58 protein-coding genes and 5 tRNA genes (1 of these 63 only partly in view) are annotated in these 55848 nt (G+C 56.6%); 36 read left to right on the top strand and 27 right to left on the bottom strand.

Features of this window, described 5'->3' with window-relative positions; genetic code table 11:
- A protein-coding gene (gene norR, locus ACOTX1_RS05850) for a nitric oxide reductase transcriptional regulator NorR (protein WP_023314715.1) crosses the window boundary here: on the top strand, positions 1-424 show its 3' end. Its footprint begins 1091 nt before the window's first position; 424 of the gene's 1515 nt are visible here — the last part of the coding sequence; the start codon falls outside the window, past its left edge; the stop codon is at positions 422-424.
- Here the strand turns inward: norR and gutQ are convergent.
- The 7 genes from gutQ to srlA form a co-directional block, all read right to left on the bottom strand.
- A complete protein-coding gene (gene gutQ / locus ACOTX1_RS05845) occupies positions 421-1386 on the bottom strand; it encodes an arabinose-5-phosphate isomerase GutQ (RefSeq protein ID WP_015571677.1) in 966 nt (321 codons plus the stop codon). The genes norR and gutQ overlap by 4 nt on opposite strands.
- Entirely contained in the window at positions 1379-2152 is a 774-nt protein-coding gene (gene srlR, locus ACOTX1_RS05840; RefSeq protein ID WP_022651731.1) for a glucitol operon DNA-binding transcriptional repressor SrlR, read from the bottom strand. The genes gutQ and srlR overlap by 8 nt, the downstream gene beginning before the upstream one ends.
- Before the next feature lie 63 nt (positions 2153-2215).
- Positions 2216-2575 (bottom strand): transcriptional regulator GutM, encoded by a 360-nt coding sequence (gene gutM, locus ACOTX1_RS05835; RefSeq protein ID WP_023314714.1) that lies wholly within the window; start codon positions 2573-2575, stop codon positions 2216-2218.
- 67 nt (positions 2576-2642) lie between these two features.
- Complete coding sequence (gene srlD / locus ACOTX1_RS05830; RefSeq protein ID WP_003862162.1) at positions 2643-3422, bottom strand: sorbitol-6-phosphate dehydrogenase; 780 nt, start codon at positions 3420-3422, stop codon at positions 2643-2645.
- Positions 3423-3436: 14 nt separating this feature from the next.
- Complete coding sequence (gene srlB / locus ACOTX1_RS05825) at positions 3437-3799, bottom strand: PTS glucitol/sorbitol transporter subunit IIA (RefSeq protein WP_022651730.1); 363 nt, start codon at positions 3797-3799, stop codon at positions 3437-3439.
- Positions 3800-3811: 12 nt separating this feature from the next.
- A complete protein-coding gene (srlE, locus tag ACOTX1_RS05820) occupies positions 3812-4771 on the bottom strand; it encodes a PTS glucitol/sorbitol transporter subunit IIB (RefSeq protein ID WP_022651729.1) in 960 nt (319 codons plus the stop codon).
- A complete protein-coding gene (srlA, locus tag ACOTX1_RS05815) occupies positions 4768-5331 on the bottom strand; it encodes a PTS glucitol/sorbitol transporter subunit IIC (RefSeq protein ID WP_003862164.1) in 564 nt (187 codons plus the stop codon). Before srlA ends, srlE begins: the two co-directional genes overlap by 4 nt.
- Positions 5332-5582: 251 nt before the next feature.
- Here srlA and mltB point away from each other — a divergent pair, with 251 nt between their 5' ends.
- The 19 genes from mltB to ACOTX1_RS05720 all read left to right on the top strand — a co-directional run bounded on the left by mltB (position 5583) and on the right by ACOTX1_RS05720 (position 20181).
- Complete coding sequence (mltB, locus tag ACOTX1_RS05810; protein WP_057979986.1) at positions 5583-6683, top strand: lytic murein transglycosylase B; 1101 nt, start codon at positions 5583-5585, stop codon at positions 6681-6683.
- A 266-nt stretch (positions 6684-6949) separates the two neighbouring features.
- Positions 6950-7603, top strand: coding sequence for a metal ABC transporter ATP-binding protein (locus ACOTX1_RS05805; protein WP_022651726.1), 654 nt, complete (start codon positions 6950-6952; stop codon positions 7601-7603).
- Positions 7600-8460, top strand: coding sequence for a metal ABC transporter permease (locus ACOTX1_RS05800; RefSeq protein ID WP_015571669.1), 861 nt, complete (start codon positions 7600-7602; stop codon positions 8458-8460). Before ACOTX1_RS05805 ends, ACOTX1_RS05800 begins: the two co-directional genes overlap by 4 nt.
- 14 nt (positions 8461-8474) lie before the next feature.
- Positions 8475-9353, top strand: a complete 879-nt coding sequence (locus ACOTX1_RS05795; RefSeq protein WP_023314712.1) for a metal ABC transporter substrate-binding protein — start codon at positions 8475-8477, stop codon at positions 9351-9353.
- Positions 9354-9483: 130 nt separating this feature from the next.
- Positions 9484-9981 carry a nicotinamide-nucleotide amidase gene (gene pncC, locus ACOTX1_RS05790; protein WP_003862172.1) on the top strand — a complete coding sequence of 166 codons (498 nt, stop codon included), beginning with the start codon at positions 9484-9486 and terminating at the stop codon, positions 9979-9981.
- Positions 9982-10070: 89 nt separating this feature from the next.
- Positions 10071-11129 (top strand): recombinase RecA, encoded by a 1059-nt coding sequence (gene recA, locus ACOTX1_RS05785; RefSeq protein ID WP_015571667.1) that lies wholly within the window; start codon positions 10071-10073, stop codon positions 11127-11129.
- A 68-nt stretch (positions 11130-11197) separates the two neighbouring features.
- Positions 11198-11698 (top strand): recombination regulator RecX, encoded by a 501-nt coding sequence (gene recX / locus ACOTX1_RS05780; RefSeq protein WP_017382782.1) that lies wholly within the window; start codon positions 11198-11200, stop codon positions 11696-11698.
- 131 nt (positions 11699-11829) lie between these two features.
- Positions 11830-14457 carry an alanine--tRNA ligase gene (gene alaS / locus ACOTX1_RS05775; protein ID WP_022651724.1) on the top strand — a complete coding sequence of 876 codons (2628 nt, stop codon included), beginning with the start codon at positions 11830-11832 and terminating at the stop codon, positions 14455-14457.
- Positions 14458-14698: 241 nt separating this feature from the next.
- Positions 14699-14884, top strand: a complete 186-nt coding sequence (gene csrA / locus ACOTX1_RS05770) for a carbon storage regulator CsrA (protein WP_000906486.1) — start codon at positions 14699-14701, stop codon at positions 14882-14884.
- Between the two features lie 342 nt (positions 14885-15226).
- Positions 15227-15319: transfer RNA gene (locus ACOTX1_RS05765), tRNA-Ser, on the top strand.
- A 4-nt stretch (positions 15320-15323) separates the two neighbouring features.
- Positions 15324-15400: transfer RNA gene (locus ACOTX1_RS05760), tRNA-Arg, on the top strand.
- A gap of 64 nt (positions 15401-15464) precedes the next feature.
- Positions 15465-15541 (top strand) — tRNA-Arg (locus ACOTX1_RS05755).
- Between the two features lie 64 nt (positions 15542-15605).
- Positions 15606-15682, top strand: a tRNA-Arg gene (locus ACOTX1_RS05750).
- Positions 15683-15747: 65 nt separating this feature from the next.
- Positions 15748-15824: transfer RNA gene (locus ACOTX1_RS05745), tRNA-Arg, on the top strand.
- Between the two features lie 251 nt (positions 15825-16075).
- The gene (gene yqaB / locus ACOTX1_RS05740) at positions 16076-16642 is read left to right on the top strand and encodes a fructose-1-phosphate/6-phosphogluconate phosphatase (protein WP_023314711.1); all 567 of its coding nucleotides are present in this window, start codon (positions 16076-16078) and stop codon (positions 16640-16642) included.
- Positions 16639-17067, top strand: a complete 429-nt coding sequence (locus ACOTX1_RS05735; RefSeq protein ID WP_017692791.1) for a YqaA family protein — start codon at positions 16639-16641, stop codon at positions 17065-17067. Before yqaB ends, ACOTX1_RS05735 begins: the two co-directional genes overlap by 4 nt.
- A gap of 83 nt (positions 17068-17150) precedes the next feature.
- Complete coding sequence (gene gshA, locus ACOTX1_RS05730) at positions 17151-18695, top strand: glutamate--cysteine ligase (RefSeq protein ID WP_023314710.1); 1545 nt, start codon at positions 17151-17153, stop codon at positions 18693-18695.
- Positions 18696-18847: 152 nt separating this feature from the next.
- Positions 18848-19363 carry an S-ribosylhomocysteine lyase gene (gene luxS / locus ACOTX1_RS05725; protein WP_003862180.1) on the top strand — a complete coding sequence of 172 codons (516 nt, stop codon included), beginning with the start codon at positions 18848-18850 and terminating at the stop codon, positions 19361-19363.
- 53 nt (positions 19364-19416) lie between these two features.
- Positions 19417-20181, top strand: coding sequence for an AraC family transcriptional regulator (locus ACOTX1_RS05720; RefSeq protein ID WP_003862181.1), 765 nt, complete (start codon positions 19417-19419; stop codon positions 20179-20181).
- On the opposite strand, the gene leuA is transcribed toward ACOTX1_RS05720, so the two are convergent.
- The 13 genes from leuA to ACOTX1_RS05655 form a co-directional block, all read right to left on the bottom strand.
- A complete protein-coding gene (gene leuA / locus ACOTX1_RS05715) occupies positions 20168-21823 on the bottom strand; it encodes a 2-isopropylmalate synthase (protein ID WP_023314709.1) in 1656 nt (551 codons plus the stop codon). The two genes, ACOTX1_RS05720 and leuA, sit on opposite strands and share 14 nt — an antisense overlap.
- Before the next feature lie 166 nt (positions 21824-21989).
- The gene (emrB, locus tag ACOTX1_RS05710; protein WP_006811709.1) at positions 21990-23537 is read right to left on the bottom strand and encodes a multidrug efflux MFS transporter permease subunit EmrB; all 1548 of its coding nucleotides are present in this window, start codon (positions 23535-23537) and stop codon (positions 21990-21992) included.
- 16 nt (positions 23538-23553) lie between these two features.
- The gene (gene emrA / locus ACOTX1_RS05705) at positions 23554-24726 is read right to left on the bottom strand and encodes a multidrug efflux MFS transporter periplasmic adaptor subunit EmrA (protein WP_022651722.1); all 1173 of its coding nucleotides are present in this window, start codon (positions 24724-24726) and stop codon (positions 23554-23556) included.
- 130 nt (positions 24727-24856) lie between these two features.
- The gene (gene emrR / locus ACOTX1_RS05700; RefSeq protein ID WP_017694792.1) at positions 24857-25387 is read right to left on the bottom strand and encodes a multidrug efflux transporter EmrAB transcriptional repressor EmrR; all 531 of its coding nucleotides are present in this window, start codon (positions 25385-25387) and stop codon (positions 24857-24859) included.
- 314 nt (positions 25388-25701) lie between these two features.
- Positions 25702-26886, bottom strand: a complete 1185-nt coding sequence (locus ACOTX1_RS05695) for an MFS transporter (protein WP_022651721.1) — start codon at positions 26884-26886, stop codon at positions 25702-25704.
- A 190-nt stretch (positions 26887-27076) separates the two neighbouring features.
- Positions 27077-28072: a glycine betaine/L-proline ABC transporter substrate-binding protein ProX gene (gene proX / locus ACOTX1_RS05690; protein WP_017382774.1), complete on the bottom strand. Its 996-nt coding sequence runs from the start codon at positions 28070-28072 to the stop codon at positions 27077-27079.
- Positions 28073-28081: 9 nt separating this feature from the next.
- Positions 28082-29146, bottom strand: a complete 1065-nt coding sequence (gene proW, locus ACOTX1_RS05685) for a glycine betaine/L-proline ABC transporter permease ProW (RefSeq protein WP_015571659.1) — start codon at positions 29144-29146, stop codon at positions 28082-28084.
- Positions 29139-30341, bottom strand: a complete 1203-nt coding sequence (gene proV / locus ACOTX1_RS05680) for a glycine betaine/L-proline ABC transporter ATP-binding protein ProV (protein ID WP_022651720.1) — start codon at positions 30339-30341, stop codon at positions 29139-29141. Before proV ends, proW begins: the two co-directional genes overlap by 8 nt.
- 333 nt (positions 30342-30674) lie before the next feature.
- Positions 30675-31634: a class 1b ribonucleoside-diphosphate reductase subunit beta gene (gene nrdF / locus ACOTX1_RS05675; protein ID WP_023314707.1), complete on the bottom strand. Its 960-nt coding sequence runs from the start codon at positions 31632-31634 to the stop codon at positions 30675-30677.
- Positions 31635-31643: 9 nt separating this feature from the next.
- Entirely contained in the window at positions 31644-33788 is a 2145-nt protein-coding gene (nrdE, locus tag ACOTX1_RS05670; protein ID WP_023314706.1) for a class 1b ribonucleoside-diphosphate reductase subunit alpha, read from the bottom strand.
- The gene (gene nrdI, locus ACOTX1_RS05665) at positions 33761-34171 is read right to left on the bottom strand and encodes a class Ib ribonucleoside-diphosphate reductase assembly flavoprotein NrdI (protein ID WP_003862188.1); all 411 of its coding nucleotides are present in this window, start codon (positions 34169-34171) and stop codon (positions 33761-33763) included. Before nrdI ends, nrdE begins: the two co-directional genes overlap by 28 nt.
- Positions 34168-34407 (bottom strand): glutaredoxin-like protein NrdH, encoded by a 240-nt coding sequence (nrdH, locus tag ACOTX1_RS05660; protein WP_017382770.1) that lies wholly within the window; start codon positions 34405-34407, stop codon positions 34168-34170. The genes nrdI and nrdH overlap by 4 nt, the downstream gene beginning before the upstream one ends.
- Positions 34408-34650: 243 nt before the next feature.
- Positions 34651-34977 carry a DUF883 domain-containing protein gene (locus ACOTX1_RS05655; protein WP_017382769.1) on the bottom strand — a complete coding sequence of 109 codons (327 nt, stop codon included), beginning with the start codon at positions 34975-34977 and terminating at the stop codon, positions 34651-34653.
- 158 nt (positions 34978-35135) lie between these two features.
- On the opposite strand from ACOTX1_RS05655, the gene ACOTX1_RS05650 reads away from it, so the two are divergent.
- A complete protein-coding gene (locus ACOTX1_RS05650) occupies positions 35136-35480 on the top strand; it encodes a DUF2002 family protein (RefSeq protein ID WP_006811693.1) in 345 nt (114 codons plus the stop codon).
- Positions 35481-35512: 32 nt separating this feature from the next.
- Here the strand turns inward: ACOTX1_RS05650 and alaE are convergent, their stop codons facing one another.
- The gene (alaE, locus tag ACOTX1_RS05645) at positions 35513-35962 is read right to left on the bottom strand and encodes an L-alanine exporter AlaE (RefSeq protein ID WP_022651718.1); all 450 of its coding nucleotides are present in this window, start codon (positions 35960-35962) and stop codon (positions 35513-35515) included.
- A 496-nt stretch (positions 35963-36458) separates the two neighbouring features.
- Between alaE and stpA the strand changes: the two genes are divergently transcribed.
- Positions 36459-36863, top strand: a complete 405-nt coding sequence (stpA, locus tag ACOTX1_RS05640) for a DNA-binding protein StpA (RefSeq protein WP_022651717.1) — start codon at positions 36459-36461, stop codon at positions 36861-36863.
- Positions 36864-36900: 37 nt separating this feature from the next.
- On the opposite strand, the gene ACOTX1_RS05635 is transcribed toward stpA, so the two are convergent.
- Complete coding sequence (locus ACOTX1_RS05635; protein ID WP_003862199.1) at positions 36901-37080, bottom strand: hypothetical protein; 180 nt, start codon at positions 37078-37080, stop codon at positions 36901-36903.
- 82 nt (positions 37081-37162) lie between these two features.
- The gene (locus ACOTX1_RS05630; RefSeq protein WP_023314705.1) at positions 37163-37681 is read right to left on the bottom strand and encodes a rhodanese family protein; all 519 of its coding nucleotides are present in this window, start codon (positions 37679-37681) and stop codon (positions 37163-37165) included.
- Positions 37682-37860: 179 nt separating this feature from the next.
- Between ACOTX1_RS05630 and ACOTX1_RS05625 the strand changes: the two genes are divergently transcribed.
- Positions 37861-38019, top strand: coding sequence for a YqaE/Pmp3 family membrane protein (locus ACOTX1_RS05625; RefSeq protein WP_023314704.1), 159 nt, complete (start codon positions 37861-37863; stop codon positions 38017-38019).
- Here ACOTX1_RS05625 and ACOTX1_RS05620 read toward each other — a convergent pair.
- On the bottom strand, positions 38016-38945 hold the full coding sequence (locus ACOTX1_RS05620; protein WP_015571650.1) for a LysR substrate-binding domain-containing protein: 930 nt from the start codon (positions 38943-38945) through the stop codon (positions 38016-38018). The two genes, ACOTX1_RS05625 and ACOTX1_RS05620, sit on opposite strands and share 4 nt — an antisense overlap.
- A 320-nt stretch (positions 38946-39265) precedes the next feature.
- Between ACOTX1_RS05620 and ACOTX1_RS05615 the strand changes: the two genes are divergently transcribed.
- From ACOTX1_RS05615 to ACOTX1_RS05590, 6 genes are all read left to right on the top strand, one after another.
- Entirely contained in the window at positions 39266-39871 is a 606-nt protein-coding gene (locus ACOTX1_RS05615; protein WP_023314703.1) for an ankyrin repeat domain-containing protein, read from the top strand.
- 108 nt (positions 39872-39979) lie between these two features.
- On the top strand, positions 39980-41521 hold the full coding sequence (fdrA, locus tag ACOTX1_RS05610; protein WP_023314702.1) for an acyl-CoA synthetase FdrA: 1542 nt from the start codon (positions 39980-39982) through the stop codon (positions 41519-41521).
- Positions 41521-42936, top strand: coding sequence for a DUF1116 domain-containing protein (locus tag ACOTX1_RS05605; protein WP_059288280.1), 1416 nt, complete (start codon positions 41521-41523; stop codon positions 42934-42936). The genes fdrA and ACOTX1_RS05605 overlap by 1 nt, the downstream gene beginning before the upstream one ends.
- Before the next feature lie 11 nt (positions 42937-42947).
- A complete protein-coding gene (locus tag ACOTX1_RS05600) occupies positions 42948-44528 on the top strand; it encodes a hypothetical protein (RefSeq protein ID WP_023314700.1) in 1581 nt (526 codons plus the stop codon).
- Positions 44525-45481: a carbamate kinase family protein gene (locus ACOTX1_RS05595; protein WP_022651711.1), complete on the top strand. Its 957-nt coding sequence runs from the start codon at positions 44525-44527 to the stop codon at positions 45479-45481. The genes ACOTX1_RS05600 and ACOTX1_RS05595 overlap by 4 nt, the downstream gene beginning before the upstream one ends.
- Position 45482: 1 nt before the next feature.
- The gene (locus tag ACOTX1_RS05590) at positions 45483-46862 is read left to right on the top strand and encodes an amidohydrolase family protein (protein ID WP_023314699.1); all 1380 of its coding nucleotides are present in this window, start codon (positions 45483-45485) and stop codon (positions 46860-46862) included.
- A gap of 18 nt (positions 46863-46880) precedes the next feature.
- On the opposite strand, the gene ACOTX1_RS05585 is transcribed toward ACOTX1_RS05590, so the two are convergent.
- A complete protein-coding gene (locus ACOTX1_RS05585; RefSeq protein WP_003862214.1) occupies positions 46881-47801 on the bottom strand; it encodes a LysR substrate-binding domain-containing protein in 921 nt (306 codons plus the stop codon).
- Positions 47802-48016: 215 nt separating this feature from the next.
- Here ACOTX1_RS05585 and ACOTX1_RS05580 point away from each other — a divergent pair, with 215 nt between their 5' ends.
- The 5 genes from ACOTX1_RS05580 (at position 48017) to ACOTX1_RS05560 (ending at position 52796) form a co-directional block, all read left to right on the top strand.
- Complete coding sequence (locus ACOTX1_RS05580; RefSeq protein ID WP_023314698.1) at positions 48017-49348, top strand: MFS transporter; 1332 nt, start codon at positions 48017-48019, stop codon at positions 49346-49348.
- A gap of 36 nt (positions 49349-49384) precedes the next feature.
- Positions 49385-50134 (top strand): SDR family NAD(P)-dependent oxidoreductase, encoded by a 750-nt coding sequence (locus tag ACOTX1_RS05575; protein WP_003862216.1) that lies wholly within the window; start codon positions 49385-49387, stop codon positions 50132-50134.
- Positions 50135-50146: 12 nt separating this feature from the next.
- Positions 50147-50992 (top strand): transketolase, encoded by an 846-nt coding sequence (locus tag ACOTX1_RS05570; protein ID WP_022651707.1) that lies wholly within the window; start codon positions 50147-50149, stop codon positions 50990-50992.
- Positions 50992-51990 carry a transketolase family protein gene (locus ACOTX1_RS05565; RefSeq protein ID WP_022651706.1) on the top strand — a complete coding sequence of 333 codons (999 nt, stop codon included), beginning with the start codon at positions 50992-50994 and terminating at the stop codon, positions 51988-51990. Before ACOTX1_RS05570 ends, ACOTX1_RS05565 begins: the two co-directional genes overlap by 1 nt.
- 74 nt (positions 51991-52064) lie before the next feature.
- On the top strand, positions 52065-52796 hold the full coding sequence (locus ACOTX1_RS05560) for a class I SAM-dependent methyltransferase (protein ID WP_023314697.1): 732 nt from the start codon (positions 52065-52067) through the stop codon (positions 52794-52796).
- Here the strand turns inward: ACOTX1_RS05560 and ACOTX1_RS05555 are convergent.
- Entirely contained in the window at positions 52793-53395 is a 603-nt protein-coding gene (locus tag ACOTX1_RS05555; protein WP_023314696.1) for a short chain dehydrogenase, read from the bottom strand. The genes ACOTX1_RS05560 and ACOTX1_RS05555 overlap by 4 nt on opposite strands.
- A gap of 97 nt (positions 53396-53492) precedes the next feature.
- Here ACOTX1_RS05555 and ACOTX1_RS05550 point away from each other — a divergent pair, with 97 nt between their 5' ends.
- Together ACOTX1_RS05550 and ACOTX1_RS05545 are read left to right on the top strand one after the other, a co-directional pair.
- Complete coding sequence (locus ACOTX1_RS05550; RefSeq protein ID WP_023314695.1) at positions 53493-54380, top strand: LysR substrate-binding domain-containing protein; 888 nt, start codon at positions 53493-53495, stop codon at positions 54378-54380.
- Positions 54381-54400: 20 nt separating this feature from the next.
- The gene (locus ACOTX1_RS05545; protein ID WP_023314694.1) at positions 54401-55582 is read left to right on the top strand and encodes a PLP-dependent aminotransferase family protein; all 1182 of its coding nucleotides are present in this window, start codon (positions 54401-54403) and stop codon (positions 55580-55582) included.
- On the opposite strand, the gene ACOTX1_RS05540 is transcribed toward ACOTX1_RS05545, so the two are convergent.
- The coding region (locus tag ACOTX1_RS05540) for a hypothetical protein (RefSeq protein WP_421637444.1) at positions 55545-55848 on the bottom strand (304 nt) is incomplete at its 5' end. The two genes, ACOTX1_RS05545 and ACOTX1_RS05540, sit on opposite strands and share 38 nt — an antisense overlap.

Genomic DNA, 55848 nt, shown 5'->3' with positions numbered 1-55848 from the left:
CGTGGTGCTGCTGGCGGGCTTTTTCTGCGAACAGTGTCGGCTCAAAATGGGGCTTTCCCGCGTGGTGCTAAGCCCCGGTGCGAGGACGCACCTGCTGAGCTACGGCTGGCCGGGTAACGTGCGTGAACTGGAACATGCGATTCACCGCGCGGTGGTGCTGGCGCGGGCTACGCGTTCGGGGGATGAAGTGGTTATTCATGCGCGCCATTTCGCGCTGCAGGAGGAAACGACGCCGTCCGTGAAGCCGGTGATACCTGAGAGCGTGAACGAAAACCTGCGCGAGGCGACGGATGCGTTCCAGCGTCAGATGATCGCCCGCGCGCTGGAGCAGAATAACCGCAGCTGGGCGGCGTGCGCGCGGGCGCTGGAGATGGACGTCGCCAACCTCCACAGGCTGGCGAAACGTCTGGGACTGAAGGGTTAAATAATCCCCGCCTGGTAGAAGTCTTGCAGGTTGATCGCGCCGCACAGCCTGCCGTGCTCGTCCACCACCGGCGCGGCGGTGATTTTGCGCTTCATCAGCACCTCTTTGGCTTCAATGGCGCGGCTGTCGGCATTCAGCGTCAGTCCGCCCTGGGTCATTGCTTCGGATACCCGCGCCTCCAGCTTGCCGCCGCCCACCAGCCAGCGGCGCAGGTCGCCGTCGGTGAAGACGCCCTTCACCTGGCGGTCATTGTCGCATACCGCAACCAGCCCCAGCCCGGTGCGGCTCAGCTCCAGCATGGCGTCCATCACGCTGGTGTCGAGTTTGACCTGAGGAATGGCATCGTCGGTGCGCATCAGGTGGTGAACCTTGTTGAGCAGACGTGCCCCAAGCGCGCCCGCAGGATGGGAGCGGGCGAAATCTTCCTCATTAAAACCGCGCGCCTGCATCACCGCCATTGCCAGCGCGTCGCCCATCATCAGGGTGTTGACGGTGCTGGAGGTCGGTGCCAGGTGCATCGGACAGGCTTCGCGCTCAACGGAAATATCCAGCGTTGCTTTCGCGGCCAGCGCCAGCGGCGATCGGGATTTGCCGGTCATCGCTAACAGGGCCACCGATTTTTCTTGCAGGCGAGGGATGATGAGATCCAGCTCTTTGGCTGAACCAGAGTAGGAGATAAACAGCATCACGTCGCGGCTTTCGATCATCCCCAGATCGCCGTGCAGCGCTTCGGCAGGATGCACAAAGAACGCCGGGGTGCCGGTGCTGGCAAGCGTCGCGGCAATCTTCTTGCCGATATGACCGGATTTACCGATACCCGCCACGATCACTTTACCCTCGCAGTGGATAATGGTGTTGGCTGCACGAACAAAATCCTCACCCAGACGCTCCGGCAGGCGGCTGGCTTCCTGTAGCTCCAGCAGCAGGGTCTGACGGCCTGCGTTTAACAGAAAATCACTCATTTTTCTCTCCGGTTACGATCACGTCGATGCCCTTCGCTTCCAGCGCTTTTTTAAACGCCGGGTCGATACCCGCGTCGGTAATCAGCTTGTCGACGCTTTCAAGGCTACAGACAATGTTGGGGCTTTTGCGGCCAAACTTCGACGAGTCTGCCATCAAAATCACTTCCCGCGCGGCGTTGCACATGGCTTTACTGACGCTGAACACCTCGTTAAACGTCGTGACGCCCGCGTTCAGGTCGATGCCGTCGGTGCCCATAAACAGCTTATCGAAGCTGAAGTGGTCGAAGGCATTCTCCGCCAGCTGCCCGTGAAACGACGCCGATTTTTTACGGAAGGTGCCACCGGGCATCAGGATGGTCTGCTCGCTGTCGAACTCTGACAGGGCATTGACGATGTGCAGGCTGTTGGTCATCACGGTGATGTTATTAAAGCGGCTGAGCAGCGGGATCATCTGTAGGACAGTACTGCCTGCGTCGAGGATAATGGAATCGCCGTCATGGATAAATTTGACGGCGGCTTCGGCAATCAGCGCTTTCTGGTGAGTATTGATCAGCGTTTTGTGGTCGATAGGCGGGTCGGCTTCGTCTTTATTGAGCACCACGCCGCCGTAGGTACGAATGACGGCGCCGGAGTTTTCGAGCAACACCAGGTCCTTGCGTATTGTCGTGCCGGTGGTGTCAAAGTAGTGGGCCAGATCCTCTACCGAGCACTTTCCCTGCTTTTGCAGATGCTCAAGTATGGCCGCCTGCCGCTGACGTGGTTTCATAGGCGCTTCGTTCCTTACGTTGCGAAATGATAATTCCGCAAGTTTATAACTTTCACAACGAAATTATCTATGTTTCAGATTAAGCGCTAATGATAGTGCATTCTGACAGAGTGAATCATGGGGGAAGATCACATCAGGTTGTAATTCATGCAGCGAAATGCCGTTGATCGCCTGAATTTTGGTCGGACGGGCAAACACCGTTACGCCGCGCATGATGAGGGAATCGCTCACCCGGTTGTGTTCATCCAGCGCAACGGCAACCACCACCCGCGGCTTAAAGCGCCCCCCGGAACGCCCGACGCCGACGCGTCCCTTCTGACACAACGCATCAAAGGCGCGGTTAAACTGGTAGATCTGCCAGCCGCCAAACGCCATCTGGCAGATCCAGGCGAGGGCGGCGACGGTGATGAGTGCGGTTACCATATCGGCTCCTTGTTATATTCCCTCTCCCGGTGGGAGAGGGGGAGGGTGAGGGCATCACCCTGCTCGATCAGAACATCACCTGCCCACCGGTGACGTTAATCGACTGTCCGGTGCAGTACGAGGCTTTCGGGCTGGCGTAAAACAGCAGCATGTTCAGCACGTCCTGATAGTCGCACCCGCGCTTGAGCGGCACTTTGTCGATGTAGTACTGCTCCACTTCTTCAGCTTTGATGCCAAGTTTGGCGGCGTACTGTGGCAGCAGGGACTGGAACATCGGGGATTTCAGCAGGTTACCCAGCATCAGCGCGTGAACGGTAATGCCGTATTCGGCCAGATCCAGCGCCAGAGACTGCGTCAGCCCGACGCCGCCAAACTTCGCCGCGCTGTAGCCGGAGTTGTGCTTGCTGCCCACTTTCCCCGATTTTGAGTTGATCTGAATGATGCGACCCTGAATACCGTCGCGGATCATCAGACGGGAAAATTCGCGGGCGCAGAGGAAATAGCCCACCAGATTCACCTGCAACGAGCGGTCAAAATCCCCCAGCTCGAAATCGCTGATAAACGCCGCTTTCGCAATCCCCGCGCTGTAGACCAGCAGGTCGATACGCCCAAATATCTCGTCCACGCCGCGGGCCAGCGCCATCACGCTCTGCTCGCTGGTGGCGTCGGCACCAAATCCGTACGCCATCCCTTCGCCAAACTCGGTGTTGATGGCGTCCGCTACGCGGGCGGCTTTCTCACTCTGAATATCCACGACCGCCACGCGGTAGCCCTCTGCGGCAAGCCCATGGCAGAGGAACTCGCCTAAGGTTTGTCCCCCACCAATGACAACGGCAACCTGACTCATGTGTCTCTCCTTTATTACGAAATAAATTTTAACGTGCAGCCTGGGGTGACAGCCTGCGGAACCGGGCCCACTACGTGAACCGTACCGGGATACTCCGCCTGCGGCTGGCCGTCGAAACGTAGGGTGATATGCCCCAGCTCGCGCAGGTTTTGCTCGGCGACGTCGCCGACGGCGGTCACGGCATAGCGCGCCTCGCCCAGCTGTAGCTGGCTCCCTGCCTTTAGCTCGCCGTTCAGCTCGCCGTGGCAGTGGATAAAGCAAAACTCTTCGATATCTGCCGGGGCGCCTTCGCGGAAGGTGATCAGCATCTGGTCGCTCAGCGCATCCGCCGCGCTCTGGCCGATGCGGGTAATGGTTGTCTGGTAAATCACAGTCATGGCAGGCACCTCTTATTGATAAATAAAGCCGGAAACAAACCAGGCAATCAGCACCGTCGGCGCGCCCGTCAGGAAGCGGCTGACCAGCACGGACGGCACGCCCACGCGCACGGTCTCCTGGCGTGCTTCCGCCAGCGACAGCCCCACGGGGATAAAGTCGCACGCTGCCTGGGCGTTAATGGCAAACAGGGCGGGCAGGGCGAGGTGCGGAGGAATATTCCCCAGACCAATCTGCACGCCAATCAGCACGCCGATAACCTGAGCAATCACCGCGCCCGGGCCGAGGAACGGCGACAGCAGCGGGAAGGAGCAGATCAGCGCCAGCGTCACCAGGCCGAGCGGGTGGCTGGCAAGCGGGGCGAGGCCGTGGGCAATCCAGTCGCCCAGGCCTGAGGCCATGATGATGCCGATCAGCGCCGAGACGAATGCCATAAACGGCAGAATGGTCTTCAGCACCGTGTCGATGGTGTCGCGCCCGGACTGGAACAGCACCGCCACGGCGGACCCCATCCCCATCCCGACCTTCGCCAGCAGGCCATCGCTCTGCTCGGTGATTTTTTTGCTGGTGTCGTACTCGCGCGGGGCCGCTTTTTGCGGCGCAGATGTGCCATTCACCAGCGTGATGTTGTCTTCCTTCACGCCTGACACATAAATATCTTCAACGATGTACTGCGCCAGCGGGCCGGATTTCCCGGTGGAGTGAATATTTACCGTCGGAATGCGGCGCTTCGGATAGATGCCGCAGCGCAGCGTGCCGCCGCAGTCGATCACCACCACGCCGATTTCCGCTTCCGGCGGTTCGCCTTCCTTGAAGCCGTCGACCGCTTCCCAGCCGGTCAGCTCGCGCAACTTGTCGACGATCGCCGGGCGCGTGCCCGCGGTGATGTACACAATCTTTTTGCCTTCGGTGGCGTCGAACTCCAGCGGGCCGCCCCAGCCGCCCGTGCCTTTCTCAATGCGGATCCGGTTCATGCTGTGGCTCCTGAAAGATGGACTTTCTGTTCAAGCTGGATGCCCATTTTTTTCTCGAAAATGGCGGTGGTGAGGTCAGTCACCCAGCCGCGGAAGAAGTTGGTCACCAGACCGACCAGCAGGTAGCTCACCGCCAGCGGGCCGAGCGGCAGGCCAAGCGTGGTCAGGCCGCTGGCGATCCCGAGATAGACAAACAGTTCGCCGGGGTTGATGTGCGGGAACAGGCCGTTCATGGAATGGCAGCTGTAGGAGGCGGCGGCGTAATAGCTCGGCTTGTACTTCTCTGGCATAAAGCGGCCGAGGCTTAAGGTCATCGGGTTGCAGAACACGAAGGTGCCGATAAAGGGCAGTATCAGGTAGCGGGACAGCGGGTTTCCTGCGCAGCGCTGGGCGAAGCGCTCAATGCGCTGCTGGCCGATAAAGTTAATCAGCGCGTTCATGATCACCAGCAGGCTGATCAGCAGGGGCAGGATCCCGGTCACCATGCCAGTAAACACTTCTCCGCCTTTCTGAAACAGCCCGATGAACCACTCGGCGCCATGGGTGATGGTTTCTATCATTCTTCTCTCCTGTAGGGCGTTTGTTTTTGTCTATCTGCGGCTAATAATAATCACTTTGAAAGGTTTTAAAGTGTTAATTAGATCTCACAATGAAAGAAAAATGTATTATTTTGAAAGTTTATTGGTGAGGTGAATAATTTTTGGTGGAAAAAGGCACGGATTTGCGTTGGGGAGGTGCGTACCGCTTCCTTGAGGAGTTGGGGATGCTTTACCATACTGGGTTCTTACCGAACTCGTTAAATGGATGCCACATGTTCAAGCGTCGTTATGCAGCGCTGTTGCCTGCGCTTATTCTCCTGTCCGCCTGTAGTAGCAAACCCAAGACCGAAGCCGTTCAGCCAACGGCGGGCGCGCCTTCCGGAGGATTCCTGCTGGAGCCGCAGCACAATATGATGCAGATGGGAGGCGACTTCGCGAATAACCCTGCGGCCGAACAGTTCATCGATAAAATGGTGAGCAAGCACGGTTTTGATCGCCAGCAGCTGCATGCCATTTTGTCTCAGGCGAAGCGTCTGGACTACGTGCTGCGCCTGATGGACAGGCAGGCGCCGACGGCCCAGGTGCCGACCGGGCCAAACGGGGCGTGGCTGCGTTATCGCAAACAGTTTATTACCCCGGACAACGTGCAAAATGGCGTGGTGTTCTGGAATCAGTATGAAGACGCCCTGAACCGCGCGTGGCAGGTCTATGGCGTGCCGCCGGAGATCATCGTCGGTATTATTGGGGTTGAGACCCGCTGGGGACGCATTATGGGTAAAACCCGCATCCTCGATGCGCTGGCGACGCTCTCCTTCAACTACCCGCGTCGCGCGGAGTATTTCTCTTCCGAGCTGGAAACCTTCCTGCTGATGGCGCGAGACGAACAGGACGATCCGTTAGATCTGAAAGGGTCGTTCGCCGGTGCGATGGGCTACGGCCAGTTTATGCCGTCCTCCTATAAGCAGTACGCGGTAGATTTTAACGGGGATGGTCACATCAACCTGTGGGATCCCGAAGACGCTATTGGCAGCGTGGCCAACTACTTCAAAGCGCATGGCTGGACGCCGGGCGGCCAGGTGGCGGTACAGGCGAACGGCGAAGCGTTTGGTCTGGAAAACGGATTTAAAACCAAATACAGCGTGGCGCAACTGGCAGCGGCAGGCTTAACGCCGTCTCAGCCGCTGGGCAATGTTGACCAGGTGAGCCTGCTGCGCCTGGATGTCGGAACCGGTTATCAGTACTGGTTCGGGTTGCCGAATTTCTACACCATTACCCGCTACAACCACAGCACGCACTATGCGATGGCGGTGTGGCAGCTGGGGCTGGCGGTGTCTCAGGCGCGTGTGCCAGCAGCGTCACCGTTTAGCCAGTAAGTCCCCTTATGCCTCCCTCTCCCTGTGGGAGAGGGCTGGGGTGAGGGCACCCGCCCGCACCTGTTTCCCGCAGAAACATTTCGCCACACTCCCATTTAACTCCCGCCGTTTACATCTCAATCGCCTTTCATTATTGTTATGTTATAACATTATTGAATTGAGATATCCATGTCCCTGTTTTCTCTCTCATCCTCGCTTCGGCTGCTGCTGGCGCTGGTGCTCATTCTGTTTCTCGGCCTGGCCGTGCGCTGGGCGGTGGCGTTGCCATGATCGTGATGAACGACCTGGTGGCGGGTTACGATCGCCAGCCCGTTACGCGCGCGCTGTCCGGCGTGATTGAACGCGGGAGCATGACCGCCATCGTCGGGGCCAACGGCTGCGGCAAATCCACGCTGCTGAAAACGCTCGCCGGCTTTCTTCCGCCCGTCAGCGGTACGTTTCGCTGGCAGGGGAGACGTCCGGTGGTGGGCTGGCTGGCGCAGCGTCACGCGCTGGAGGCGCAATTTCCTCTGACCGTGCAGGACGTGGTGAGCATGGGCTGCTGGCCAGCAATCTCTCTGTTTGCCGGTTTTCGTCGGGATGCCCGCATGCGCATTGCCGGCGCGCTGGAGCGCGTGGGGCTGGAGTCCATGGCGTTCTCCACTATTGATGAACTTTCCGGCGGGCAATTCCAGCGCATGCTGTTTGCCCGCGTTTTAGTGCAGCAGGCACCGCTGGTGATGCTGGACGAACCCTTCACTGGCGTCGATGAAGCGACCTGCAACGTGCTGATGGATCTGATGCTGGAGATGTATATGCAGGGGCAGACTCTGCTGGCGGTACTGCACGACAGCGAACGCGTCTCGCGCCACTTCCCACAAACGTTGCGGCTGGACGCTGATACGCCGCACTGGAAAACCGAGCGGGTGAGGGTGGCATGATCTGGCATCTCTTCTTCCAGCCGTTTATTGAGTACGGCTTTATGCGGCGCGCGCTGGTGGTTTGCCTGGCGCTCTCCGTCAGCACCACTGCGCTGGGTGTATTCCTTCAGCTGCGTCGGATGAGCCTGATGGGGGACGCCCTTTCTCACGCCATTTTGCCGGGTGTCGCGGTGGGCTATCTGCTCAGCGGGATGTCGCTGCTGGCAATGACTGTCGGCGGGTTTATTGCCGGTATCGCCGTTGCGCTGGTGGCCGGGCTGGTCAGCCGCCGTACACCTCTTAAAGAGGATGCCAGCTTCGCGGGGTTTTACCTGGGTTCCCTGGCGCTGGGCGTCACGCTGGTGTCGCTGCGCGGTTCAAATGTCGATCTGCTTCATCTTCTGTTTGGCTCCATTCTCGCCGTGGATAGCGCGTCAGCCCTGTTCGTGACGGGCGTTTGCATGTTCACGCTCCTCACGCTGGCGATTTTTTATCGTGGGCTGGTCAGCGAAGCGTTCGACACTGCGTGGTTGCAGGTGAACGCGCGCTGGCTGCCCGGGATGTTACACGGTCTGTTTCTGGCGCTGCTGGTGCTCAACCTGGTGGCCGGTTTTCAGGTACTCGGCACGTTGATGGCCGTCGGGCTGATGATGTTACCCGCCGTGGCGGCACGCTGCTGGGTGCGCACACTGCCAGGGTTACTTTTGATGGCGGGTATCAGCGGTATTTTTTGCGCGTGGCTGGGCTTAAGTCTTTCCTGGGCAGTGAGTCTGCCCGCCGGGCCCTCCATTGTGCTGACCGCCAGCGCATTGTTCTTTATTTCAGTTTTATTTGGCACGCGCAGCAGGCTGGCGGATAGCCTGCGGGCGCTTTTTTAACGCAAGGGGAAACGATGAAACGTACAGGGTTAGCCGTGGCGCTCGCGCTCGGCATGATGACGCACGGCGTAATGGCGAAAACGCTTAATGTGGTGACCAGCTTTTCCATCCTGGGAGACATCACGCAGCAGGTTGGCGGCGATCGTGTGAAGGTGACGACGCTGGTGGGGCCAGACGGTGATCCCCATACTTTCGAACCCTCGCCCAAAGACAGCGCGGCGCTGAGTAAAGCTGACGTGGTGGTGGTCAATGGGCTGGGGCTGGAGGGTTGGCTCGACCGTCTGGTGAAAGCCTCCGGATTCAAAGGCCAGCTGGTAGTTGCTTCAGACGGCGTGAAAACGCACACGCTGGAAGAGGACGGTAAAACCGTGACCGATCCGCACGCGTGGAACAGCGCGGCGAACGGCGCGCTGTATGCGCAAAATATTCTCTCAGGGCTGGTGAAGGCCGATCCTGAAGATACGGCGGCGCTTGAAGCTACCGGTAAACCCTATATTGCGCAGCTCTCTCAGCTGGACGGTTGGGCTAAAAAGCGTTTCAGCGACATTCCACAGGCGAAGCGCAAAGTGCTGACCAGCCACGACGCCTTCGGCTATTTCAGCCGCGCCTACGGCGTGATGTTTATGGCGCCGCAGGGGCTGTCGTCTGAGAGTGAAGCCAGCGCGGCGCAGGTAGCGGAGATCATCAACCAGATTAAAGCTGACGGCGTGAAAACCTGGTTCATGGAAAACCAGCTTGACCCGCGCCTGGTGAAGCAGATTGCGACCGCCACGGGCGCCCAGCCGGGCGGTGAACTTTACCCGGAAGCGCTGTCCGCGAAGGGCGGCGTGGCGGACACCTACGTCAAGGCGTTTCGCCACAATGTGGACACCCTCGCTAACAGCATGAAATAAGCGTCTCTCTGGCCGGTGCGCCCGCATCGGCTTTTTTCTGAAGCCCCCTCGTAAAACCCGACGCGCATCCCCATATTTGATGAGAAAGTGCTATCTTGTGCTGCATGTTTTTCTAAGGCCTGGAGCGAGAATGACTGACCATGAATTGATGCAGCTAAGCGAAGTGGTGGGGCTGGCGCTGAAACAGCGCGGCGCGACTCTCACGACCGCAGAATCCTGCACCGGCGGCTGGGTGGCGAAAGCAATTACCGATATTGCTGGCAGTTCCGCCTGGTTTGAACGCGGCTTTGTGACCTACAGTAACGAGGCTAAAGCGCAGATGATTGGCGTGCGTGAAGCTACGCTTGAGCAGCATGGCGCGGTCAGCGAACCGGTGGTGATCGAGATGGCGATTGGCGCGCTGAAAGAGGCGCGCGCAGATTACGCTATCTCCATCAGCGGTATCGCGGGGCCGGACGGCGGCAGTGACGTGAAGCCTGTCGGCACCGTCTGGTTTGGCTTTGCCACCTCAAAAGGTGAAGGGATCACCCGCCGGGAATGCTTCAGCGGCGATCGCGAAAGCGTGCGTCGTCAGGCAACGGAATACGCGTTAAAAACGCTCTGGCAACAATTTCTACAAAACACTTGATACTGTATGACTATACAGTATAATTGCCTCAACAGAACAGAAGTCCATGGTGAAGCGCAGTTGCTTCTCCCGGCATGACAGGAGTAATAATGGCTATCGACGAAAACAAACAGAAAGCGTTGGCGGCAGCACTGGGCCAGATCGAAAAGCAATTCGGTAAAGGCTCCATCATGCGCCTGGGTGAAGACCGTTCCATGGATGTGGAAACTATCTCCACTGGTTCGCTTTCTCTTGATATCGCACTGGGCGCTGGCGGTTTGCCGATGGGCCGTATCGTAGAAATCTACGGTCCGGAATCCTCGGGTAAAACCACCCTGACGTTGCAGGTTGTTGCGGCGGCACAGCGCGAAGGTAAAACCTGTGCGTTTATCGATGCCGAGCACGCGCTGGACCCGGTCTATGCCCGTAAACTGGGCGTTGATATCGACAACCTGCTGTGCTCCCAGCCGGACACCGGTGAGCAGGCACTGGAAATTTGTGACGCGCTGGCGCGCTCAGGTGCGGTTGATGTGATCATCGTCGACTCCGTTGCGGCGCTGACGCCAAAAGCGGAAATTGAAGGTGAAATCGGTGACTCTCACATGGGCCTCGCGGCACGTATGATGAGCCAGGCGATGCGTAAGCTGGCGGGTAACCTGAAGCAGTCCAATACGCTGCTGATCTTCATCAACCAGATCCGTATGAAAATTGGTGTAATGTTCGGTAACCCGGAAACTACCACCGGCGGTAACGCTCTGAAATTCTACGCTTCTGTCCGTCTGGATATCCGCCGTATCGGCGCGGTGAAAGAGGGGGATAACGTAGTCGGTAGCGAAACTCGCGTGAAGGTTGTGAAGAACAAAATCGCAGCACCGTTCAAACAGGCTGAGTTCCAGATCCTCTACGGCGAAGGTATCAACTTCCTCGGCGAGCTGGTTGACCTGGGCGTGAAAGAGAAGCTGATTGAAAAAGCGGGCGCATGGTACAGCTACAACGGTGACAAGATTGGTCAGGGTAAAGCGAATGCTATCTCCTGGCTGAAAGAGAACCCGGCGGCGGCGAAAGAGATTGAGAAGAAGGTGCGTGAACTCCTGCTGAACAACCAGGACTCTAAACCTGATTTCGTGGTCGACGGCGCGGATGCTGAAGAAACCAACGAAGACTTTTAATCCTCTCGGATAAAAATGAAGGGCTGCTGATGCGGCCCTTTTTGCATTTCTGAATCGACAGGTTTTTTATGAGTGAACCGACATCACGCCGACCAGCCTACTCACGCTTGCTGGATCGGGCCGTGCGTATTCTTGCCGTGCGTGACCATAGCGAACAGGAGCTGCGGCGGAAACTGTCAGCGCCCGTCATGAGCAAAAACGGTCCGGAAGACATTGATGCCACCGCGGAAGATTATGACCGCGTGGTTGCCTGGTGCTACGAGCATCACTATCTGGATGACGGCCGTTTTGCCGCTCGCTTTCTTGCCAGCCGTGGTCGTAAAGGCTATGGGCCAGCGCGTATCCGCCAGGAGCTGAACCAGAAAGGCGTAGCCCGTGAATCGATTGAAAAAGCCATGCGCGAAAGTGAAATTGACTGGTGCGAACTGGCGCGTGAGCAGGCGGTACGAAAGTACGGTGAGCCGCTGCCGCGTGAATTTTCAGAAAAAGTTAAAATCCAGCGCTTTTTGCTCTACCGCGGCTTCCTGATGGAAGATATTCAGGATATCTGGCGTAATTTTACCGATTGAACGCATGCGGGATTTTACTTCCCACTAAAGAAAACTTATCTTATTCCCACTTTTTCCAGTAGCTGGTCCGTCCAACTGTTTACAGATACAGATCTGCTGCGACATTTCGTTAGCTTGATTTCAGGATAATTATGAGCAAGAGCACCGCTGAGATCCGTCAGGCGTTTCTCGATTTTTTCCATAGTAAGGGACACCAGGTTGTTGCCAGCAGCTCCCTGGTACCGAACAATGACCCGACTCTGCTGTTTACCAACGCCGGGATGAACCAGTTCAAGGATGTGTTCCTTGGTCTCGACAAGCGTAATTATTCCCGCGCCACAACCTCACAGCGTTGCGTGCGTGCGGGCGGTAAACACAACGATCTGGAAAACGTCGGTTACACCGCGCGCCACCACACCTTCTTCGAAATGCTGGGTAACTTCAGCTTCGGCGACTACTTCAAACACGACGCCATTCAATACGCGTGGGAACTGCTGACCGGTGAAAACTGGTTCAATCTGCCGAAAGAGCGTCTGTGGGTGACCGTGTATGAGACCGATGACGAAGCGTTCGACATTTGGGAAAAAGAAGTGGGTATCCCTCGCGAACGTATCATCCGTATCGGTGACAACAAAGGCGCGCCTTACGCGTCTGATAACTTCTGGCAGATGGGCGACACCGGCCCTTGCGGTCCGTGCACCGAGATCTTCTACGATCATGGCGACCACATCTGGGGCGGCCCTCCGGGAAGCGCGGAAGAAGATGGCGATCGCTATATTGAGATCTGGAACATCGTCTTCATGCAGTTCAACCGTCAGGCCGACGGCACCATGGAGCCGCTGCCAAAACCGTCCGTAGATACCGGTATGGGCCTTGAGCGTATCGCGGCCGTTCTGCAACACGTTAACTCCAACTATGAGATTGACCTGTTCAGCACCCTGATCAAAGCCGTTGCTGAGGTAACGGGCGCAACCGATCTGAGCAACAAATCACTGCGCGTTATCGCAGACCATATTCGTTCCTGTGCGTTCCTGATTGCTGACGGCGTTATCCCGTCAAATGAAAACCGTGGCTATGTGCTGCGTCGTATCATTCGTCGTGCGATCCGCCATGGCAACATGCTGGGCGCGAAGGACACCTTCTTCTATAAACTCGTTGGGCCACTGATTGGCGTGATGGGCTCTGCCGGCGACGAGCTGAAACGCCAGCAGGCGCAGGTTGAACAGGTTCTGAAAACCGAAGAAGAGCAGTTTGCACGTACGCTGGAGCGCGGTCTGGCGCTGCTGGACGACGAGCTGGCGAAACTCAAGGGCGACACGCTGGATGGCGAAACCGCTTTCCGCCTGTACGACACCTACGGCTTCCCGGTTGACCTGACGGCGGACGTTTGCCGCGAGCGCAACATCAAAGTTGACGAAGCAGGCTTTGAAGCCGCAATGGAAGAGCAGCGTCGTCGTGCGCGTGAATCCAGCGGTTTTGGCGCAGACTACAACGCGATGATCCGCGTTGATAGCGCGTCTGAATTTAAAGGCTACGAAGAGCTGGCCCTGACCAGCAACGTAACCGCGCTGTTTGTTGACGGTAAAGCCGTAGACAGCATTAGCGCGGGTCAGGACGCGGTTGTTATCCTGGATAAAACGCCGTTCTATGCGGAATCGGGCGGTCAGGTTGGCGATAAAGGCGAACTGAAAGGCAATGGCTTCAGCTTCAGCGTAAGCGATACCCAGAAATACGGTCAGGCGATTGGTCACCAGGGCAAACTGGTTTCCGGTTCTCTGAAAGTGGGCGAGGGCGTTCAGGCCAACGTTGACGAAGCTCGCCGCGCGCGCATTCGTCTGAACCACTCGGCAACCCACCTGATGCACGCAGCCCTGCGCGAAGTGCTGGGTACGCACGTTGCACAGAAAGGTTCTCTGGTTAATGACAAAGTGCTGCGTTTCGACTTCTCACATTTTGAAGCGATGAAGCCATCTGAAATTCGTGCGGTGGAAGACCTGGTGAATGCCCAGATCCGCCGTAACCTGCCAATCGAAACCCACATCATGGATCTCGAGGCAGCGAAGAAGAAAGGTGCGATGGCGCTGTTTGGCGAGAAATATGACGACCGCGTTCGCGTGCTGAGCATGGGCGACTTCTCTACCGAACTGTGTGGCGGTACTCACGCATCCCGCACCGGTGACATCGGCTTGTTCCGCATCGTTTCCGAGTCGGGGACGGCGGCAGGCGTGCGTCGTATTGAGGCGGTGACCGGGGAAGGCGCAATTGCCAGCCTGCATGCGCAGAGCGACCAGCTACACGAGATCGCGCAGCTGCTGAAAGGCGATAGCCAGAACCTGGGCGAAAAAGTGCGTGTCGCGCTGGATCGTACCCGTCAGCTGGAAAAAGAACTCCAGCAGCTGAAAGAACAGGCTGCGGCGCAGGAGAGCGCAAACCTCTCCAGCAAAGCGGTAGACATTAAGGGCGTCAAACTGCTGGTCAGCGATCTGGCGGGCGTTGAGCCTAAGATGCTGCGTACCATGGTCGACGATCTGAAGAACCAGCTTGGTTCGACGGTTATCGTGCTGGCAACGGTCGCAGAGGGTAAGGTTTCTCTGATTGCGGGCGTCTCTAAGGATGTGACGGATCGTGTCAAAGCAGGGGAACTGATTGGCATGGTCGCCCAGCAGGTGGGTGGCAAAGGTGGCGGTCGTCCGGACATGGCGCAAGCCGGTGGTACGGATGCGGCGGCACTTCCCGCGGCATTAGCCAGCGTTGAAAGCTGGGTAAGCGCGAAACTGTAATAACTACAAAGCACAAGCAGACGCCATAGCGGTAACGTTATGGCGTCTTGCTCACTGCGCTATCGATAACGATAAAGTCAGGTTGAGTTTGTGTATATCGGCTAAACTTACGTTTAACAGAATGTGATGCCGTGACTGCTTACACTTTACGTGTTTGTCATCGCTTACTTTTTGGCGTTATATGATGGATAATGCCGGGATACAAGAGACCCGACTCTTTTAATCTTTCAAGGAGCAAAGAATGCTGATTCTGACTCGTCGAGTTGGTGAGACCCTCATGATTGGGGATGAGGTCACCGTGACAGTTTTAGGGGTAAAGGGTAACCAGGTACGTATTGGTGTTAACGCTCCTAAAGAAGTATCTGTCCACCGTGAAGAGATCTACCAGCGTATCCAGGCTGAAAAATCCCAGCAGTCCAGTTACTGATATTGTCGCGTCTCGCTGTCGGGCGAGACGCAACCCTCCTGTTATTTTTCCTGCATAAAGTTACCGTTCTATTTCAAACGCTTCGTTTTTGACCACTCTCATAACCTTATCTCATCCAAATGACGCGCTTCTCTCAACAGAATTCTGTGAAGATGTCTGCAAAATCCGCTTATAAAACACTCTCTTTGCGGCTTTTACATGCGAATTGCGTGCGAATTGTGCAAACGAAAAAAGCATGTGGAAAATTGTTTGACTTATAAGTCCCAGAAAGTAATATATGCGCCACGCAGCGACGAGAAGCTCTTAACGAGTTGCTCGAAGCACTCGAAAGAGGCGTTGTGTGGTGAGGTGGCCGAGAGGCTGAAGGCGCTCCCCTGCTAAGGGAGTATGCGGTCAAAAGCTGCATCCGGGGTTCGAATCCCCGCCTCACCGCCATTTTGCATCCGTAGCTCAGCTGGATAGAGTACTCGGCTACGAACCGAGCGGTCGGAGGTTCGAATCCTCCCGGATGCACCATCTATTACTTCATATTGCTTTCGAAGTGATATGAATATCGAGCAGTACAGTAGTAAATCCCGATGCATCCGTAGCTCAGCTGGATAGAGTACTCGGCTACGAACCGAGCGGTCGGAGGTTCGAATCCTCCCGGATGCACCATTTTTTACTTCATATTGCTTTTGAAGTGATATGAGTATCGAGAAGTACAGCAGTAAATCCCGATGCATCCGTAGCTCAGCTGGATAGAGTACTCGGCTACGAACCGAGCGGTCGGAGGTTCGAATCCTCCCGGATGCACCATATTTTACTTTGTGTTGCTTTTGAAGCGATACCGAGTATCAGCAGTAACAGTAGTAAATCCCGATGCATCCGTAGCTCAGCTGGATAGAGTACTCGGCTACGAACCGAGCGGTCGGAGGTTCGAATCCTCCCGGATGCACCATATTCTCCTGGATAACAGCGATGCTGTTGTTTTAAGGTCTGCGAGTTAATCGCAAGCACCAGGGAGGATAACGTTGCTTTAGCAACGGCCCGCAGGGCGAGGCGTAAGCCGAGTAATCCTCCCGGATGCACCATCTTCTCCCCCCTTTGTTTATTCCTTCGACGTTCCGTCAGCAATCACGCTCTCTGTCAGCGACAAAAATCCCCTTTTACGATAAAGTAATGCTTTGTTAATCGTTTAGCGAGAGCACGATGTACGCACAGTATGACGGTTTGATCTTCGACATGGACGGCACCCTCCTGGATACCGAACCCACGCATCGTCAGGCCTGGACCGAAGTCCTGGGCCGTTACGGTATGCGTTTCGATTTACAGGCGATGATTGCCCTCAACGGATCGCCCACCTGGCGTATCGCACAGGCCGTGATTGAGCTGAATCAGGCCGATCTCGACCCTCACCAGCTCGCGCGTGAAAAAACCGACGCGGTAAAAGCCATGCTGTTAGACACCCTGCAGCCTTTACCACTCATTGACGTCGTCAAGGAGTGGCACGGCCGTCGTCCTATGTCTGTCGGTACGGGCAGCGAGAGCGCGATTGCTGAAGCGCTACTCAATCACCTTGGCCTGCGCCACTATTTTTCTGCCGTCGTTGCCGCCGATCATGTTAAACATCATAAACCCGCACCGGATACCTTCCTGCTCTGTGCAGAATTAATGGGTGTTCCACCTGCAAAATGCGTGGTGTTTGAAGATGCTGATTTTGGTATTCAGGCCGCGCGTGATGCCGGAATGGCGGCGGTGGACGTTCGCTTACTGTGAGTGACGCGCTGTCACTCGCTTCATTATTCGCCAGCAGTTTTTTAAGCTCCACCCTCTTACCGGGGAATTCGGAAGTGGTGCTGGTGGCGATGCTGTTGTCCGGCGTAAGTCAGCCCTGGTTGCTGGTCTTAATAGCAACAATGGGTAATAGCCTTGGAGGGCTGACTAACGTTATTCTTGGACGTTTCTTTCCGCTACGCGAAAAATCTCGCTGGCAGGAAAAGGCAGTGGGCTGGCTAAAACGCTATGGCGCTGCCACGCTGTTATTAAGCTGGATGCCTGTAATAGGCGATTTACTGTGTCTGCTGGCGGGATGGATGCGCATCTCCTGGGGACCGGTGCTCTTTTTTTTGTGCCTTGGCAAGGCGTTACGCTATGTTTTACTGGCATGGGTAACACTACAGGGTATGACGTGGTGGCACTAATTGGTGGAATGAATTCGCGACCTTCAATCGTCAACCATTACAATTATGCTGAGTGACAATTTTTTGACAGGCGGGAGGTCAAATTGATCCCGGACGTATCACAGGCGCTGGCCTGGCTGGAAAATCACCCTCAGGCACTGAAGGGGATTCAGCGTGGGCTTGAGCGCGAAACGCTGCGCGTAAATGCGGATGGTAGCTTAGCGACTACGGGACACCCGAAGGCGTTAGGCTCGGCGCTGACACATAAATGGATCACAACCGATTTCGCCGAAGCGCTGCTGGAGTTCATCACGCCAGTAGACGGTGATATTGATCATATGCTGACGATCATGCGCGACGTGCATCGCTTCACCGCCCGCAACCTCGGCGACGAGCGTATGTGGCCGCTCAGCATGCCGTGCTATATCGAGCAGGGGCAGGATATCGAGCTGGCGCAGTACGGCACCTCGAATATTGGTCGGCTGAAAACGCTGTATCGCGAAGGACTGAAAAACCGCTACGGCGCATTGATGCAGACGATCTCTGGCGTGCACTACAACTTTTCTCTGCCGATGGCGTTCTGGCAGGCGAAGTGCGGTGAAACGGATAAAGAAGCGATCTCCGCGGGCTACTTCCGCCTGATCCGCAACTACTACCGTTTTGGCTGGGTTATTCCGTATCTGTTCGGCGCGTCCCCGGCTATCTGTTCATCGTTCCTGCAAGGGAAACCGACCACGCTACCGTTCGAGAAGACCGAATGTGGCATGTATTACCTGCCATACGCGACCTCCCTGCGCCTGAGCGACCTTGGCTATACCAATAAATCGCAAAGCAATCTCGGAATTACGTTTAACGATCTGCACGAATATGTGGCAGGCTTGAAGCGGGCGATAAAAACCCCGTCGGAAGAGTACGAAAAAATCGGCCTCGAAAAAGACGGCAAACGCCTGCAAATTAACACCAACGTGTTGCAGATTGAAAATGAACTGTATGCGCCGATTCGTCCGAAGCGCGTGACGCGCAGCGGTGAAACGCCGTCGGATGCGCTACAGCGCGGCGGGATCGAATACATTGAAGTGCGCTCGCTGGATATCAACCCGTTCTCACCGATTGGCGTTGACGAGCAGCAGGTTCGTTTCCTTGACCTGTTTATGGTCTGGTGCGTACTGGCGGATGCGCCGGAAATGAGTTCCGACGAACTGCTGTGTACCCGTGCCAACTGGAATCGCGTGATTCTGGAAGGACGCAAGCCGGGCCTGACGTTAGGTATTGGCTGTGAAACGGCTCAGTTCCCACTGTCTAAGGTAGGGAAGGATCTGTTCCATGACCTGAAGCGCGTAGCCCAGACGCTGGATAGCGTGTACGGCGGCGAAGCTTACCAGAAGGTCTGCGACGAACTGGTTGAAAGCTTTGATAACCCGGAACGGACATTCTCAGCACGTATTCTGCGTTCTATGATTGAGCAGGGAATTGGTGGCACAGGGCGTTCACTCTCAGCGGAGTACCGTGAGATGCTGATGCAGGAGCCGTTAGAGATCCTGAGCGAAGCCGATTTTGTGGCAGAGCGCGATGCGTCCGTTGTGCGTCAGAAAGAGGTCGAAGCGGCGGATACGGAGTCGTTTGAGGCGTTTCTGGCGAAGCAGGCCTGAACCAAAAGAAAAAGGCCACATCGCTGTGGCCAAAATATACATCTCTGAATTCAGGGATGATGATAACAAATGCGCGTCTTTCATATACTCAGACGCGCATTCTGTAGAAGAGTTCAGTTTATTTTAAAAAAAATCACTATCGGAGGTGACGTATGCCGTTATTAGATAGCTTTACTGTCGACCATACCCGTATGGAAGCACCAGCAGTCCGCGTGGCGAAGACCATGAACACGCCGCACGGCGACACGATCACCGTTTTCGACCTGCGCTTCTGCGTGCCGAATAAAGAAGTGATGCCAGAGAAAGGCATTCACACGCTGGAACACCTGTTCGCCGGATTCATGCGCGACCACCTGAACGGCAACGGCGTGGAGATCATCGATATCTCTCCGATGGGCTGCCGCACCGGTTTCTACATGAGCCTGATTGGTCAGCCTGAAGAGAAACGCGTCGCGGATGCGTGGAAAGCGGCGATGGAAGACGTGCTGAAGGTGAAAGAGCAGAACCAGATCCCTGAGCTGAACGTTTACCAGTGCGGCACTTACCAGATGCACTCTCTGGAAGAAGCTCAGGAGATTGCCCGTCATATCATCGAACGTGATGTTCGTGTAAACAGCAACGACGAGCTGGCCCTGCCAAAAGAAAAACTTCAGGAACTGCACATTTAGTATCGTGCCTGTGGATGCCCGGTGGCGCTTCGCTGACCGGGCCTACAATCCTGATGACGACAACCACCACCTTCTCCTTTACCCATCGCCCGCTTGTGCCGTTTTCGCATGATTATGCTCATGGCGACAGCGAGCCGTGGCATCAGCACGACTGCGCGCAGCTCCTGCACAGCCTCACCGGCGTCGTGCGGGTGGATACCGCATCCGGCTGCTGGGTGGTGCCGCCCGGTCGCGGCGTCTGGCTACCTGCGGGTACGCAGCACGCCCTGCGCATCACCGGCAACGTTGCCGCCCGCACGCTGTTTATCGACCCGCTGGCGCGCGCCGATCTCCCGGCGACCTGCCAGATCGTGCAGATCTCGCCCCTGCTGCGCGAGCTGATCCTGACCTCCCTTACGCTTCCTGAATCTTACGCACCCGGAAGCCGCGATGAACGTGTTTATGAGCTGATCCTCGATGAAATTCGTCTCATGCCGGTGCTGCCGTTTCACCTGCCCGAGCCGGAAAGCGAAGCGCTGCGCCATCTCTGCCAGCAGATTCGAATGGCCCCGGGAGAAAGCTGGAGCAGCGCCCAGGCCGCAGGTATTGTGGGGATGAGCGAACGCACGCTGAACCGTCATTTTCAGCAGCAGACAGGCCTGAGCTACGGCGAATGGGTGAGAAGGGCGCGACTGCTGGAAGCCTTAGTGCGGCTGGCGCAGGGCCAGCCGGTATTACGCGTGGCGCTGGATCTGGGGTATGGCAGCCACAGCGCCTTTACGGCAATGTTTCGCCGGGTAATGGGTCTCTCACCCAGCGATTACTTCAGGAACGACTGACCGCGTTAAAAAGCGCCTGAATCGACGCGCGTGCCATGTCGCTGTCGATGCCCACGCCCCAGCGGCTGGTCCCATCCTGGAACAGGCAGCGGATATAGGCCACCGAGCGGCTGTCGCTGCGTTCGCCTAACGTATGTTCGTGATAATCCTTGATCACAAACGACGCGTTGATCCAGCGGCTTAAGCCGTGAGCGGCGGCGGAGAGCAAACCGTTTCCCTGGCCTTCCAGCTGGCGGGTGCCCCCATGCGTGGCGACGCTTGCCGTCAGCCGCAGCTGGCCGTCCTGCTGGCTGTCGCTGCGGTACGATTGCAGCGCTAATGGCGGGCTCGCCACCAGGCCGTAACGGGCGCGGAACAGCTGCCAGAGCGCATTCTGCGTCATCTCTTTTCCATGGTTATCCGTTTCCTGCTGCACGTGCTGGCTAAAATCCTGTTGCAGGGCGCGAGGCAATTTCAGGCCGTGGTTTTGCTCAATAAGCCAGGCGCTTCCGCTTTTTCCTGACTGGCTGTTCACGCGGATCACCGCTTCATAGGTACAGCCAATATCCTGCGGGTCGACGGGCAGATAGGGCATCTCCCAACGTTCGCCAGGCTTACGGGCATCGAAACCTTTCTTGATGGCATCCTGGTGCGAGCCGGAGAAGGCGGTGTAAGCCAGACGACCCGCCCACGGATGGCGCGGATGGACGGGCAGTTGGTTGCAGGTTTCTACCGTTTCAACCACCCGATTCATATCGCTGAAATCCAGATTCGGGCTAATGCCCTGGCTGTAGAGGTTCATCGCCAGCGTCACCAGGCAGACGTTGCCCGTGCGCTCACCGTTGCCAAACAGGCAGCCCTCCACGCGGTCAGCCCCGGCCATGACGGCCAGCTCCGCGCTGGCGACGCCCGTTCCGCGATCGTTATGCGGATGTACGCTGATACAGACGTCACTGCGGCGGCTGAAGTGGCGGCAGAAATACTCGATCTGGTCAGCATAGACGTTCGGCGTGCTCACTTCGACGGTAGCGGGCAGGTTGACGATCATCGGACGCGCCGCGCACGGCTGCCAGATCTCCGCCACGGCTTCACAAATCTCCAGCGCAAACTCCGGTTCGGTAAAGCAGAAGGTTTCCGGGGAGTATTCGTACTGCCAGCGGGTGTCAGGGTTCTCTTCACACAGCTGACGAATCAGGCGCGTCGCGCGCGTCGCCAGCTCGACGATTTGCGCTTTCTCCATGCCGAATACCAGACGGCGGAACAGCGGGGCGGTAGCGTTATACAGGTGAACGGTGGCCTGCTTCGCGCCGCGCAGGGAGTCGAAAGTGCGATGGATAAGATCGTCCCGCGCCTGCGTTAACACCTGAATGGTGACGTCATCCGGGATGCGGTTCTCCTCAATCAACTGACGCACAAAATTGAAGTCCGTCTGCGAGGCGGACGGGAAGGCGACTTCGATTTCTTTAAACCCGCAGCTCAGCAGCAGATCCCAGAATTGCAGCTTGCGCGCGCTGTCCATCGGCTCGGCCAGCGCCTGGTTACCGTCGCGTAAGTCGGTCGAGAGCCAACGCGGGGCGCAGGTGATAATCTGCTCCGGCCAGCGGCGGTCGGGCAACGAAAGGGTGGGGTAAGGCTGGTATTTGTCGGCGGGTGTGTTCAGCATGGTGCGCTCCTGTTGTCTTTTCACTATCGTGAATCGATTTCAGGCGCGCTGCTTTATCGGAACTGACAATCGCTGTCGCGTTTTGGACAACCGTAGAAGTTGCCCGGTGGCGCTGCGCTTACCGGGCCTACGATCGTAGGCCGGGTAAGGCGTCCTGTAATGAGGGCTAATGCGCCCCACCGCCCCCGCTACCGGCCCCAAACGGTGGTTTGGCAAACCACACCAGCCCCAGCAGGACGATAAAGATCCCCGCCGATATCCAGAAAATCTCGTTTGCCGAGATAATCAGCCCCTGGTTGGTGATCTGCTGGGCAAGCCAGCCGGACGCCTGCTGCTCCGTCATCCCCATCCCCTCAAGCTGGCTATACATCTGCTGAGCGTTAGGGTTGAACGGGTTCACCGCTTCGGTGAGTTGAGCATGGTGCATCGATTCCCGGTTGGTCCACAGCGTGGTGGTGATCGATGTCCCGATGGAGCCCGCCAGCGTACGGGTGAAGTTCGACAGGCTCGATGCCGCCGCCATCCGCTCAGGCGGCAAGCCGGAAAGCGTAATGGTGGTCAGCGGCATGAAGAAGCACGCTACGGCGAAGCCCTGAATAAACTGTGGCCACGCGGAGGCGCCAAAGTCCATTCCCGGTTCAAACGTATACGCGCGCCAGTAGAAGCACACGGCGTACATGATGAAGCTGAACGTCACCAGCCTGCGCATGTCGAGCTTATGGGCGAAACGGCCAATAATCGGCGACAGCAGAACCGGAATTAACCCCACCGGCGCGGAGGCCAGCCCCGCCCAGGTTGCGGTATAGCCGTACACCTCCTGCAACAGCTGCGGCAGCAGAACAATCGCGCCGAAGTAGAGCATATAGGCGAGGCTGATACACAGGCAGCCGATGGTGAAGTTTCGCGATTTAAACAACGAGAGGTCGACTATCGGGTTATCGTCCGTCAGCTCCCAGACAATCAGGAAGCTGATGGCCACCACAGCGACCACCGTCAGCACGATGATTTCCGTAGAGGCGAACCAGTCCAGCTCTTTGCCGCGGTCGAGCATGATTTGCAGGCTACCGATGCCGACAACCAGCAGTGCCAGCCCGATGCCGTCGATCCGCCGCTGTTCAGTCCGCGTTTCGCGACCACGCAAAGACTGTAGCGTCATCAGTACCACCAGCGCACCGATGGGTACGTTGATGAAGAAGATCCAGCCCCAGTGATAGTTATCGCTGATATAGCCGCCGAGGATTGGCCCGCAAATTGGGGCGACAATCACCGTCATCGACCACAGCGCGAGCGCGATGGAGCGTTTGGCGGGCGGATAGTTGTTCAGCAGCAAACTCTGCGACAGCGGAATCAACGGCCCGGCGACAATCCCCTGGATGACGCGGAAGAAAATCAGCATCGTCAGGCTACTGGACATGCCGCAGGCCCAGGAGGCCAGCACGAACAGGATCGTCGACCAAAGGAACAGCTTCACTTCACCGACGCGCTTCGCCAGCCAGCCGGTGATGGGAATGGAGATGGCGTTCGCCACCCCGAACGAGGTAATGACCCAGGTCCCCTGGCTCAGCGATGAGCCAAGGTTCCCGGCGATCGTAGGGATCGCCACGTTTGCGATGGTGGAGTCCAGCACCTGCATGAATGTCGCCAGCGACAGCGCAATGGTCATAATGACCAGTTGCGCCCCCTCCAGCGGTTTTTGCGGCTTTTGCTGTTGCATAACGCTCACCTTCGGCTTAACCGGCGTTTGCCTTCACGATGTCATCGATCAGCTTATTGACGGGATCGAGGCTAATTTCACGGGCGTTACTTTCATAAGCTGGCGTACTGCGCACCTGGCTTGCGAGGATCTGACCGTCTCGGTTGGCGGTATCGACCGTCACCAGCGTGGAAAGGCCAATTCGCAGCGGATGGTCTGCCAGCTGCTTAGGATCCAGTTCGATACGCACAGGCAAGCGCTGTACCACTTTGATCCAGTTGCCGGTGGCGTTCTGTGCAGGCAGCAGGCTAAACGCGCTGCCGGTCCCCATGTCCAGACCGACCACTTTCCCGGTGTACTTGATGTCATCGCCGTAAATATCGCTGACCACAGTTGCGGTTTGGCCGATACGCATATGCGCCAGCTGGGTCTCTTTGAAGTTCGCATCGACCCACAGATTGTTCGCCGGAACGACCGCCATCAGCGGCGTGGTGGTGCTAATCTGCGCCCCTGGCTGTACGGAACGACGGGAAACGTAGCCGGTCATCGGGCTGACGATTTTGGTACGTTGCAGGGCAAGCCATGCGTTACGCACTTCGGTCGCCGCCTGTTTCACCGCCGGCTGGTTTTCCAGAGAAGTACCCAGCACCATCGCCTGATTAGCGTTGTACTGTTGGATCGCCACGTCCAGCTGCGCCTGTGCGCTGGCCACCGCATCGCGGGCGTGCTGCAACTCTTCACGGCCAATCAGGTTGGCGGTGCCGAGAGGAACACGACGATTGAGGTCGCTCTGCGCCTGAGCCAGCGCCGTTTTCTGCACGTCGATATTGGCCTGAAGCTGCTTGCTGTTGATCATCAGCTGGCGGGTCTGGCGAACGCTGGAGGCCAGAGCCGTCTGTGCTTTTTCAAAAGCCTGTTGGGCGTCGGTTGGATCGAGCGTGACCAGCACATCGCCTTTTTTCACAAAGTCGGTGTTATCAGCCCAGACTTTCGTCACGCTGCCTGACACCTGGGCCATGATTTGAACCTGATTCCCTGCCACGTATGCATCGTCTGTCTCTTCAACATGACGCAAGACTAAAAACCAATAGATCCCATATGCCACGGCAATAATAATAAAGAGCAAGGTCAGCAGAATAAGGGCGCTCTTACGTTTGCCCTTTTTGTTGACCGGTTGCTGCGGGGGGGTGTTCTCCGCATTTGCGCTCATTGTTGTTCTCCACGATCTTTTTATTTTCACATCGGCTGAGCCGACCTGTTGTCAGAAAGGCCAGCAGTTTCACGTGCTGGCCTGTCAGTTTTTCTTTTTAGCAATCTGGAATGTTGAGCGGATCGTCGCGTTAGCGCAGCGCCTCAAGGATGACGCCATCTTCATCCATCTGATCCAGACGGGTGAGCAGCTTGCGAGTAATATGCTCAAGCTGGTCGCGCTCGGCGGTGCTGAGGGCAGACCAGAGCTGGTGCAGGCAGTTGTGCTGCGGTGGCAGCACTTCGCGCAAGAATTCGTGACCTTTCTCGGTCAGTTGCAGATGCAGGCAGCGGCGATCGTTATCGCTTTCACGGCGTTCAATCCAGCCGCGCTTTTCCAGTTCATCCGCGATACGGGTTGCATTGGTACGGGATGACCCCAGCGCACAGCTCAGTTCCGATGGCTGAATGCTGTGATTTTCCTGAGACTCCAGCGTAATCAACGCCATAAACAACGTCTCGTTAATCCCTTGCGCTTTCAGCATCTTGTTACGATTTTCCAGCAGCTTACCCTGCATGTGCATGCACAGGCGGGTCAGCAGAATTTCCTGATACGGGAAGTCCTCATGACGACTGGCGCGGAACTTAAGCATTTGTTCAATGGGCGTAAACGAACTATCCATTTTGGGCATAACCTCATTAATTACAGCCGATATAGTAACGACAGTGACAAATAATGTAAATGAATTATTTGTGCGGTTATATCCGCCAAACGTATGTCACCATCAGAAAGCGCCGGGTAAATCCGTGACCCGGTGAGCACAGAGAGCGTGGGGTGTGTACCCGCGAAAGAGGGGATGTGAGGACAGGGGTCTGAACTATTCATGCCGGTAGTAAATATGTCACCCACAGTAAAATTTCTGGGATAAATGATTGCTGTTACCTTAACAGATGCAGGCCCCCTTTACACCCCGGGGGGCCCAAAGCAATGTAAAACTTAGTGAATTGCTTCCTGACGGTGATAGCCGCGCCACCATACCAGCAGATTTATCGCCGCGACGATGGCGCCGATGGCGCACACACCCGTCCAGCCCGCATGCTGCCAGGCGGAGGCTGAGATGAGCGAGCCCGCCGCGCCGCCGATAAAGTAGCTGGTCATGTACCCGGCCGTCAGACGGTTACGGGCGTCCGGCTTCACGCGGTAAATCACGGTCTGGTTGGTGATGTGTACGCCCTGCACGGTGAGGTCTAGCACCAGAATACCGACAATCAGCGCCAGCACGGAGACGTGTCCGTACCAGATGGCCGCCCAGGAGAGCAGGAGTAAAACCAGCCCTGCGGAGGTGGTCATATGAGATTTACCTTTATCGGCCAGCCCACCCGCCGGGCGCGCGCCCAGTGCGCCAGCCGCGCCTGCCAGCCCGAACAGGCCAATCACGCCTTCTGAGTAGTTAAACGGTGGCGCGGCGAGCAGAAACGCCATCGACGTCCATAAGATGCTGAAGTTGGCGAAGGTGAGACACCCCAGAATGGCGCGCGTGCGCAGGAGTTTATCCCGGGTGAAGAGGCTGAAAACGGAGGCGAGGAGCTGCGGATAGTTCAGGTGATTTTCCTGCTTCACCTTTGGCAGGCCGCGCCACAGGGCCAGCGCCATGATAAGCATCAGCACGCTCGCCACCCAGTAAACGGTGCGCCAGCCGCCGAGGCTCGCCAGCAGCCCGGCAACGGTTCGCGCCAGCAGGATGCCCAGCAGCAGGCCGCTCATGATAGTACCGACCACTTTGCCGCGTTTTTCCGGGGAAGCCAGCGTCGCGGCGAGGGGAACCAGAATTTGCGCCACCACCGAGAACAGCCCCGTCAGCGCGGTGCCGATAATCATCATCGTTAACGACTGGCTGCTGGCGGTGATCAACATTCCGCCCGCCGCCAGCAGCGTCATGGAGACGATAAGCATCCGGCGCTCAAACATATCGCCTAATGGCACCAGGAACAGCAGCCCGGCTGCATAGCCGAGCTGTGCTGCGGTGACAATAAAGCCGGCGGAGCTGGCTGAAAGATCGAAGGCGCGTGCGATGGTGTCGAGCAGTGGTTGTGCGTAATAGTTGCTGGCGACGGCCAGACCCGTTGCCACGGACATTAAAAGGATGAGTGCGGGGCTAAGCCCTTGAGTTGTTTTTGTCATTAGTTTCAGGAATCGTGAGTTAAGTGATTATTTTTCCGGAAACATAATAACCAATGATGGTGAATGTTGGGGAATTGTTATGTGTGTGTTTGTGCGGTTAAGCCCCTCACCCTAACCCTCTCCCCAGAAGGGAGAGGGAACGCTAACACCCTCTCCCTTCGGGAGAGGGCTGGGGTGAGGGGAAAGTACTTTACTTCTGCGCCTCAAGCGCCTCTTTCACCCAGCCATCGAACTGCTGCTGGTGGGCTTTGATCCAGCCATCCACGTGGCCTTTGATATCTGCTTCGGATGATTTACCCGCGTGCATCATCGCGTTCTGGGCGTTAATGTCAGCCAGCGGCAGTTTCATCACCGAGAACAGCTTCGCCGCCGCAGGGTTTTTCTCGGCCCAGGCTTTGTTCGCCACGATATGCATGGTATTCACCGGGAAGCCATAGTTCATGCCATTTGGCAGTTTGGTGTCGATATCTTTCTGCTCGCCCGGCAGGGAAGAGAAGGGCACCTGCAACCACACCACGTCTTTGCCCGGCTTCAGCACGTCGCTCACCCAGTACGGCGTCCAGGTGTAGTAGATCACTGGCTTGCCTTCTTTAAAGCGGGCGATGGTGTCGGCCATCATCGCAGAGTAATTGCCGTGGCTCACGTCGACGGTCTTAGCCAGATCGAAGGCTTTGTTCTGGTGGTTAATCACCGCTTCACAGCCCCAGCCCGGCGAGCAGCCCATCATGTCGGCTTTACCGTCACCGTTGGTATCAAAGAGTTTGGCGATCTTCGGATCTTTCAGCTGTTCAATATTGGTGATGTGATACTTATCGGCGGTTTTCTTGTCGATCAAATATCCCTGCGCAGCGCCGGTCACAAAGGTGCCTTCACGGTAGAATTTCTTGTCACCGCCTGCGGCGGCATACATATCGTCGTGCAGCGGCTGCCAGTTCACGGCGGTAAAGGTGGCATCGCCGGAGGCAATGGAGGTATAGCCCACGTTGTAATCCACTTCGCTGGCGGTATTCACCGTATAGCCCAGTTTCTCCAGCGCACGGCTGACAATCTGGGTCTGGAAGGACTCTTCCGAAATGGTGCTCTGCACCGGCTGCACGGTAATGCCTTTGCCCGGCAGGTCAGCGGCAACTGCGCTGGTGGAGACAAGGGTCGCAAACGCTGTGGCAAAAAGTACGTTATGTCGCATCGTTGTTCCTTATTTTGTGAATGGGCGGGTGAGTAACCCGACAGGGCCGGTGGTGTACCAGCGACGGTTGCCGCGACTGCGTGAATCACGACCGACAGCCTGGGTCAGGCGGTCAAGAATGATGGCGAGGATCACAATCCCGACGCCGCCGACGGTCGCCAGCCCCATATCGAGACGGCCAATGCCGCGCAGTACCATCTGACCTAACCCGCCAACGGCAATCATTGAGGCGATCACCACCATCGACAGCGCCAGCATCAGCGTCTGGTTAACACCTGCCATAATGGTCGGCATCGCCAGCGGAAGCTGAACCTTAAACAGCATCTGACGCGGGCTGGCGCCGAACGAGCGCGATGCCTCTATCAGATCCGCAGGCACCTGGTTAATGCCCAGAATGGTCAGACGAATAATTGGCGGAAGGGCGAAGATAATGGTCACGACCACCCCCGGTACGTTACCGATGCCGAACAGCATCACGATAGGCACCAGGTAAACGAACGCTGGCGTGGTCTGCATCGCATCCAGCAGCGGGCGGATAATTTTCGCGGCCCGGGGGCTGCGCGCCAGCCAGATCCCCATCGGCAGGCCGATCACCACGCAGAACAGCAGGGCGGTCAGCACCAGCGCCAGGGTGATCATCGCCTGAGACCACGCGCCAATCGCGCCGATGGCAATCAGGGAGATCAGCGTGGCGATCCCCATACCCGCGCTGCCGAACTGCCATGCGATCAGCGAGAACAGGATAATCGCCACCGGCGCGGGCATGCCCAGCATCAGCTGCTGGAAGCCGTTCAGGATGTAATCCACCGGGATGCGGATCCCCTGGAACACCGGACGGAAGTGGGTAACGACCCAGTCGATCCCCTCCGTTACCCAGCTATCCAGCGGGATCAGCGTCTTGTGGAACGGATCCATAATATTGAAATGCTCTGGGGCAGGCGCTGGTGCGCTGTTGAGCCAGTCTGCCGCGCCGCCGCCATCGGCAGGCGCAGGCGTCGAACCCCACGCATCGGCAGATTGCGCCGCGCTGTCCGCTGCTTCAGTGGTGCCCCATGGGTTTGATTGATCAGCCATTGTTTGTCCCCTCGCGATCTAAAGCCTGTAGCAGCATCCGTTTTGAGATGATGCCAACGTACTGTTGTTCTTCACCGACGACCGGCACGGCGCACGGCGCTTGACCCACGTGAGAGAGCAACTCGCTGAGCGGCGTTTCGGCGTCCACGGCAAGCGGAGCGTCAATCAACGCTGCATCGATTCCCTGGTTTTCGCTCAGGGCGGTTTTCAGGGAGTCGATGGAGACAACGCCGACAAATTTATTGCCGCGTTCAACCAGATAACCGTATTCACGGTCTTCGTCCTGCAACAGCTTCAGCGCGGAGCGCGGACCAAAACCTGGCGTTTTTCGAATAATGCCGTTTGGTGTTCGACGGGCAATATCTTTCGCACTGAATACGTGGCTAATATCCACGCCGCGGAAGAAGGTGCGCACATAATCATTCGCCGGATTATTGAGAATTTCATCCGGTGTGCCGACCTGCACCACTTCACCATTTTGCATAATGGCGATACGGTCACCAATACGCATGGCTTCATCCAAATCGTGAGAAATAAAAACAATAGTGCGCTGATGTTTGGCCTGTAATTTTACCAGCTCATCCTGCATCTCGGTGCGAATTAAGGGATCGAGCGCCGAGAAGGCTTCGTCCATTAATAAAATATCCGGATTAATCGCTAATGCGCGCGCTAATCCCACACGCTGACGCATACCGCCGGAGAGTTCATCCGGATACGCATGAGCATAATTTTCCAGCCCGACCTGACGCAGTGCATCAAGGGCTTTTTCCTGACGTTCCTGAGCGGGGATACCGGCTAACTCCATGCCAAAGGCGGTATTATCGAGTACCGTCATGTGCGGCATCAGTGCAAATGACTGAAACACCATCGCAATTTTCTTTCTGCGCACCTCGCGGAGTTCCGCGTCTGATATTCTGGCGATATCAACGCCGTCAATCAGCACCTGTCCGCGGGTGGGTTCAATCAGGCGATTGAGAAGGCGAACCATAGTGGATTTACCCGAACCGGATAATCCCATGATGACAAAAATCTCGCCTTCTTCAATGGCCAGACTGGCGTCTTTAACGCCAAGCGATAGCCCGGTTTTTTCCAGAATTTGCTCTTTCGAAAGGCCTTTCTCAATATATTTGAAAGCACGCTGCGGGTGCTCGCCAAATACTTTATAAAGATTTTTCACTTCTAATTTAATTGCCATGCAATAGAGAGTGTCCTGTTATTTGTTTATGTCGATATGATTACCATGGTAAATAGTTAACTGGCATTACCCTAACATACTCAGAATCTGAGACAACCCTGGGCCAGCCGAAGGCCAGAATTTTGCCGCAAGCGAAACGGCTGAATTTCCCATGAATAAAGGGCTGAGGGCGGTTTGAATTTTTCTCAATTTTTTGCTGCTGCATGGGGAAATTTCGCCTGAATCGGTGTGTTTCAGGCGAATATGACGGGGAAATTACAGTGTAGTACCTGGTGGAATATTTGGCTGGAAATAATGAAATGCAGAGTTAATTAATGAACGTTAATTCATTCATTAAAAATCCCAGTCCTCGTCTTGCGTCTCCACCGCTTTACCCATCACGTACGACGAGCCGGACCCGGAAAAGAAGTCGTGGTTTTCATCGGCGTTGGGCGACAGCGCCGCGAGGATCGCCGGGTTCACTTCCGCCATTTCCGGTGGGAATAACGCTTCGTAGCCCAGGTTCATCAGCGCCTTGTTGGCGTTGTAGCAGAGGAAGGCTTTTACGTCCTCTTCCCAGCCCGTTCCGGCGTACAGCTCCTCGGTATAACTCAGCTCGTTGTCATACAGATCCATCAGTAAATCGAGGGCAAAACCTTTGAGTTCCTCGCGTTTTTCCGGGATGACTTTCTCCAGTTCTTTCTGGTACTTATAGCCGATGTAATACCCGTGTACCGCTTCATCGCGGATGATGAGGCGAATCAAATCGGCGGTGTTGGTGAGCTTGCCCCGGCTCGACCAGTACATAGGCAGCCAGAAGCCGGAATAGAAGAGGAAAGATTCCAGGAATACGCTGGCGATCTTCTTCTTCAGCGGCTCGTCGGCCCGGTAATATTCCAGCACCAGATCTGCCTTGCGCTGCAATGACGCGCTCTCTTCACTCCAGGCGTAGGCGGCGTCCACGTCCCTGGTCTGGCACAGAGTGGAGAAAATCGAGCTGTAAGAGCGGGCATGCACCGCCTCCATAAAGCTGATATTCGACATTACCGCCTCCTCGTGCGGGGTCAGCGCATCACTCATCAGCGCGGGCGCACCCACGGTATTCTGAATGGTGTCCAGCAGCGTCAGGCCGGTGAAGACGCGGATTGTCAGCTGCTGCTCGGCATGGCTCAGAGTTTGCCAGGCCGGAATATCGTTGGAGAGCGGCACCTTTTCCGGCAGCCAGAAGTTGCTGGTCAGGCGGTTCCATACCTCCAGGTCTTTATCATCCTGAATTTTGTTCCAGTTAACGGCGCTTACGCGTGACAGTTTCATCCTTTCTCCTTACAGCGCGCAGGATACGCAGCCTTCAATTTCGGTGCCTTCCAGCGCGAGCTGGCGCAGGCGAATGTAGTACAGCGTTTTGATGCCTTTCTTCCAGGCGTAGATCTGCGCTTTGTTGATATCCCGCGTGGTGGCGGTGTCCGGGAAGAAGAGCGTCAGCGACAGCCCCTGATCCACATGTTTAGTCGCCTCGGCGTAGGTATCAATGATCTTTTCCGGGCCAATTTCATAGGCGTCCTGGTACAGAGCCAGATTCTCATTGGTCATAAACGGGGCAGGGTAGTAGACGCGCCCGGTTTTGCCTTCCTTACGGATTTCAATCTTCGACACGATGGGGTGGATGCTCGACGTGGCGTGATTGATATAGGAAATGGAGCCGGTTGGCGGCACCGCCTGAAGGTTCTGGTTATAAATGCCGTAGCGCATCACCTCTTCACGCAGCTGTTGCCACATCTCACGCGTCGGCAGGGTGATGCCAGCGCGGGCAAACAGCGCGCGTACTTTTTCGGTTTTCGGCTGCCAGTCGCCTTCCAGATACTGGCTGAAATACTCTCCGCTGGCGTAGCGGGACTGCTCAAAGCCTGCGAACCGCTGGTGGCGTTCGCGCGCCAGCATCATCGAGGTATGCACCGCATGCCAGGTGACGGTGTAGAAATAAAGGTTGGTGAAATCCAGCCCTTCGGGGCTGCCGTAGGCGATGCCCTCCCGCGCCAGATAGCCGTGCAGGTTCATCTGCCCAAGGCCGATGGCATGCGACGCGGCGTTGCCCGCTTCAATAGACGGTACGCTGCGGATGTGGCTCATGTCTGATACCGCCGTCAGTCCGCGAATGGCGGTCTCTACCGTGCGGCCAAAATCGGGAGAGTCCATGGTGTGGGCAATATTCAGCGACCCGAGGTTACAGGAGATATCCTTGCCCACGTCCGCGTAGTCGAGGTTCTCGTCGTAGCTGGACGCGCTGTTGACCTGCAAAATCTCCGAGCACAGATTGCTCATGTTGATGCGCCCGCCAATCGGGTTGGCGCGGTTCACCGTATCCTCGTACATGATGTACGGATAACCGGATTCAAACTGAATTTCAGCCAGCGTCTGGAAGAAATCCCGGGCGTTGATGGTTTTTTTACGAATGCGATCGTCGGCCACCAGCTCGTCGTACAGCTCGCTTATCGCCACGTCGCCAAAGGCTTTGCCGTAAATCCGCTCAACATCATACGGTGAGAAGAGCGCCATGTCGGCATTCTCTTTAGCCAGCTTAAACGTGATATCCGGGATCACCACGCCGAGCGACAGGGTTTTAATGCGGATCTTTTCATCGGCGTTTTCACGTTTGGTATCCAGAAAACGCAGAATGTCCGGGTGGTGCGCGTGCAGATAAACCGCACCCGCGCCCTGACGCGCGCCAAGCTGGTTGGCGTACGAAAAGGCATCTTCCAGCATCTTCATCACCGGGATGACGCCGGAGGACTGATTTTCGATGCGCTTAATCGGCGCGCCCGCTTCCCGCAGGTTCGAAAGCAGAAATGCCACACCGCCGCCGCGTTTCGAAAGCTGTAGCGCCGAATTTACCGCACGGCCAATCGACTCCATATTGTCTTCAATACGCAGCAGGAAGCAGGAGACCAGCTCGCCGCGCTGGGCTTTCCCGCAGTTAAGGAACGTTGGCGTGGCGGGCTGGAAGCGGCCGGAGAGGATCTCCTCCGTGAGACTTTCGGCCAGCACTTCATCGCCCTGCGCCAGCGTCAGCGCCACCATCACCACCCGATCTTCAAAGCTTTCTAAATAGCGTTTGCCGTCAAAGGTTTTCAGGGTGTAGCTGGTGTAATACTTCCACGCGCCGAGAAACGTCTGGAAGCGAAAACCGCAGGCGTGCGCCCGTTCAAACAATGCCACCACGAAGGCGCGGTCGTAGCGGGTCAGGACACGCTCTTCGTAATAACCCTCTTTTACCAGCCAGTCGAGACGTTCCTGCTGGCTGCCAAAAACGATGCTGTTCGGGCGCACATGAGCAGCAAAAAAGGCGTCCACCGCCTCACGATCTTTATCAAACTGAATGCGCCCCTCCCGGTCATAGAGGTTTAGCATGGCGTTTAATGCGTGGTAATCCGGCGTTGCCTGAATCACGCGCTCTGCGGTTGTCGTTGCCAAAATTCGTTCACTCCTTTACGCACGTTCTCTACGTCCTGCTGTGTCCCCATCAGTTCAAAACGATAGAGATACGGCACGCCGCATTTTTGAGAGATGACATCCCCGGCGCGGGCAAAGGCCTCGCCGAAGTTGCGATTGCCTGCGGCGATCACGCCGCGAATAAGCTGCCGGTTATGGGGATCGTTCAGAAAGCGGATCACCTGACGAGGCACAGCCCCTGCGGTGCCGCCACCGCCATAGCTGGGCACCACCAGAATGTAGGGTTCGTCTACCTGAATACGCTCCCGCTCGTTCAGCGGAATGCGTATCGCGGGCAGCCCGAGACGCTCCATAAACCGAAGCGTGTTTTCCGAGCTGCTGGAAAAGTAGACCAGCGTGCTCATGCACTGACGCCCTGAGCGGCAAGGCGGTTGATCATGTCCGGACGGAAGCCAGACCAGCTGGTGTCGCCGGCAACCACAACCGGAAGCTGACGGAAACCCTGCGCCCGCAGGGTGTCTGCCGCGTCGGGCACCTGATCAATATTGACCATCTCAAATGCCACGCCGCGGCTCTCCATCGCCCGTTTCGTGGCGTGGCACTGAACACAATCGTTACGAGTGTAAATAATAATGCTCATGATTCGCATTTCCATTTAGAATGAGAGGACGGCGCGAGTAAACGCGTCATATTGTGTGTGTCTTACTAAAGGGAATACTAGATGTAGTTTATATAAGTTTCAACCACACAAGATATGGGAAATTCAGATTAATAAGGCCCCGATGATGAGCCTGGCGGGGCAGGGCGGGCTGTACGGTTTTTTCAGGTTGTCAGGCAAAGAAAAGCCCCGGCGCCTGAGGCTACCGGGGCTAAGAACGCGCGCTTACTTACGCAGACTAAGCAGGGCGCCGACAAAAATCCCGACCGCCGCGACCGTTCCCAGCGTACAAAGCGGTTTTTCACGTACGAAGGTGGTGGCGCAGCTGGCCATGTCGCAGGCCGCCTGAGTGGTACGTGAGCGGCCGTTCATCCTTGCCCGCGTTTCACGCAGCAGAGACTGAGCCTTACGTTTCGCGGCATCTGCTTCGTCCTTCGCGTCAGAGCCCCAGGATTTCAATACGGCTTCCAGCGTGTCCGCTAATTGGCTGACATCGTTACGAATATCCTGTGTGTCGTCATTAATATCGTTTCGGTTCGGTCTGTTAAACATACGATCCTCCATAATTTGTGTTCCCGTTTAGTTTAGTCCAGAAATGTAATATCTGAAGCGAGTCACGGCTTATCGGGCAGTTTATGGAATATTCTGAAAGCCCTGCTAATGCTGAATACTGTAAGGTTGCCGGGCAGGAATGATAATGAGGAAAAGATATGTATTTACGACCCGATGAGGTGGCGCGCGTTCTTGAAAAAGAAGGGTTCACCATGGATGAGGTAACATCAAAAGCGTACGGATATCGCCGTGGTGAGAATTATGTTTACGTCAACCGTGAAGCAAGAATGGGGCGTACTGCTCTCATTATTCACCCGACACTCAAAGACAGAAGCCTGTCATTTGCTGAGCCCGCCTCGGATATTAAAACCTGCGATCATTATCAGCAATTTCCGCTCTATTTAGGCGGCGAGACGCATGAACATTATGGTATTCCGCACGGTTTCAGCTCGCGTATGGCGCTGGAGCGATTCCTGAAAGGGCTGTTTGGCGACGTACAATAACTCTGCGACTGGCATGAGCCAGTCGCCTTACCTTACGCTTTTGCCTGGCTATAAGGGCTGACTTTGAACAGGCGGCGGCAGTAGTCAAGAAAGTAACCGTACACCGCACCCATCAGCATGGATACCACGATATTTGAACTTACCGCAGCGGCGATTTGATGCCAGTCTGCGCCCACCGTCAGCAAAATAAACACATACACCGGGGACTGGAACGTCACGTAAGCCAGCACGTCCGCCAGGTTTTTTACCCAACCCGCCGGGCTAATACGCCGGGCTAAACGCATCACTGCATCGCGGTACAGGCCGTACGGCCAGGCGATCATGATATTCACCGGAATGGCCACCAGGCGCGACGAGAGAGATTGCTCAAAGGACATTCCCGACAGGAAAATTTCAATCAGCATATTCACGACGGAACAGTAAACGACCATCGCGAACGTATCCGCTACCGCATGGCGCAGGCGAGACTGCGGTGAGAACATGTCTGAACTCCTCGAACAGGACAAAAAAGTGGCGTTTTACCTGCGGCCTTTAGTGCTTTAGGTTGGTTTGTTTTGAGTGTATAGCGTATCTCTCTGGCTTTTAACTAACAAGTAGTGATTAATTTTTATTTACTGGCGCTTTAGCCATAAAATTCTCTAAAATTGTGCGTTTTTTGCGCGCTTCGTTATTTTCTCTCCTCGCGCCTATTTTAGTGAAATATATCAATGAATTAGATTATCTATGCGCGTGTGAAACCTTTGTTGTGTGGGATTTTGGAGGCGGTTTTTTGAACGGTTTAAAACAGGGTTTTTTGGCCTGGGGAAGGGCGGTATATTACGCTTTAAAACAGACATATATTTCAGGGTTATATTAACGGGATATTCTAAAACATTTACAATAATGTCAAAACGTCACGGTGGGTAGATATCAGAACCAAAATCAATTATTCTGTTGCCTGATTTATGTTATACACAAGAAGAAAGGTTTTTCATTATTATGGCTTTAACGTTACAGAATCTTAATAATATTCGTACCCTCCGGGCGCTGGCACGTGAATTATCCATGGATGTTCTGGAAGAAGTGCTGGAAAAATTCCGGATTGTCACTGAAGAAAAACGCAGCGAGCAGGCTGAATTAGAGCGTCAACGCGCTGAACAGCAGGATAAAATTAATGCTCTGCTGGAACTGATGAAAGCTGACGGTATTTCTCCGAGCGATCTGTTAGGCAGTGACCTGGCGCAGGCGGGTCAGCCGACGAAAAAACGTAAAGCGCGTGCGGCGAAATATCGTTTTATTGACGCGAACGGTGAAGAAAAAACCTGGACCGGTCAGGGACGTACGCCAAAGCCAATTGCGACCGCACTGGCAAACGGTAAATCGCTGGACGATTTCCTGATCTGATGATTATTCGGGCGGTGTATTCCGCCCGATTATTGACTTAGCAGACGCCAAAGTCACCTTCTTCGGAGTACAGAACTACGTCCGCCGCTTTCAGGTGATATTTCTCGCCCTGCTCATCGCTGGCCTGCACGGCCACAATGTTTTCACCATTCACTTCGAGCACTTTCAGTTTCGGACCGCCCTGACGCGGTTGGACATAATCACCGACAGAAAACATAGCACCTCCTCATCATTGTCATGATCTTCACCATAGCCCACGTCCGGGGCGGGGTACAGCCTAATCTTTCAGATACTCCTTATCAGGTACGTCGGTTCCACGGCATCACTTTCAGAAGTCGCGCCATACCGCAAAAACCTGTCACTCCGGCGAACAGCAGCCCGGCGCCCACAAAACCGCTCAGCAGGAAAAAACCGCTGGAGACGCTGTAACCCAACACCACGCCGCAGAGGATCAGCAGCCCGGCAGCGATCTGCACCTGACGCATCAGCGGAAGCGGCTGCGATCGATCTTCAACGGTCAGCAGCCCGGCCTGTTTCCAGCCCTGAATGCCTCCCTCAACCACACAGGCGTTCGCAGGGGATGCTGCCTGCGCCAGACGAGCAGCATTGTTTGAGGTTCGTGCGCCGGACTGACAGTGGAAAATCACCGTTTCTCCCGGCGCCGCGTTAAGCCCGCCGGGTAACGAATCCAGCGGAATGGAGTGCGCCACCGGAATATGCTCGCGGGCATACTCGTCGGGGTCGCGAATATCGATAAGTTTGGCGCCTTCAGCAATAAGCGCGTTTGCCTGCTGCGGCGAAATAAGAGGAAGAGACATTATGTTTCCTTACGGTCAATTTCAGAACAGTAGAGCATTTAAGGCCGGGTTTAAGCCAGTGTAAAGAGGGTAAAGGCAGGTAAAAGCGCGAGAGACGAATGGCAGTTACCCGTAAACTGGCTACGCTTAGAGAAGTGTCTTTTATAATTTTCAATTGGTTAGCTTGCACGGAGTTATTTATGGGTTTTTGGCGCGTTCTTTTTACGATTATTCTCCCGCCGCTGGGCGTGCTGCTTGGCAAGGGGCTGGGCTGGGCGTTTATTCTGAATATCCTTCTGACCATCCTGGGCTACTTCCCCGGTCTTATCCACGCATTTTGGGTTCAGACGAAGAGCTAGGTACGCCACAGTAAGTCACTGTAGATCCGGGTCAGCACGCCTTCGGGGCCAAATTGCTGTTTTATCCAGCGCGTGACCTGACCGGTCGCCGCATGCTGCGTGGCGAGCAGCATGCGCGAATCCTGGCGCGGATTATTGATTCGCCGCGTTACCAGCAGCCCATCCTCCACCGCCTCACGCGTCATGTATTCCGGTAAAAATCCAATACCTTCCCCCAGGATCTGACACTGGCATTTCGTGTTGAAGTCCGGCACCAGAATCGCCTCCTGACCGTGAAGCAGCCAGCCCACCTTCTTATTGATGGTATGCGCGGTATCCTCGACCATGATATTGGGATACAGACGCAGCTGACTTTCGGAGATGGGCTCCGGGGCGAACGCCAGCGGATGCGTGGGCGCGATGGCAAATACCCAGCGGATCGCGCCTATCTCGGTATAATCAATGCCGCCGCCGTCCAGCAGCGTATCCGGCGCGCCAATGGCGATATTGGCCTGATTATTAATGATGGAATCCCAGACGCCGTTATACACCTCGGTCGTCACCGTGATCTGGCAGGTGGGAAACTGTTTTTTCAGCACCTGGAGCAAACGCGCGGTATGGCGTGGCGTATACAAAAGCTGATTTATGCAGATGCGCACTCGCGTCTCAATGCCCTGAGAAATGGTATCAATCCCGCGCTTGATGGCATGAAAGTCATTCAGCAGGTCGGTCGCTTTACGATAAAAATAAAAACCGGATTCGGTCAGCTCAATGCTGCGCGTGTTGCGTACAAACAGCACCACGTCCAGGCCGGTCTCCATGCGTTTGATGGTGTAACTGATTGCCGAGGTGGTTACGCCCAGCTCGGCAGCCGCTTTGCTAAAACTGCCAAAACGTGCCGCGGTGGTGAAGGCCAGCAAATTCTCTTCGGTAAAGATGGAATTCATATTATGGCTCCTGGTGACCATCAGTTTTGAACATATTTTAACACTGGCGTTACATCATAGTTGATGTTGGTCACAGTTCTGTATTTTTACGTAGGGCCGCGCTGTGTAAGGCTTTTTCAGCCATAAGGATAATGCAGCCTGAAGCGTGTAAAAGCGGTAAAACATAAGAAAAAGGTTGCACAGACGCACGTTTCTGCCGGACCGTTGAATTTAACTCAACAATGAATTGCGTGTCGATGAATCATTTTTAAGCGGATTCTTTTATGACCAGGCTGTTGCTATTCTCAGGTCATCAGAAGTGAAACATAGGGAGTCTGAATATGTCTGCAACTGCACTGGTTACAGAATTTCTGCTGGCGGCAGAAGAGGGCAATATCGACGCGCTAAAAGCCTGCCTGGAAAAAGGCGTGGATATTAACGTAACCAACCGCCAGAAAAGAACCGCCATTATTATTGCCAGCCTGAAAAAGCATTACGCCTGTGTGCAATTTTTAATTGCCGCCGGGGCGGATATTGATAAACAGGACCAGACCTGTTTTAACCCCTTCCTGATCAGCTGCCTGACCAATGATTTAACCCTGCTGCGCATTCTCCTTCCGGCGGATCCGGATCTCGACCGTCTGACGCGCTTTGGTGGCGTGGGCATTACCCCTGCCAGTGAAAAAGGGCACGTTGAAATCGTGCGTGAGCTGCTGGAAAAAACCGACATCAATGTCAACCACACCAATTTTGTCGGCTGGACGCCGCTGCTGGAGGCCATCGTATTAAACGACGGCGGCGCAAAGCAGCAGGAAATTGTGAAGCTGCTGCTGGATCACGGCGCGAACCCGCACATGACCGATAAATACGGCAAAACCCCGCTCGAACTGGCACGGGAAAAAGGCTTCAACGCGATCGCAGACCTGCTGCTGGCGGCAGGCGCGTAGCGCATTCGGTCAGCCTTCACCTGGCTGGCCGTTACTGAAAAAACGCATTGTTACCGACGTGCATTTAGCACGACGGCGGCCCCCTTTTATCTTAAACAGGTGAAAATAATGCCAACCAAAATCGTCATAAAAAAGAATACGTATTTCGATTCGGTTTCCTTAATGTCGGTTTCCACCAAAGCCAATAAATTGCCGGGCGTCGAGCAGGCGTTTGTGGCGATGGCGACGGAAATGAACAAAGGCGTATTAAAAAACCTCGGGCTATTAACGCCGGAATTAGCGGACGCGAAAAATGGCGACCTGATGATCGTGATTAAAGGCGACGCGGCAAATGATGAAACCCTGGCCGCCATTGAAGCGCTGTTCACGCGTAAAGAGCGCACGGGCTCCCATGAAGCACGCTACGCGTCGATTGCCAGCGCCAAAACCCATCGTCCGGACAGCAACCTGGCGGTGATTTCCGTCAACGGCACCTTCGCCGCCCGGGAAGCGCGTCAGGCGCTGGAAAACGATCTTAACGTGATGCTGTTCTCCGATAACGTATCGCTCGACGACGAGCTGGCGCTGAAGCAGCTGGCGCATGAAAAGGGTCTGCTGATGATGGGGCCAGACTGCGGCACCGCCATTATCAACGGCGCGGGGCTGTGCTTCGCCAACGCGGTGCGTCGCGGGCCGATTGGCATCGTTGGCGCCTCCGGTACCGGCAGCCAGGAGCTGAGCGTGCGCATTCATGAGTTCGGCGGCGGCGTGTCGCAGCTGATCGGCACCGGCGGACGCGATCTTAGCGAGAAGATCGGCGGCCTGATGATGCTCGACGCCATCGACATGCTGGAGGCGGACGACGCGACTCGGGTGATAGCGCTCATCTCCAAACCGCCGGCACCCGCGGTGGCTGAGAAGGTGCTGGCCCGGGCACGCGCCTGCCGCAAGCCTGTAGTTGTGTGCTTCCTGGGCCGCAACGAACCGCCTGCCGATGAAGACGGTTTGCAGTTTGCTCGTGGCACCAAAGAGGCGGCCCTGAAAGCGGTGCTGCTTACCGGCATTAAAAAAGACGACCTGGATTTACATCCGCTCAACTGGCCGCTGATCGAAGAGGTACGCACCCGCCTGACGTCGCAGCAGAAATACATTCGCGGCCTGTTCTGCGGCGGCACCCTGTGCGACGAAGCGATGTTTGCCGCGCTGGAGAAGTTTGACGATGTTTACAGCAACATCCAGCCGGACCCGGCCAGGCGTCTGAAAGATATCAGCGTTAGCCAGGCCCACACCTTCCTTGATTTCGGTGACGATGATTTCACCAACGGCAAGCCACACCCAATGATCGACCCGACCAACCGCATCAGCCGCCTGCTACAGGAGGCGCGCGATCCGCAGGTGGGCGTCATCGTGATGGACTTCGTGCTGGGCTTTGGCGCGCACGACGATCCGGTGGGGGTGATGATCGAGGCGATCAAAGAGGCACAGGCGATCGCGAACGCCGACAACCGTCCGCTGGAAATTCTCGGCTACGTGCTCGGCACCGATCAGGATCCGCAGTCGCTGGCGCAGCAGTGCCAGCTGCTGACCGACGCAGGCGTCATCTGGGCCAGCAGCAGCACCAACACCGGATTACTGGCACGCGAATCTGTCTGCAAAGGGGAGAAAGCATAATGACCACTTTATTCAACCAGCCGCTAAACGTCATTAACGTCGGCATTGCGATGTTCAGCGACGACCTCAAAAAGCAGCACGTTCCCGTGACCCAGCTCGACTGGACGCCGCCGGGGCAGGGCAATATGCAGGTTGTTAAAGCGCTCGACCAGCTGGCGGAAAAACCGCTGGCGGAGAAAATTGCCGCCGCGAACAAAATTGCTTTGGAGCGGATTATTCAGTCCCATCCGGTGCTGGTGGGCTATGACCAGGCCATCAACGTAGTGCCGGGCATGACCCGCACCACCATTCTGCACGCCGGTCCGCCAGTTACCTGGGAAAACATGTGCGGTGCGATGAAAGGCGCGGTTACCGGCGCGCTGGTGTTTGAAGGGCTGGCGACGGATCTGGACGATGCGGCAAGGATCGCCGCCTCCGGAGATATTACGTTCTCGCCTTGCCACGAGCATGACTGCGTGGGCTCGATGGCGGGCGTCACCTCCGCGTCGATGTTTATGCACATCGTTGGGAACAAAACTTATGGCAACCGCGCCTTCACCAACCTCAGCGAGCAGATGGCGAAGATCCTGCGCATGGGGGCTAACGACCAGAGCGTGATCGAGCGCCTGAACTGGATGCGCGACGTGCTCGGCCCGATGCTGCGCGACGCGATGAAGATTATCGGCGAAATCGACCTGCGCCTGATGCTGGCCCAGGCGCTGCACATGGGCGACGAGTGCCACAACCGCAACAACGCGGGCACCACGCTGCTTATTCAGGCGCTGACGCCGGGGCTGATCCAGGCGGGCTATCCGGTGGCGCAGCAGCGTGAAGTGTTCGAGTTTGTCGCCAGCAGCGACTACTTCTCCGGTCCGACGTGGATGGCGATGTGTAAGGCCGCGCTGGATGCCGCCCACGGCATTGAGTACAGCACCGTCGTCACCACCATGGCGCGCAACGGCTACGAGTTCGGCCTGCGCGTTTCCGGCCTGCCGGGGCAGTGGTTTACCGGCCCGGCGCAGCAGGTGATCGGCCCGATGTTCGCGGGCTATAAGCCGGAAGACTCCGGGCTGGATATCGGCGACAGCGCGATTACCGAAACCTACGGCATCGGCGGCTTTGCGATGGCGACGGCCCCGGCCATCGTTGCGCTGGTGGGCGGCACGGTGGAGGAAGCCATCGATTTTTCTCGCCAGATGCGCGAAATCACCCTCGGCGAAAACCCGAACGTCACCATTCCGCTGCTGTCGTTTATGGGCATCCCGACCGCCATCGACATCATGAAGGTCGCGGGCAGCGGCATTCTGCCGGTCATTGATACCGCCATTGCCCACAAGGACGCCGGGATCGGCATGATTGGGGCGGGCATCGTTCACCCGCCGTTTAGCTGTTTTGAAAAGGCGCTGTTAACCTTCCGCGATCGCTACGTTCTATAAGGTATGCATCCATGAAAAACATGAAACTGGAGTGGAAAAGAGGTGACTGGGCAGCTTATTTCGGGTTGATGACCAACAACCTGACCAATTTGCTGACCATGATGGGGCTGCTCATTTTTGTCGTCGGCATCCCGAAGGAGATTGTTTATGGACGCATCGCGCCAGCCTTCGGGCTGGCGGTGCTGGAGGCGAGTCTTTGCTATACGTGGTTTGGCCTGCAAATGGCGCGCGCTACCGGACGAACGGACGTCACCGCGTTGCCGTCCGGCCCGAGCGCGCCGTCGATTTTTACCGTGACCTTCCTGGTCTTAATGCCGGTTTACCAGCAAACTGGCGATGCGGATTTCGCGATTCAGATTGGCCTGGTGTGGTGCTTTGTGGAAGCGATGATCCTCGCGGGCGGTTCCTTCCTGGGGGAAACCATCCGCAAGATGATCCCGCGCACCGTGCTGCTGTCGTGCCTGTCCGGTCTTGGCTTGCTGCTGCTGGCGATGAACCCGATGTTGCAGGCGTTCGAAGCGCCGACCGTGTCGTTTATCGTCCTGCTGCTGATCTTCATTAACTGGTTCGGTAAAAAGCCGATTTTCGCCCGTATCCCGACCGGCCTGCTGCTGTTAATTGCCGGTACTCTACTTGCGTGGATCTCTGGCCTGCAAAGCCCGGATGCCATTAAAGCGTCCATGTCATCCTTCGGCTTTAACCCGCCGGAAGTGCACGTGGACAGCTTTATGCAGGGGCTGCCGCACGCGCTGCCTTATCTGGCGTCCGCCGTACCGCTGGGGCTGGCAAACTACATCTTTGACCTGGAGAACATCGAAAGCGCCCACGCGGCGGGGGATGAATACCCGACCCGCAAGGTAATGCTGGCGAACGGTCTGGCCTCGATGCTCGGCTGGCTGATGGGCAATCCGTTCCCGGTCACGGTCTACGTCGGCCATCCTGGCTGGAAAGCGATGGGCGCCAGCATCGGCTACACCCTGGCGTCCGGCGTGACCATGTTCATCGTGCCGCTGTTCGGGCTGGGGGCCTTTATGCTCGCCATCATACCGATGACCGCCATCGTGCCGATTCTGGTGTTTATCGGCGTCGTCACCGCCAACCAGGTGGTGAGGGAAACCCCGAAAGTGGAGGTGCCCGTCATCTTCATCTGCCTGTTCCCGTGGATCGCCAACTGGGCGCTGACCATGATGAACAGCGTGATGAGCGCCGCGGGGACCAGCGCGGCGAAAATTGGCACCGACGTGCTGCACAGCAAGGGGATCTACTACGAAGGCTTGATGCATCTCGGCAACGGCGCGCCGCTCGCCAGCATGCTCTGGGGCTGTATCGCCATCTTCGCCATTATCAACAAACCGCTGCGCGGGGCCGTCGCCGCCGCAGGAGGCGCGCTGCTGGCGCTGTTTGGCGTGATCCACGCCCCGGTGGTGGGCTTTGCCGAGGGCAGTTCCCTGATGTTTGTCACGGCCTACCTGATGATGGGCGGGATGTTTGTGGTGAAGCATGTGCTGGATACCTCTGTTAATCCCCCTCTCCCTGTGGGAGAGGGCCGGGGTGAGGGCACCAGAACGCACCTTCTAAAGGAAACAAAATGAAAGAGCTTATGGTCGTCGCCATCGGCGGCAACAGCATTATCAAAGACAACGCCAGCCAGTCGATTGAGCATCAGGCGCAGGCGGTCAAAGCGGTGGCTGAGTCGGTGCTCGAAATGCTGGCCTCGGACTATGACATCGTGCTCACCCATGGCAATGGCCCGCAGGTGGGGCTGGATCTGCGCCGCGCCGAAATCGCCCACGAGCGGGAAGGGCTGCCGCTGACCCCGCTGGCAAACTGCGTGGCGGATACCCAGGGCGGCATCGGCTACCTGATCCAGCAGGCGCTCAACAACCGCCTGGCGGCGCGTGGCGAGCAAAAGGCGGTCACGGTCGTCACCCAGGTGGAGGTGGATAAAAACGATCCCGGCTTTACGCACCCGACAAAACCGATCGGCGCGTTCTTCAGCGAGGCGCAGCGCGACGAGCTACAGCTCGCGCACCCGGACTGGCATTTTGTCGAGGATTCAGGCCGGGGCTATCGCCGCGTGGTGGCCTCGCCCCAGCCGCGGCGCATCGTCGAGGCGGATGCGATTAAGGCGCTAACGCAGAAAGGTTTTGTGGTCATCGGCGCGGGCGGTGGAGGCATTCCCGTGGTGCGCAGTGAACAGGGCGATTACCAGAGCGTGGATGCGGTTATCGATAAAGATCTCTCCACCGCGCTGCTGGCGCGCGAGATCCGCGCCGACGTGCTGGTGATCACCACCGGCGTGGAGAAAGTGTGCGTGAACTTCGGCAAGCCGAACCAGCAGGCGCTGGATACCGTCAACGTGGCGCAGATGACGCGCTACATGGATGAAGGTCACTTCCCGGCAGGTAGCATGTTGCCAAAAATCGTCGCTTCGCTGGAATTTTTACGCCATGGCGGCAGGCGCGTAATCATCACCTCGCCGGACTGCCTGCCCGCAGCGCTGCGCGGTGAAACGGGTACCCATATTATTAATGAAGGAAGATAAGATGAGTGAGAATAAAAGCCGCCGCGAGTTTATCAGCCAGAGCGGCAAAATGGTTACTGCCTGCGCGCTGTTTGGCGCCACGGGTTCCGTCGCGTATGCTGCCGATTCTGTAAAGGCAACCTGCGAGACGGGTAAACCGATGAACATCACCGCAAAACATTACTATCTCGACAACGTGCTGCTGGAAGCCGGGTTTAACTACGACGGCAGCGTGGCGACAAGCACCCGCACCGAGCTGAAAACGCTGGAGATCAAAGACGGGAAAATCGTCGCCCTGCGCGATAACGGCAGCCACGCCGACGCGACCCTGCCGCACTACGACGCGGGTAAAAAGCTGATGCTTCCGGCGATGCGCGACATGCACATTCACCTGGATAAAACCTTCTACGGCGGCCCGTGGCGCTCCCTGAACCGTCCGGCGGGCACCACCATTCAGGACATGATCCGCCTGGAGCAGAAGCTGCTGCCGGAGTTACAGCCCTACACGCAAGAACGCGCCGAAAAGCTGATCGACCTGATCCAGTCCAAAGGGTCCACCATCGCCCGCAGCCACTGCAACATAGAGCCGGTTTCCGGCCTGAAAAACCTGGAAAATTTGCAGGCGGTACTGGCGCGCCGGGGCGCAGGCTTTGACTGCGAAATCGTTGCCTTCCCGCAGCACGGCCTGCTGCTGTCGAATTCTGAAAAGCTGATGCGCGAGGCGATGCAGGCGGGGGCGCATTATGTGGGCGGGCTGGACCCAACCAGCGTCGACGGCGCGATGGAGAAATCGCTAGATACCATGTTCCAGATTGCGCTGGATTACGACAAAGGGGTGGATATTCACCTGCATGAAACCAGCCCGGCGGGCGTGGCGGCGGTGAACTACATGGTAGAAACCGTGGAGAAAACGCCGGCGCTGAAGGGGAAGCTGACCATCAGCCACGCCTTCGCGCTGGCCACGCTTAACGAACAGCAGGTGGATGAGATCGCCACCCGCATGGCGGCACAGCAGGTAACCATCGCCTCGACCGTGCCGATTGGCACCCTGCACATGCCGCTGAAGCAGTTACGTGATAAAGGCGTGTTTGTCATGACCGGTACCGACAGCGTGATCGACCACTGGTCGCCGTACGGTCTGGGGGACATGCTGGAGAAAGCCAACCTCTACGCCCAGCTCTATATTCGCCCGAACGAGCAGACGCTTTCGCGGGCGCTGGGCATCGCCACCGGCGACGTGCTGCCGCTGAACGACAAAGGTGAGCGCGTGTGGCCTAAAGCGCAGGACGACGCCAGCTTTGTGCTGGTTGACGCCTCCTGTTCCGCCGAGGCGGTGGCGCGCATTTCTCCGCGCACCGCGACGTTCCACAAGGGGAATCTGGTCTGGGGCACGGTCGCCTGACGCCACGTTGGGGTATCGCTACAGGTGATACCCCGACAATCGCAACTCACGGTCAATCCACTCGACGAACTGCTGGATCTTCCACGCGCGTTCGTTCATGTGCGGCATCACCAGATGGTGCGCGTTGATGGCGATACCCATTTCATCAGGCAGCACCTGCACCAGCGAGCCATCCTTCAGGTGATCGGTAGCCATCATTTTGCTCTCCAGAATAAACCCAAGCCCCATGCGCGCCGCTTCAAAGCTCATGTAGGAGCGGTCGAAGCTGAGGCTGAAATTAAGCCAGGGCCTGTCGATATTGTGCCAGGCGAACCATTTCTCCCAGTTCACCAGAGTGCTGGTGGACGAGATAAGCGACTGTTGCAGCAGATCGGCGGGCGTGCTGATGGGATGCTCTTCTGCATAGTCCGGCGAGGCCAATACCACCAGCGTGTCGTTTTTAATGGTCATCACCCGGTAGGCGTCCCAGTCCGGAATACCGTGACGGATATCAATGTCGATATTATCTCTGGCGAACTGTAGGTTCTCATAGGAGCAGGTGAGATTGATGGTGATATCAGGATATTCGGCGCGGAATCTGCCCAGACGGCGCAACAGCCAGGACAGCCCGAAGGTGGGGGAAGAGTGCACGCGAAGCACAGCATTGTCTTTTTCTTTCACGATTTGATCGGTGGCGCGCCCGATGGCGCTCATCGCCGCCGAGACCTCCCGCAGATATTGTTCTCCCGTCGGGGTGAGTTGAACCCCTTTGCCGCTGCGGATAAATAATTTCTTGCCCAGCCACGATTCCAGCGACGCGATCTGGTGGCTTACCGCCGAAGGCGTGACGTTGAGCTGTTCCGCCGCCTGATGGATGCTCAGGGCGTTAGCAACGGCGATAAACGCCTGCAAATTTCTGAGCGAGGGCAGCGATAACGTCTGGCGATCCTGCGCGGACATGGCCTACTCCTTACACGATAATTGATAAAAAACATAACATTGAGACTGCGAGCGGGCAATTTTATCCCGATGTTATTTTTTTGAGCTGTATCGCGAATCAAATTTATCTCAGCAATAAATGAGCTTTATTGAATGGCGTTTCATGGGTGAGCCGATATATTGACGTTGAACGCAATAATAAAACGACTCACGGTGTTCGAATAATGAGGTAAGTTATGTCTCGTATAGAACAAGCTGTCCCCTACATAAAGACTAAAAAAACCAATTACCGTTTCGTTGTGCTGGCATTAATTTTTATTTTTTATGCCATTAACTATGCTGACCGAACAAATATTGGTGCAGTACTGCCGTTTATCATTGACGAATTTCATATCAATAATTTCGAAGCCGGTGCCATCGCCAGCATGTTTTTTTTGGGATACGCCCTGAGCCAAATTCCTGCGGGCTTTTTTATTGCCAAAAAGGGAATTCGCAGCATGTTGGCACTGTCGATATTCGGCTTCTCTGCCTTTACCTGGCTGATGGGCACCGCAACCTCGGTTCTGGGCCTGAAGTGTATCCGCCTGGGGCTGGGGTTAACAGAGGGGCCGTGCCCGGTCGGGCTGGCCTCCACCATCAATAACTGGTTTCCGCCAAAGGAGAAGGCCACGGCCACGGGCGTCTACATCGCCGCCACCATGTTCGCGCCCATCCTCGTGCCGCCGCTGGCAGTGTGGATCGCCATGACCTGGGGCTGGCGCTGGGTCTTCTTCTCCTTTGCGATCCCAGGATTGGTCATTGCCGTCCTGTGGTATCTGCTGGTACGCACCAGGCCGTCCGAGAGCGCATTCGTCTCGAAAGCGGAGCTGGAGACCATTACCGCCGGTCAGGAGACCCCGGACGCCAGACGGGAAAATATCGTGATTTCACCAGGCTTTGCACGCCTCGATCGGCTGATCCGCGTGCGGGAATTAGCCCCGGTAAGCACGGTGAAAGGGCTGTTTACCTCGAAGAATATTCTCGGCGACTGCCTGGCCTATTTTATGATGGTCAGCGTGCTGTACGGACTGTTGACGTGGATCCCGCTCTATCTGGTGAAAGAGAAAGGCTTTACGTTTATGAGCATGGGGCTGGTCGCCAGCATGCCGTGCATCGGTGGATTTATCGGTGCGATTTTTGGCGGCTACGTCTCCGACAAACTGCTCGGCCGCCGACGTAAACCGACCATGATGTTTACCGCCATCAGCACCGTTTTAATGATGGTTATTATGCTGAATATTCCGCAAAGCACCGTCGCGGTTTGCGTCGGGTTATTTTTTGTCGGCCTCTGTCTGAATATCGGCTGGCCCGCTTTTACGGCTTATGGAATGGCTGTTGCGGACAGTAAAACCTATCCGATTGCCGCGTCCATTATCAATAGCGGCGGTAATCTCGGCGGATTTGTTTCCCCGATGCTGGCAGGTTATCTGCTGGATAAAACAGGTAGTTTTAATTCCGTGTTTATTTATTTCGGTATTTGCGCAGCCATTGGCTTAATAATGATTATGCTGCTGGAAGAGCCGAAATAAAACATTAAATCTCTCTTGTCCTAATGGAGTAAATGTATGCTACTGAAAAATAAAGTCGCCGTTATTACCGGCGCGGCTTCCGTACGCGGTTTGGGTTTCGCTACGGCGAAATTATATGCTGAACAGGGTGCGAAAGTGGTGATTATCGATTTAAACGCTGAAGCCAGCCGGGCTGCCGCCGCGAGCCTTGGCGACGAACATCTGGGCCTTGCGGCGAACGTCAGCAATGAATTACAGGTTAATGCCGCCATTGAGCAGGTGCTGGGGAAATACGGGCGCATCGATATTCTGGTGAATAACGCCGGCATAACTCAGCCGATCAAGCTGATGGATATCAAACGCGAAAATTACGATGCGGTGCTTGACGTCAGCCTGCGCGGCACGCTGCTAATGTCCCAGGCGGTTATTCCCACTATGCGCGCGCAAAAGTCGGGCAGCATCGTCTGCATTTCATCGGTATCGGCCCAGCGCGGCGGCGGCATCTTTGGCGGCCCACACTACAGCGCTGCAAAAGCGGGTGTGCTGGGGCTGGCAAAAGCCATGGCGCGTGAGCTGGGGCCCGACAATGTGCGCGTAAACTGCATCACGCCGGGTCTTATCCAGACGGACATTACCGCAGGCAAGCTGAGCGATGAGATGAAAACGTCCATTCTGGCGGGCATTCCGCTTAACCGCCTCGGAGACGCGCAGGATATTGCCCGCGCCGCGCTGTTCCTCGGCAGCGACCTCTCTTCTTACTCCACCGGTATCACGCTCGACGTGAACGGCGGGATGCTGATCCATTAAGGAGATACGACGATGACGGATACCACAGTTCAACAGGTTGCCGCCGCGGCTTGGCGCATTCGCCGCTACGCGCTGCGCATGGGCGAAGTGCAGGGGCAGGGCTACATCGGGCAGGCGCTGGGCTATGCCGATGTGCTGGCCACCGCGTTTGCCCACGGGATGAACCTTAAGCCGGGCGAGCCGGAGTGGGAGGGGCGTGACCGTTTTTTGCTCTCTCACGGCCACTACGCCATTGCCTGTTACGCCGCCCTGATTGAAGCGGGGATCGTTCCTGAAGAGGAGCTGGAGACCTACGGCGCGGACGACAGCCGCCTGCCGATGTCCGGCATGGCAACCTACACGCCGGGCATGGAGATCTCCGGCGGTTCGCTGGGGCAGGGCTTAAGCATTGGCGTTGGCATGGCGCTGGGGCTGAAGCGCAAGCAGAGCGCGGCATGGGTCGTTAACTCCATGTCGGACGGCGAGCTGGACGAAGGGTCAACCTGGGAAGCTGCGATGTCGGCGGCACATCACGGCCTGTCGAACCTGATCGTGCTGGTGGACATTAACCGCCAGCAGGCGGATGGCAACTCGCACGCGATCCTCGGCTTTGAGCCGCTGGAAGATAAATGGACCTCCTTCGGCTGGTACGTGCAGCGCGTCAACGGCAACGATGTCCCTTCACTGGTAACGGCGTTTGATAACGCCAAACGCTACCCGGAAAACCAGCCGCGCGTCATTTTGTGCGACACGCTGATGGGCAAGGGCGTGCCGTTCCTCGAAAAGCGTGACAAGAACCATTTTATTCGCGTGGATGCTGACGAGTGGCAAAAGGCACTCGCTGTGCTGGATGCCAACAAACCTGAAGGAGTGCTGTAATGAGCCAGACCACGGAGAAAAAACCGCGTTTAACCACGTCGGCGATGATTGCCTCTATCGCGGAAGAGGGCCAGGAGACGCGAGCCGCACCGTTCGGCCACGCGCTGGTGAAGCTGGCGGAACAGCGACCGGAGGTCGTAGGCATGACTGCGGATCTGTCGAAGTACACCGATCTGCATATTTTCGCTCAGGCCTACCCGGAACGCTTCTTTCAGATGGGCATGGCCGAGCAGTTGTTAATGGGGGCCGCGGGCGGCATGGCGAAAGAGGGTTTTATTCCTTTCGCCACCACCTATGCCGTCTTCGCCACCCGCCGCGCCTACGATTTTATCCATCAGGTGATTGCTGAAGAGCACCTGAACGTGAAGATCTGCGCGGCGCTGCCGGGGCTAACCACCGGTTACGGGCCGAGCCACCAGGCGACGGAAGATATTGCGATTATGCGCGGTATTCCGGGCATGACGATTATCGATCCCTGTGACGCAATCGACACCGAACAGGCGGTGCCGGCGATGGCAGCGCACGATGGCCCTGTCTATATGCGCCTGCTGCGCGGCAAGGTGCCGGTGGTGCTGGACCAGTACAACTACCAGTTTAAGATTGGCAAAGCTGCGCTGCTGGAAGAGGGGAACGATGTCCTGATCGTCGCCTCAGGCCTGATGACCATGCGTGCGCTGGAGGCGGCGAAGCAGCTGCGTAAGGATAACGTCAGCGTGGCGGTGCTGCACTCGCCCACCATTAAGCCGCTGGACGAAGAGACGATCCTGGCGCAGGCTGCGAAGCCGGGACGGCTGGTCATCGTGGCGGAAAACCACAGCAGCGTAGGCGGGTTGTGCGAAGCCGTCGCGTCGCTGTTGATGCGCAACCGCGTGAACGTGGATTTCGATACCGTCGCGCTGCCGGACGCGTTCCTTGATGCGGGCGCGTTGCCCACCCTCCATGACCGCTACGGGATCTCAACCACAGCCATGGTGGAGAAAATCCGGCGCAGGCTGTGATTTATAAGACGGATACGTTGTCAACGGGCGAGGGGTGCTTTACCCTCGCCACTGTTGCGATAAAGGAGTCCGTTATGGCGCAAAACATCTACGACAACCCGGCATTTTTTGAAGGCTATGCCCAGCTTCCGCGCTCGGTTCAGGGCCTGAACGGCGCGCCGGAGTGGCCCGCGCTCAAGGCAATGCTGCCAGATTTAACCGGTAAAGCGGTTGTCGATCTCGGCTGCGGCTACGGATGGTTCTGTCGCGCAGCGCGCGAGCTGGGCGCGTCTGACGTCACGGGTGTTGATATTTCAGAAAAAATGCTCGCCCGCGCGGCTGAACTGACTGATGACAATCGGATTCACTATCAGCGTAGCGATCTGGAATCTCTGGCGCTGAAAGCGAATAGCCTCGATCTGGTCTACAGCTCGCTGGCGCTACACTACCTGCCGGAGCTGGACACGCTATTCGCCAGGGTTCAGCGCGCGCTAAAACCCGGTGGCAGCCTGGTCTTCTCGATGGAGCACCCGATTTATACCTGCGCCACCCGTCAGGGCTGGCTCACCGACGACAACGGTGAGCGGTTCTGGGGCGTGAACCATTATCAGGACGAAAGCCAGCGCGTCAGCAACTGGCTGGCGGACGGGGTGATTAAATACCACCGCACGCTGGGCACCACGCTTAACGCACTGATCAAAGCGGGGTTAACGATAAGCGAAGTCAATGAGTGGGGACCAACGCAGACGCAGGTTGACGCCTGGCCCGCGCTGGCCGAAGAGGCGGAACGCCCGATGCTGGTGCTGATCGCCGCCCGTAAGGCTTAATAGCCGACTTTATATACCCGCCCGCTCTGTACCCCTTCCACGCTGCGGCGGTAGGCCTGCGCAACGGTCGCAGCGGGAACGCTTTCAAAGCCCGGGAAGAAGCCATCATATGCTTCGACGGATTCCGTCAGCACCGTCGGGCTGATCAGGTTAATGCGGATCCCGCGCGGCAGTTCACAGGCCGCGGCGCGCACAAACCCTTCCAGCGCCGCATTCACCGTGGTGGCATTGACGCCCTGAGCAATCGGCTCGTGAGCCACAATGCCGCTTATCAGCGTAATCGAACCACCTTCGTTCAGGTAGTGCTGGCCGGTCAGCGCCAGACGAATCTGCCCCAGCAGCTTATCCTGTAAGCCCCGGTTGAACTCGCCGTCGGTCATGGTTGCGAGCGGGCCGAAGTGTACCCCACCGCTGGCGGAGACAATCGCATCCACCGGGCCGATCTTTTCGAACAGCGCCTGTACGCTCGCCTGCGAGGTGATATCCACCTGATGGTCGCCCTGCGTGCGACCCACGCTGATCACCTCGTGACGACGGCTTAGCTCATCTGTCACAGCACGACCGACCGTACCGCTGGCACCAATAATGACGATTTTCATAGCAGACTCCTTATGTTGTGAGCCTTCATTCTTTAATAAATAAAAATTCAGATAAACTGGGTTGATGTTAGAAGATTGCTAACCAGAGGTTCGGAATATGGATAAGCTTCGCGGCATGGAGACGTTCATCACGGTGGTGGAAAGCGGCAGCTTTACCGGCGCGGCGGCCCGGCTGGAGATGTCGGCGGTGATGGTCGGGAAGTATATTACGCAGCTGGAATCGCAGCTCGGTACGCGGCTGCTGGAGCGCAACACCCGTCGCCAGAGCCTGACCGACGCCGGACGCGTTTATTTCGAAGAGGCCAGGCGCGTGCTGGAGCAGGTCTCGATTGCTGAAAACGCGGTTGAGCGCCTGCGAGCCACACCCGCCGGCACCCTGCGCGTGACAGCGCCCACCTCGTTTGGCGGCTGCGTTATCGCGCCTCTGACGGCCACGTTTTTGCAGCGTTACCCGGAAGTGCGCATCGAACTGGATCTCACCAACCGAATGGTTGATCTGGTCGAGGAAGGGGTCGATCTGGCCATTCGTATCGGTGAGATCCGTAATGAGGACCTGGTGGCGAAATATCTGTGTCCCTACAACATGGTGATCTGCGCCGCGCCGGATTATCTGGCGCGTCACGGTACGCCGCAAACGCCAGCCGATCTGGTGGATCACCTGTGCCTGTCGCACACGGTATGGACGGCGCGTAACGAGTGGCGGCTGCCGGGTGTGGAAGGCGAAGTGCGCTGGAAGCGTGATGCCGTCTTACGATGCAATGACGGCTACGGCTTACGCATGGCGGCGCGAGCCGGGGCGGGACTCCTGCTGCAACCGGAAGTGCTGGTGGCGGAAGAGCTGGCGAGCGGCAGGCTGGTTCGGGTTCTGGAAGCGTTTACGCCCGCGCCGAGGCCGGTGCATTTACTGTGGCGCCAGGATTTGCGGCCGCTGCCTAAGCTAACGGAATTTATTGCCCATATTCTGCTAAGATTGGGCACAATATAAAAAAAGAAGGTAAGTAAAGAATGTCTGCAAACAAACTCGCCAGCAGCGCGCAGGGCCTGCAATCCTCTGCCATCCGTGAATTATTAAAACATAGCAAAATGGCAGGCGTGATTTCGCTGGGTGGCGGTATTCCAAATCCGGACCTGTTCGATCATGAAGGTTTAAAAATCGCCGCTGATGCCGTGCTGTCTCAGCATTTTGGCGAAGCATTCCAGTACGGTCTGACGGAAGGCGTCCCGGGGCTGCGCGAAGAGATCCAACGCATCTCTGAAGGTCGCGGCATCGCCTGTAAAGCCGATGATGTGGTCATTACTTCCGGCTCGCAACAGTCGCTTGACGTGCTGGCGCGGGCGTTAATCAACCCGGGCGATACGGTCGTCGTGGAGCGGCCTACCTACCTCGCCGCGTTGCAGGTCTTTGGCCTGGCGCAGGCGAAATTTGAATCCGTCGGTACCGACGGCGACGGCATGAAAGTGGATGAACTTGAAGCGCTGGTGGCAACTAAAACCATCAAAGCGGTTTATATCGTGCCAACCTTTGGTAACCCGGGCGGCGTGACGCTCTCCGAAGCGCGTCGTAAACAGCTGGTGGAATTATCGAAGCGCTATGACTTCGTGATTATCGAAGACGACCCGTACAGCGAGATCAACTACACCGACGAAGCGTTCCGCCCGCTGATTGCTCATGCCAAAGATATCGGCAATGAGGATAACGTGGTGTACACCTCCACCTTCTCTAAAATCCTCGCGCCGGGCACCCGCGTGGGCTGGGTGCTGGTGCCGGAGTGGCTAAAGCGCGCGGTAGTGAACCTCAAGCAAACCACCGATCTGCACACCAGCACGCTGTCGCAGCTGATGACGTACGAATATCTGAAAACCGGTCGTCTGGCGAATCAGATTAAAATGATCCGCGAAGCCTATCGCCAGAAATACCAGACCTTTGCCAGTGAACTGGAAGCGGAGCTGGGCGATGTGATGTCGTTCCACAAGCCAAAGGGCGGCATGTTCCTGTGGGCGAAAATGAATAACGGCATCAATACGACGAAATGGCTGGAAAAAACGTTGAGCAACGGCGTCGTGTTTGTGCCGGGTGAGTTCTTCTACTGCAACGAGCCGGACCACACCACGCTGCGCATGTCTTTCGTTACCCCAACGGATGAGCAGCTTAAAGAAGCGGTTCGACGCCTGAGAATTTCCCTGTAACCGGATGCGCATAATGGCAGATGCCGTTATGCGCCGTTCCCGTGTCGGGTAAGCGTATTGCGTGGCGCGAGCGGATCAGGCAACGTCCGGCTTGCCGGATTTTCGCTTCGCCATGACTTCCGCAACGGTTTTTATCCGGCTTAACTCCTCCTGCGTGCGGTTGACCTGCTCCCCGTTGATTAGTACACCCCGATGTTAGTAATGTCTTCATAAGCCACATGAGGACATCCCCATGAAGAAGCGTTTTTCCGACGAACAGATCATCA

The organism is Enterobacter cloacae complex sp. IR5401 (genome assembly GCF_049238425.1).
GTDB classification, from domain to species: Bacteria; Pseudomonadota; Gammaproteobacteria; order Enterobacterales; family Enterobacteriaceae; genus Enterobacter; species Enterobacter hormaechei_C.
This window is presented reverse-complemented; position numbering and strand designations above follow the sequence as displayed.

What these genes read in the sequence shown, in the direction of transcription:
- gutQ (WP_015571677.1), bottom strand. Translation starts at nt 1,386, where the DNA reads ATGAGTGATTTTCTGTTAAACGCAGGCCGTCAGACCCTGCTGCTGGAG.
- srlR (WP_022651731.1), bottom strand. Translation starts at nt 2,152, where the DNA reads ATGAAACCACGTCAGCGGCAGGCGGCCATACTTGAGCATCTGCAAAAG.
- gutM (WP_023314714.1), bottom strand. Translation starts at nt 2,575, where the DNA reads ATGGTAACCGCACTCATCACCGTCGCCGCCCTCGCCTGGATCTGCCAG.
- srlD (WP_003862162.1), bottom strand. Translation starts at nt 3,422, where the DNA reads ATGAGTCAGGTTGCCGTTGTCATTGGTGGGGGACAAACCTTAGGCGAG.
- srlB (WP_022651730.1), bottom strand. Translation starts at nt 3,799, where the DNA reads ATGACTGTGATTTACCAGACAACCATTACCCGCATCGGCCAGAGCGCG.
- srlE (WP_022651729.1), bottom strand. Translation starts at nt 4,771, where the DNA reads ATGAACCGGATCCGCATTGAGAAAGGCACGGGCGGCTGGGGCGGCCCG.
- srlA (WP_003862164.1), bottom strand. Translation starts at nt 5,331, where the DNA reads ATGATAGAAACCATCACCCATGGCGCCGAGTGGTTCATCGGGCTGTTT.
- mltB (WP_057979986.1), top strand. Translation starts at nt 5,583, where the DNA reads ATGTTCAAGCGTCGTTATGCAGCGCTGTTGCCTGCGCTTATTCTCCTG.
- ACOTX1_RS05805 (WP_022651726.1), top strand. Translation starts at nt 6,950, where the DNA reads ATGATCGTGATGAACGACCTGGTGGCGGGTTACGATCGCCAGCCCGTT.
- ACOTX1_RS05800 (WP_015571669.1), top strand. Translation starts at nt 7,600, where the DNA reads ATGATCTGGCATCTCTTCTTCCAGCCGTTTATTGAGTACGGCTTTATG.
- ACOTX1_RS05795 (WP_023314712.1), top strand. Translation starts at nt 8,475, where the DNA reads ATGAAACGTACAGGGTTAGCCGTGGCGCTCGCGCTCGGCATGATGACG.
- pncC (WP_003862172.1), top strand. Translation starts at nt 9,484, where the DNA reads ATGACTGACCATGAATTGATGCAGCTAAGCGAAGTGGTGGGGCTGGCG.
- recA (WP_015571667.1), top strand. Translation starts at nt 10,071, where the DNA reads ATGGCTATCGACGAAAACAAACAGAAAGCGTTGGCGGCAGCACTGGGC.
- recX (WP_017382782.1), top strand. Translation starts at nt 11,198, where the DNA reads ATGAGTGAACCGACATCACGCCGACCAGCCTACTCACGCTTGCTGGAT.
- alaS (WP_022651724.1), top strand. Translation starts at nt 11,830, where the DNA reads ATGAGCAAGAGCACCGCTGAGATCCGTCAGGCGTTTCTCGATTTTTTC.
- csrA (WP_000906486.1), top strand. Translation starts at nt 14,699, where the DNA reads ATGCTGATTCTGACTCGTCGAGTTGGTGAGACCCTCATGATTGGGGAT.
- yqaB (WP_023314711.1), top strand. Translation starts at nt 16,076, where the DNA reads ATGTACGCACAGTATGACGGTTTGATCTTCGACATGGACGGCACCCTC.
- luxS (WP_003862180.1), top strand. Translation starts at nt 18,848, where the DNA reads ATGCCGTTATTAGATAGCTTTACTGTCGACCATACCCGTATGGAAGCA.
- ACOTX1_RS05720 (WP_003862181.1), top strand. Translation starts at nt 19,417, where the DNA reads ATGACGACAACCACCACCTTCTCCTTTACCCATCGCCCGCTTGTGCCG.
- leuA (WP_023314709.1), bottom strand. Translation starts at nt 21,823, where the DNA reads ATGCTGAACACACCCGCCGACAAATACCAGCCTTACCCCACCCTTTCG.
- emrB (WP_006811709.1), bottom strand. Translation starts at nt 23,537, where the DNA reads ATGCAACAGCAAAAGCCGCAAAAACCGCTGGAGGGGGCGCAACTGGTC.
- emrA (WP_022651722.1), bottom strand. Translation starts at nt 24,726, where the DNA reads ATGAGCGCAAATGCGGAGAACACCCCCCCGCAGCAACCGGTCAACAAA.
- emrR (WP_017694792.1), bottom strand. Translation starts at nt 25,387, where the DNA reads ATGGATAGTTCGTTTACGCCCATTGAACAAATGCTTAAGTTCCGCGCC.
- ACOTX1_RS05695 (WP_022651721.1), bottom strand. Translation starts at nt 26,886, where the DNA reads ATGACAAAAACAACTCAAGGGCTTAGCCCCGCACTCATCCTTTTAATG.
- proX (WP_017382774.1), bottom strand. Translation starts at nt 28,072, where the DNA reads ATGCGACATAACGTACTTTTTGCCACAGCGTTTGCGACCCTTGTCTCC.
- proW (WP_015571659.1), bottom strand. Translation starts at nt 29,146, where the DNA reads ATGGCTGATCAATCAAACCCATGGGGCACCACTGAAGCAGCGGACAGC.
- proV (WP_022651720.1), bottom strand. Translation starts at nt 30,341, where the DNA reads ATGGCAATTAAATTAGAAGTGAAAAATCTTTATAAAGTATTTGGCGAG.
- nrdF (WP_023314707.1), bottom strand. Translation starts at nt 31,634, where the DNA reads ATGAAACTGTCACGCGTAAGCGCCGTTAACTGGAACAAAATTCAGGAT.
- nrdI (WP_003862188.1), bottom strand. Translation starts at nt 34,171, where the DNA reads ATGAGCACGCTGGTCTACTTTTCCAGCAGCTCGGAAAACACGCTTCGG.
- nrdH (WP_017382770.1), bottom strand. Translation starts at nt 34,407, where the DNA reads ATGAGCATTATTATTTACACTCGTAACGATTGTGTTCAGTGCCACGCC.
- ACOTX1_RS05655 (WP_017382769.1), bottom strand. Translation starts at nt 34,977, where the DNA reads ATGTTTAACAGACCGAACCGAAACGATATTAATGACGACACACAGGAT.
- ACOTX1_RS05650 (WP_006811693.1), top strand. Translation starts at nt 35,136, where the DNA reads ATGTATTTACGACCCGATGAGGTGGCGCGCGTTCTTGAAAAAGAAGGG.
- alaE (WP_022651718.1), bottom strand. Translation starts at nt 35,962, where the DNA reads ATGTTCTCACCGCAGTCTCGCCTGCGCCATGCGGTAGCGGATACGTTC.
- stpA (WP_022651717.1), top strand. Translation starts at nt 36,459, where the DNA reads ATGGCTTTAACGTTACAGAATCTTAATAATATTCGTACCCTCCGGGCG.
- ACOTX1_RS05635 (WP_003862199.1), bottom strand. Translation starts at nt 37,080, where the DNA reads ATGTTTTCTGTCGGTGATTATGTCCAACCGCGTCAGGGCGGTCCGAAA.
- ACOTX1_RS05630 (WP_023314705.1), bottom strand. Translation starts at nt 37,681, where the DNA reads ATGTCTCTTCCTCTTATTTCGCCGCAGCAGGCAAACGCGCTTATTGCT.
- ACOTX1_RS05625 (WP_023314704.1), top strand. Translation starts at nt 37,861, where the DNA reads ATGGGTTTTTGGCGCGTTCTTTTTACGATTATTCTCCCGCCGCTGGGC.
- ACOTX1_RS05620 (WP_015571650.1), bottom strand. Translation starts at nt 38,945, where the DNA reads ATGAATTCCATCTTTACCGAAGAGAATTTGCTGGCCTTCACCACCGCG.
- ACOTX1_RS05615 (WP_023314703.1), top strand. Translation starts at nt 39,266, where the DNA reads ATGTCTGCAACTGCACTGGTTACAGAATTTCTGCTGGCGGCAGAAGAG.
- fdrA (WP_023314702.1), top strand. Translation starts at nt 39,980, where the DNA reads ATGCCAACCAAAATCGTCATAAAAAAGAATACGTATTTCGATTCGGTT.
- ACOTX1_RS05605 (WP_059288280.1), top strand. Translation starts at nt 41,521, where the DNA reads ATGACCACTTTATTCAACCAGCCGCTAAACGTCATTAACGTCGGCATT.
- ACOTX1_RS05600 (WP_023314700.1), top strand. Translation starts at nt 42,948, where the DNA reads ATGAAAAACATGAAACTGGAGTGGAAAAGAGGTGACTGGGCAGCTTAT.
- ACOTX1_RS05595 (WP_022651711.1), top strand. Translation starts at nt 44,525, where the DNA reads ATGAAAGAGCTTATGGTCGTCGCCATCGGCGGCAACAGCATTATCAAA.
- ACOTX1_RS05590 (WP_023314699.1), top strand. Translation starts at nt 45,483, where the DNA reads ATGAGTGAGAATAAAAGCCGCCGCGAGTTTATCAGCCAGAGCGGCAAA.
- ACOTX1_RS05585 (WP_003862214.1), bottom strand. Translation starts at nt 47,801, where the DNA reads ATGTCCGCGCAGGATCGCCAGACGTTATCGCTGCCCTCGCTCAGAAAT.
- ACOTX1_RS05580 (WP_023314698.1), top strand. Translation starts at nt 48,017, where the DNA reads ATGTCTCGTATAGAACAAGCTGTCCCCTACATAAAGACTAAAAAAACC.
- ACOTX1_RS05575 (WP_003862216.1), top strand. Translation starts at nt 49,385, where the DNA reads ATGCTACTGAAAAATAAAGTCGCCGTTATTACCGGCGCGGCTTCCGTA.
- ACOTX1_RS05570 (WP_022651707.1), top strand. Translation starts at nt 50,147, where the DNA reads ATGACGGATACCACAGTTCAACAGGTTGCCGCCGCGGCTTGGCGCATT.
- ACOTX1_RS05565 (WP_022651706.1), top strand. Translation starts at nt 50,992, where the DNA reads ATGAGCCAGACCACGGAGAAAAAACCGCGTTTAACCACGTCGGCGATG.
- ACOTX1_RS05560 (WP_023314697.1), top strand. Translation starts at nt 52,065, where the DNA reads ATGGCGCAAAACATCTACGACAACCCGGCATTTTTTGAAGGCTATGCC.
- ACOTX1_RS05555 (WP_023314696.1), bottom strand. Translation starts at nt 53,395, where the DNA reads ATGAAAATCGTCATTATTGGTGCCAGCGGTACGGTCGGTCGTGCTGTG.
- ACOTX1_RS05550 (WP_023314695.1), top strand. Translation starts at nt 53,493, where the DNA reads ATGGATAAGCTTCGCGGCATGGAGACGTTCATCACGGTGGTGGAAAGC.
- ACOTX1_RS05545 (WP_023314694.1), top strand. Translation starts at nt 54,401, where the DNA reads ATGTCTGCAAACAAACTCGCCAGCAGCGCGCAGGGCCTGCAATCCTCT.